At 43.0% G+C, this 57,671-nt stretch carries 54 protein-coding genes, 2 tRNA genes and 2 pseudogenes; 51 read left to right on the forward strand and 7 right to left on the reverse strand.

All coding sequences use genetic code 11. The annotated features are described in order from the left end of the window. Positions 1-1,190: 1,190 nt before the first annotated feature. Together B9Z54_RS09390 and B9Z54_RS09395 are read right to left on the reverse strand one after the other, a co-directional pair. Entirely contained in the window at positions 1,191-2,399 is a 1,209-nt protein-coding gene (locus B9Z54_RS09390; RefSeq protein ID WP_113928151.1) for an ABC transporter permease, read from the reverse strand. Continuing rightward, entirely contained in the window at positions 2,396-3,286 is an 891-nt protein-coding gene (locus tag B9Z54_RS09395) for an ABC transporter ATP-binding protein (RefSeq protein WP_113928152.1), read from the reverse strand. The genes B9Z54_RS09390 and B9Z54_RS09395 overlap by 4 nt, the downstream gene beginning before the upstream one ends. Before the next feature lie 575 nt (positions 3,287-3,861). On the opposite strand from B9Z54_RS09395, the gene B9Z54_RS09400 reads away from it, so the two are divergent. The 14 genes and pseudogenes from B9Z54_RS09400 (at position 3,862) to B9Z54_RS09465 (ending at position 15,132) form a co-directional block, all read left to right on the forward strand. Beyond that, positions 3,862-4,857 carry a helix-turn-helix transcriptional regulator gene (locus B9Z54_RS09400; RefSeq protein WP_162785159.1) on the forward strand — a complete coding sequence of 332 codons (996 nt, stop codon included), beginning with the start codon at positions 3,862-3,864 and terminating at the stop codon, positions 4,855-4,857. A 41-nt stretch (positions 4,858-4,898) separates the two neighbouring features. Then, positions 4,899-5,114: a hypothetical protein gene (locus B9Z54_RS09405; protein ID WP_113928154.1), complete on the forward strand. Its 216-nt coding sequence runs from the start codon at positions 4,899-4,901 to the stop codon at positions 5,112-5,114. Positions 5,115-5,153: 39 nt separating this feature from the next. Further along, a complete protein-coding gene (locus tag B9Z54_RS09410; RefSeq protein ID WP_113928155.1) occupies positions 5,154-5,351 on the forward strand; it encodes a hypothetical protein in 198 nt (65 codons plus the stop codon). A 76-nt stretch (positions 5,352-5,427) separates the two neighbouring features. Continuing rightward, positions 5,428-5,643, forward strand: coding sequence for a sigma factor G inhibitor Gin (locus B9Z54_RS09415; protein WP_113928156.1), 216 nt, complete (start codon positions 5,428-5,430; stop codon positions 5,641-5,643). A gap of 154 nt (positions 5,644-5,797) precedes the next feature. Continuing rightward, entirely contained in the window at positions 5,798-7,195 is a 1,398-nt protein-coding gene (locus B9Z54_RS09420) for an aminotransferase class I/II-fold pyridoxal phosphate-dependent enzyme (protein WP_113928157.1), read from the forward strand. 211 nt (positions 7,196-7,406) lie between these two features. Beyond that, positions 7,407-8,054, forward strand: coding sequence for a dTMP kinase (tmk, locus tag B9Z54_RS09425; RefSeq protein WP_113928158.1), 648 nt, complete (start codon positions 7,407-7,409; stop codon positions 8,052-8,054). Between the two features lie 477 nt (positions 8,055-8,531). Beyond that, on the forward strand, positions 8,532-8,861 hold the full coding sequence (locus B9Z54_RS09430; RefSeq protein ID WP_113928159.1) for a cyclic-di-AMP receptor: 330 nt from the start codon (positions 8,532-8,534) through the stop codon (positions 8,859-8,861). Between the two features lie 17 nt (positions 8,862-8,878). Further along, positions 8,879-9,319 carry a YaaR family protein gene (locus B9Z54_RS09435; RefSeq protein ID WP_113928160.1) on the forward strand — a complete coding sequence of 147 codons (441 nt, stop codon included), beginning with the start codon at positions 8,879-8,881 and terminating at the stop codon, positions 9,317-9,319. 19 nt (positions 9,320-9,338) lie between these two features. Beyond that, a pseudogene (gene holB / locus B9Z54_RS09440) lies at positions 9,339-10,321 on the forward strand (DNA polymerase III subunit delta'). Positions 10,322-10,327: 6 nt separating this feature from the next. Then, positions 10,328-11,155: a PSP1 domain-containing protein gene (locus B9Z54_RS09445; protein ID WP_113928161.1), complete on the forward strand. Its 828-nt coding sequence runs from the start codon at positions 10,328-10,330 to the stop codon at positions 11,153-11,155. A gap of 13 nt (positions 11,156-11,168) precedes the next feature. After that, positions 11,169-11,540, forward strand: coding sequence for a DNA replication initiation control protein YabA (gene yabA, locus B9Z54_RS09450; RefSeq protein WP_113928162.1), 372 nt, complete (start codon positions 11,169-11,171; stop codon positions 11,538-11,540). A 992-nt stretch (positions 11,541-12,532) separates the two neighbouring features. Then, positions 12,533-13,279: a tRNA1(Val) (adenine(37)-N6)-methyltransferase gene (locus tag B9Z54_RS09455; RefSeq protein ID WP_113928163.1), complete on the forward strand. Its 747-nt coding sequence runs from the start codon at positions 12,533-12,535 to the stop codon at positions 13,277-13,279. Positions 13,280-13,316: 37 nt separating this feature from the next. Continuing rightward, positions 13,317-14,192 carry a 16S rRNA (cytidine(1402)-2'-O)-methyltransferase gene (rsmI, locus tag B9Z54_RS09460; RefSeq protein ID WP_113928164.1) on the forward strand — a complete coding sequence of 292 codons (876 nt, stop codon included), beginning with the start codon at positions 13,317-13,319 and terminating at the stop codon, positions 14,190-14,192. A gap of 94 nt (positions 14,193-14,286) precedes the next feature. Beyond that, on the forward strand, positions 14,287-15,132 hold the full coding sequence (locus B9Z54_RS09465; RefSeq protein WP_113928165.1) for an STAS domain-containing protein: 846 nt from the start codon (positions 14,287-14,289) through the stop codon (positions 15,130-15,132). Positions 15,133-15,252: 120 nt separating this feature from the next. Here the strand turns inward: B9Z54_RS09465 and B9Z54_RS09470 are convergent, their stop codons facing one another. Continuing rightward, positions 15,253-15,546 carry an AbrB/MazE/SpoVT family DNA-binding domain-containing protein gene (locus B9Z54_RS09470; RefSeq protein WP_187444486.1) on the reverse strand — a complete coding sequence of 98 codons (294 nt, stop codon included), beginning with the start codon at positions 15,544-15,546 and terminating at the stop codon, positions 15,253-15,255. A gap of 480 nt (positions 15,547-16,026) precedes the next feature. Here B9Z54_RS09470 and metG point away from each other — a divergent pair, with 480 nt between their 5' ends. The 5 genes from metG to rsmA all read left to right on the forward strand — a co-directional run bounded on the left by metG (position 16,027) and on the right by rsmA (position 22,178). After that, positions 16,027-17,994: a methionine--tRNA ligase gene (metG, locus tag B9Z54_RS09475; protein WP_113928167.1), complete on the forward strand. Its 1,968-nt coding sequence runs from the start codon at positions 16,027-16,029 to the stop codon at positions 17,992-17,994. 195 nt (positions 17,995-18,189) lie between these two features. After that, positions 18,190-18,957: a TatD family hydrolase gene (locus tag B9Z54_RS09480; protein ID WP_113928168.1), complete on the forward strand. Its 768-nt coding sequence runs from the start codon at positions 18,190-18,192 to the stop codon at positions 18,955-18,957. Positions 18,958-19,199: 242 nt separating this feature from the next. Next, positions 19,200-20,435: a G5 and 3D domain-containing protein gene (locus tag B9Z54_RS09485; protein ID WP_113928169.1), complete on the forward strand. Its 1,236-nt coding sequence runs from the start codon at positions 19,200-19,202 to the stop codon at positions 20,433-20,435. Positions 20,436-20,746: 311 nt separating this feature from the next. Continuing rightward, a complete protein-coding gene (rnmV, locus tag B9Z54_RS09490; RefSeq protein WP_113928170.1) occupies positions 20,747-21,307 on the forward strand; it encodes a ribonuclease M5 in 561 nt (186 codons plus the stop codon). Then, positions 21,300-22,178 (forward strand): 16S rRNA (adenine(1518)-N(6)/adenine(1519)-N(6))-dimethyltransferase RsmA, encoded by an 879-nt coding sequence (gene rsmA / locus B9Z54_RS09495; RefSeq protein ID WP_113928171.1) that lies wholly within the window; start codon positions 21,300-21,302, stop codon positions 22,176-22,178. The genes rnmV and rsmA overlap by 8 nt, the downstream gene beginning before the upstream one ends. A 330-nt stretch (positions 22,179-22,508) precedes the next feature. Here rsmA and B9Z54_RS09500 read toward each other — a convergent pair whose 3' ends face one another. Beyond that, positions 22,509-22,910, reverse strand: coding sequence for a VOC family protein (locus B9Z54_RS09500; protein WP_113928172.1), 402 nt, complete (start codon positions 22,908-22,910; stop codon positions 22,509-22,511). A 138-nt stretch (positions 22,911-23,048) separates the two neighbouring features. Here B9Z54_RS09500 and yabG point away from each other — a divergent pair, with 138 nt between their 5' ends. The 12 genes and pseudogenes from yabG (at position 23,049) to fin (ending at position 33,075) form a co-directional block, all read left to right on the forward strand. Next, on the forward strand, positions 23,049-23,954 hold the full coding sequence (gene yabG / locus B9Z54_RS09505; RefSeq protein WP_275887802.1) for a sporulation peptidase YabG: 906 nt from the start codon (positions 23,049-23,051) through the stop codon (positions 23,952-23,954). A gap of 574 nt (positions 23,955-24,528) precedes the next feature. Continuing rightward, entirely contained in the window at positions 24,529-24,795 is a 267-nt protein-coding gene (gene veg / locus B9Z54_RS09515; protein WP_006837798.1) for a biofilm formation stimulator Veg, read from the forward strand. Positions 24,796-25,040: 245 nt separating this feature from the next. Continuing rightward, positions 25,041-25,220 carry a small, acid-soluble spore protein, alpha/beta type gene (locus B9Z54_RS09520; protein ID WP_113928175.1) on the forward strand — a complete coding sequence of 60 codons (180 nt, stop codon included), beginning with the start codon at positions 25,041-25,043 and terminating at the stop codon, positions 25,218-25,220. A gap of 357 nt (positions 25,221-25,577) precedes the next feature. Then, a pseudogene (gene ispE / locus B9Z54_RS09525) lies at positions 25,578-26,446 on the forward strand (4-(cytidine 5'-diphospho)-2-C-methyl-D-erythritol kinase). Positions 26,447-26,507: 61 nt separating this feature from the next. Continuing rightward, positions 26,508-27,356: a pur operon repressor gene (gene purR, locus B9Z54_RS09530; RefSeq protein WP_113928176.1), complete on the forward strand. Its 849-nt coding sequence runs from the start codon at positions 26,508-26,510 to the stop codon at positions 27,354-27,356. A gap of 1 nt (position 27,357) precedes the next feature. After that, positions 27,358-27,732, forward strand: coding sequence for a RidA family protein (locus B9Z54_RS09535; RefSeq protein WP_113928177.1), 375 nt, complete (start codon positions 27,358-27,360; stop codon positions 27,730-27,732). 446 nt (positions 27,733-28,178) lie between these two features. Next, positions 28,179-28,475: a septation regulator SpoVG gene (gene spoVG / locus B9Z54_RS09540; RefSeq protein ID WP_113928178.1), complete on the forward strand. Its 297-nt coding sequence runs from the start codon at positions 28,179-28,181 to the stop codon at positions 28,473-28,475. A gap of 271 nt (positions 28,476-28,746) precedes the next feature. Next, the gene (glmU, locus tag B9Z54_RS09545) at positions 28,747-30,123 is read left to right on the forward strand and encodes a bifunctional UDP-N-acetylglucosamine diphosphorylase/glucosamine-1-phosphate N-acetyltransferase GlmU (RefSeq protein ID WP_113928209.1); all 1,377 of its coding nucleotides are present in this window, start codon (positions 28,747-28,749) and stop codon (positions 30,121-30,123) included. Positions 30,124-30,137: 14 nt separating this feature from the next. Continuing rightward, on the forward strand, positions 30,138-31,097 hold the full coding sequence (locus B9Z54_RS09550; RefSeq protein ID WP_113928179.1) for a ribose-phosphate diphosphokinase: 960 nt from the start codon (positions 30,138-30,140) through the stop codon (positions 31,095-31,097). A gap of 375 nt (positions 31,098-31,472) precedes the next feature. Continuing rightward, a complete protein-coding gene (locus B9Z54_RS09555) occupies positions 31,473-32,123 on the forward strand; it encodes a 50S ribosomal protein L25/general stress protein Ctc (protein ID WP_113928180.1) in 651 nt (216 codons plus the stop codon). Positions 32,124-32,216: 93 nt separating this feature from the next. After that, the gene (gene pth / locus B9Z54_RS09560) at positions 32,217-32,774 is read left to right on the forward strand and encodes an aminoacyl-tRNA hydrolase (RefSeq protein ID WP_113928181.1); all 558 of its coding nucleotides are present in this window, start codon (positions 32,217-32,219) and stop codon (positions 32,772-32,774) included. A 70-nt stretch (positions 32,775-32,844) separates the two neighbouring features. Then, a complete protein-coding gene (fin, locus tag B9Z54_RS09565) occupies positions 32,845-33,075 on the forward strand; it encodes an anti-sigma-F factor Fin (protein ID WP_113928182.1) in 231 nt (76 codons plus the stop codon). Positions 33,076-33,235: 160 nt separating this feature from the next. On the opposite strand, the gene B9Z54_RS25650 is transcribed toward fin, so the two are convergent. Beyond that, positions 33,236-33,538 carry a hypothetical protein gene (locus B9Z54_RS25650; RefSeq protein WP_240189870.1) on the reverse strand — a complete coding sequence of 101 codons (303 nt, stop codon included), beginning with the start codon at positions 33,536-33,538 and terminating at the stop codon, positions 33,236-33,238. A gap of 35 nt (positions 33,539-33,573) precedes the next feature. Here B9Z54_RS25650 and mfd point away from each other — a divergent pair, with 35 nt between their 5' ends. The 11 genes from mfd (at position 33,574) to B9Z54_RS09625 (ending at position 44,942) form a co-directional block, all read left to right on the forward strand. Continuing rightward, the gene (gene mfd, locus B9Z54_RS09575; protein WP_113928183.1) at positions 33,574-37,107 is read left to right on the forward strand and encodes a transcription-repair coupling factor; all 3,534 of its coding nucleotides are present in this window, start codon (positions 33,574-33,576) and stop codon (positions 37,105-37,107) included. Positions 37,108-37,258: 151 nt separating this feature from the next. After that, positions 37,259-37,429, forward strand: a complete 171-nt coding sequence (locus B9Z54_RS09580; RefSeq protein WP_240189871.1) for a hypothetical protein — start codon at positions 37,259-37,261, stop codon at positions 37,427-37,429. Between the two features lie 875 nt (positions 37,430-38,304). Then, positions 38,305-38,841, forward strand: a complete 537-nt coding sequence (gene spoVT / locus B9Z54_RS09585; protein WP_113928185.1) for a stage V sporulation protein T — start codon at positions 38,305-38,307, stop codon at positions 38,839-38,841. 154 nt (positions 38,842-38,995) lie between these two features. Then, entirely contained in the window at positions 38,996-40,564 is a 1,569-nt protein-coding gene (locus tag B9Z54_RS09590) for a putative polysaccharide biosynthesis protein (protein WP_113928210.1), read from the forward strand. Positions 40,565-40,655: 91 nt separating this feature from the next. Further along, entirely contained in the window at positions 40,656-42,116 is a 1,461-nt protein-coding gene (gene yabN / locus B9Z54_RS09595; protein WP_113928186.1) for a bifunctional methyltransferase/pyrophosphohydrolase YabN, read from the forward strand. Positions 42,117-42,225: 109 nt separating this feature from the next. Beyond that, entirely contained in the window at positions 42,226-42,498 is a 273-nt protein-coding gene (locus tag B9Z54_RS09600) for an RNA-binding S4 domain-containing protein (protein ID WP_113928211.1), read from the forward strand. An 80-nt stretch (positions 42,499-42,578) separates the two neighbouring features. Continuing rightward, the gene (yabP, locus tag B9Z54_RS09605) at positions 42,579-42,881 is read left to right on the forward strand and encodes a sporulation protein YabP (RefSeq protein WP_113928187.1); all 303 of its coding nucleotides are present in this window, start codon (positions 42,579-42,581) and stop codon (positions 42,879-42,881) included. Then, a complete protein-coding gene (gene yabQ, locus B9Z54_RS09610) occupies positions 42,878-43,504 on the forward strand; it encodes a spore cortex biosynthesis protein YabQ (protein WP_113928188.1) in 627 nt (208 codons plus the stop codon). The genes yabP and yabQ overlap by 4 nt, the downstream gene beginning before the upstream one ends. Positions 43,505-43,518: 14 nt before the next feature. Beyond that, positions 43,519-43,908, forward strand: a complete 390-nt coding sequence (locus tag B9Z54_RS09615; protein ID WP_113928189.1) for an FtsB family cell division protein — start codon at positions 43,519-43,521, stop codon at positions 43,906-43,908. A gap of 77 nt (positions 43,909-43,985) precedes the next feature. Further along, positions 43,986-44,411 (forward strand): S1 domain-containing RNA-binding protein, encoded by a 426-nt coding sequence (locus B9Z54_RS09620; protein ID WP_113928190.1) that lies wholly within the window; start codon positions 43,986-43,988, stop codon positions 44,409-44,411. Between the two features lie 255 nt (positions 44,412-44,666). Then, positions 44,667-44,942: a hypothetical protein gene (locus B9Z54_RS09625; protein WP_113928191.1), complete on the forward strand. Its 276-nt coding sequence runs from the start codon at positions 44,667-44,669 to the stop codon at positions 44,940-44,942. Positions 44,943-45,001: 59 nt separating this feature from the next. On the opposite strand, the gene B9Z54_RS09630 is transcribed toward B9Z54_RS09625, so the two are convergent. Together B9Z54_RS09630 and B9Z54_RS09635 are read right to left on the reverse strand one after the other, a co-directional pair. Continuing rightward, positions 45,002-45,073: transfer RNA gene (locus B9Z54_RS09630), tRNA-Glu, on the reverse strand. A 9-nt stretch (positions 45,074-45,082) separates the two neighbouring features. Then, positions 45,083-45,159: transfer RNA gene (locus B9Z54_RS09635), tRNA-Met, on the reverse strand. A 280-nt stretch (positions 45,160-45,439) separates the two neighbouring features. Here B9Z54_RS09635 and spoIIE point away from each other — a divergent pair. From spoIIE to B9Z54_RS09680, 9 genes are all read left to right on the forward strand, one after another. Next, complete coding sequence (spoIIE, locus tag B9Z54_RS09640; protein ID WP_113928192.1) at positions 45,440-47,929, forward strand: stage II sporulation protein E; 2,490 nt, start codon at positions 45,440-45,442, stop codon at positions 47,927-47,929. Between the two features lie 449 nt (positions 47,930-48,378). Continuing rightward, entirely contained in the window at positions 48,379-49,116 is a 738-nt protein-coding gene (locus tag B9Z54_RS09645) for a VWA domain-containing protein (RefSeq protein ID WP_113928193.1), read from the forward strand. Then, complete coding sequence (locus B9Z54_RS09650; protein ID WP_113928194.1) at positions 49,085-50,065, forward strand: protein kinase domain-containing protein; 981 nt, start codon at positions 49,085-49,087, stop codon at positions 50,063-50,065. The genes B9Z54_RS09645 and B9Z54_RS09650 overlap by 32 nt, the downstream gene beginning before the upstream one ends. Positions 50,066-50,162: 97 nt before the next feature. Beyond that, a complete protein-coding gene (tilS, locus tag B9Z54_RS09655; protein WP_113928195.1) occupies positions 50,163-51,563 on the forward strand; it encodes a tRNA lysidine(34) synthetase TilS in 1,401 nt (466 codons plus the stop codon). A gap of 12 nt (positions 51,564-51,575) precedes the next feature. Further along, positions 51,576-52,124, forward strand: coding sequence for a hypoxanthine phosphoribosyltransferase (hpt, locus tag B9Z54_RS09660; protein ID WP_113928196.1), 549 nt, complete (start codon positions 51,576-51,578; stop codon positions 52,122-52,124). 123 nt (positions 52,125-52,247) lie between these two features. Beyond that, on the forward strand, positions 52,248-54,206 hold the full coding sequence (gene ftsH, locus B9Z54_RS09665; protein WP_113928197.1) for an ATP-dependent zinc metalloprotease FtsH: 1,959 nt from the start codon (positions 52,248-52,250) through the stop codon (positions 54,204-54,206). A gap of 737 nt (positions 54,207-54,943) precedes the next feature. Next, a complete protein-coding gene (locus B9Z54_RS09670) occupies positions 54,944-55,714 on the forward strand; it encodes a type III pantothenate kinase (protein ID WP_113928198.1) in 771 nt (256 codons plus the stop codon). Between the two features lie 11 nt (positions 55,715-55,725). After that, positions 55,726-56,613 carry an Hsp33 family molecular chaperone HslO gene (gene hslO / locus B9Z54_RS09675; RefSeq protein ID WP_113928199.1) on the forward strand — a complete coding sequence of 296 codons (888 nt, stop codon included), beginning with the start codon at positions 55,726-55,728 and terminating at the stop codon, positions 56,611-56,613. A gap of 44 nt (positions 56,614-56,657) precedes the next feature. Beyond that, positions 56,658-57,539, forward strand: a complete 882-nt coding sequence (locus B9Z54_RS09680; RefSeq protein WP_113928200.1) for a peptidyl-prolyl cis-trans isomerase — start codon at positions 56,658-56,660, stop codon at positions 57,537-57,539. Positions 57,540-57,671 lie beyond the last annotated feature (132 nt).

A 57,671-nucleotide genomic window follows, 5' to 3' on the forward strand; every position in this document is an offset into this window, starting at 1 on the left:
CCCATGAGGATGTGAACGAACGAAGCGGACGAAGAGATTCGCCGCTCATCGCCGTCCTCGCCTTTCAGCGCCGATGGTAGTTGGGGACTCCCCCTGTGAGAGTAGGACGTCGCCAGGCAAATTAAAGAGTACCCAAGGGGTGCTTCTTTTTTTGTATTCAAAAAGAACAAAGGGAGATCCTCTTCCTTTCCGCAACTCAATATGACGCAGGAGCGAGGATGGGGAGGAGCAAGAAGGTCGAGGACGAGAGGGAGAGAGCACCGGAATGGGCTCTGCCCATGAGGATGCGAACGAGCGAAGCGGACGAAGAGATTCGCAGCTCATCGCCGTCCTCGCCTTCAGTGCCGATGGTAGTTGGGGACTCCCCCTGTGAGAGTAGGACGTCGCCAGGCAAACCAAAGAGTACCCGAAGAGGTGCTCTTTTTGTATTCAAAAAGAAAAGGGGAGATCCCCTGCCGCCCATCAATAAAACGCAGGAGCTCATCGCCGTCCTCGCCTTCAGTGCCGATGGTAGTTGGGGACTCCCCCTGTGAGAGTAGGACGTCGCCAGGCAWACCAAAGAGTACCCGAAGAGGTGCTCTTTTTTGTATTCAAAAAGAAAAGGGGGAGATCCCCTGCCGCCCATCAATAAAACGCAGGAGCGAGGATGGGGAGGAGCAAGAAGGTCGAGGACGAGAGGGAGAGAACACCGGAGTGGGCTCTGCCCATGAGGATGTGAACGAGCGAAGCGGACGAAGAGATTCGCCGCTCATCGCCGTCCTCGCCTTCAACGCCGATGGTAGTTGGGGACTCCCCCTGTGAGAGTAGGACGTCGCCAGGCAAACCAAAGAGTACCCGAGGGGTGCTCTTTTTGTGTTACAAAAGAAAAGGAGAGACTGCCCTTCCATTTCGCAAATTGATAAGACGCAGGAGCGAGGATGGGGAGGAGCAAGAAGGTCGAGGACGAGAGGGAGAGAGCACCGGAATGGGCTCTGCCCATGAGGGGAAACCCTAGAAAATACTTCCCGCCTGGAAGGTATCCAAGTTGCTGGCTCGAATACATCATCTTCTCCGTTCAATCTTAATCATGACATTCAAACAGGGAACTGTTTATAGTGCTGGTTAGCTGACAACATTTATCAGCTACATAAAACAAACTAAAAACCGAACAATATCCAATATACTGATCGGTTTCTGATTACTATATGATATTACGACTTTCTCATAATGAGTTGTCTTAACTTCAAATTTTCTCCAAAGTGAAGGATTCCTTTAGGATAAACCTTTGCTGCAAAGTACCCGAAGACAAATGTTGTGGTCACCAGCAAGCCAATGGATATACTTATATCAATGAGGGAAGCAGCGTCTTTCATTACAAGAATTATCATATTAAAAGGTGATGTGAAAGGGAACATTGCCAGAAATTTTGATAGCAATGAGGCAGGATTATCTATTACAAAGAGGATACCTGAAAAAGCACTAGCCATTAACAGCATTGAAATTGGCATGGTTGTTCCATTCAGTTCTTCTGGACGACTTACCATAGAGCCGAATACGGCATACAGTGAGGCATATAAGAAATAACCCAATAAAAAGAAGATGAAGAAGTAAATACAATGCTCGATAGTAAGAGCTGAAAGGTTCAGTTCAAAATTCCCCAAGCTTTTTGCTGGTTTTACAAGCTCTAACTTAAGATAGAGTGCAACACATCCGAAAAAAGCAGTGAACTGCAAGAGCCCGGCTAAAGCGATTCCGAATATTTTACCGAAAATCATAGATAGAGGATTTACTTTTGTAACCATCACTTCCATGACTCTTGAGGCTTTTTCTGAAGCTACGCCGGTCGCGATTGTAGTACCGTACATCATAATCGCCATTAATATAAACATCAACATAAGATAAGTAACGAACACCGAAACTTCGTCATCACCACTGAATTCTTCTTTCTCCATCAATACAGGATTGAATAGGGACTGCTGATCAGACTTCAGAAGATTGTAACTGAGGACGATTTTATTGACCTTTTTGGATTGAAGGTACATGGACAACCCTGAATTTAGATTGACGTCATTCGCTTTAGAAAAATAGTTAACAGAGTAGTTGCTTTTATATTCATCTATAACATACAAGCCTAGTATTTTTCCTTCTTGAGCTTCCTCTTTGAAGAAATTCACCTGATTGGCCTGTCCTTCTTTCCACTTCCAGTTCATCAGTTGTTGTTTTAATTCTGCAACTTCAATGTCAGGGGTATTTAGGATGACCACTACTTCTTCTTTAGGGGGTGAAAAATTCTCCAGGATACTTGGCAGCGAGATTCCGGCTAAAGATATTATTATCAAAGCGAGAGTTGTCAGGATGTATGACTTGGAGGTTACTCTTTCTCGAAAGGATTGTTTGAAGACCAAAGAAAAACTTCTCATGATGAATCTCCTGCCTTTTCAATGAATATCTGATTTAAAGAGGGAGAGGCAATACCAATTTTTTGGATAACAACCATGCTTTTTAACCTTTCAATTAAATGTAATCCCTGTTCCATGGTTTTCACTCGAATTTGAAATTCTTTTCCTTTTTTCACGAAGTCTGTTTGCAACCTTTTCAACTGTTCTTCCAACAGATCAGGAGACTCAATGTTCACATACTTAAATCCATAACGTGTCTTGATCTCATTTAAGGATCCAGAAAGCACCACCTCACCGTGTTTCATCAGATAGACTTTATCGCAAAAAGATTCAACACTTTCCATTCTGTGACTCGAGAATATCAGGGTTTTCTTTTGATAAATGAGATCTCCAATTACCTCTTCCAACAGCTGAGCATTAACAGGGTCTAGTCCGCTAAAAGGTTCATCTAAGATGATTAGATCGGGATCGTGCATAACTGCTGCGATCAATTGAACCTTTTGTTGATTTCCTTTGGATAATTCCCCTGTGTCTTTATGGATGTACTCATTTATCCCTAACCGCTCGATCCAGTTTAATCCCTCCTGTTTTGCTAAACGCTTACTCATGCCTTCTAATCGACCAAAGTAAATCAATTGATCGAGCATGTTCATCTTAGGATAAAGTCCTCTTTCTTCTGGCAGATAACCAATCTTAATTTCTTTACGAGATAATGGTTTCCCTTCCCATTGAATATTCCCGCTCTCCTGTTGCACCAGACCTAAAATCATTCGGATGGTGGTGGTTTTTCCTGCGCCGTTTCTTCCGAGGAGACCAACAGCCTCCCCTTGATTTACTGATAAGGACAAATTTTTTACAGCATGATAGGTTCCGTAATGCTTATTAATATTTTCGATCAGCAAGCTCACAATTTGTCTCCCTCTCTTCTAAAAAATAGTTTTATATAATACCACTGCAAGGACACCACTCATAGCGAATAACCCATACACTAATAAATTTTTCAATTGATCATCTCCTTAACGATGCAGTCCCTGAAAGCTAATTACTATTTCCACTTTGCCATGAATAAAGTCAGTAGAGAAAGTAGTAATCTGCCAAAATGGACAGGGCAATGCTTGAGTACTAAGCGCTTAGTTTTTAACTTGAATTATTAAAATGTTTCCTACGTTTACTATAAGTAATTGGAAAAGGTTAATGGAATAGGTAAAAAACAATAAATTTCAATGAAAAAACTTGTTTAAAAAACCTTCATTTTTAACCAAATTATATTTTGTGGTTTGAAAAATACCTCATCCAATAGTTGTCGGCATGTCTTGCGATAGAACTTTTTAATAGAACATAAAATAGTTGAATATTGTATAATTAGACATAAATAATTTATCGTGAATTGATGATAGATTCGCTTTCTTTTATAGAACATGCCTGCTTAACCATCATTCAACAATAGGGCATCATCCAGATTGAAATGAAAAGAGTGAGGAAGATGGAGATAGGAGAAAGAATACGCCAAGTTAGAAAACATAAAGGAATGACTCAAACAGAGTTAATAAAAGGGATCTGTTCCAACACGTATATTAGTAAAGTAGAAAGTGGTAAGGCAAAACCATCTTACTCCTTTATTTTAAAAGTCGCTAAGGTGTTGGATGTGAACCCTGAATTTTTGACCAATCCGGAAGTGAAGAACGTCCAGCCAGACGTGGATAGAATTTATGAACGCTACATTCAATCGGAGAAAATAGATTCCCAAGATCTTGCTTTAATCAAGCTCCACGCAAGGGAAAACCATTCGAATTCTACCTTGGTCAAAATTTACTATGTCTTGATATCATATTATACAAACCACAATATTAAAGAGGCCGGTCAATTGGTCGGGCAGGCTAAGAATATAGTACCGACTGCTCATACATCAGTTGAAAATGAGCTCTCCTATTACTTCGACAGCCTTTTTAAATATTTTTATTATCTCAAAAATTACTCAGAAGCTTTGTTCTACGCGGATCTGCATCTACAATCATTACATCAGGAAGAATCTCCTCTGCGGGAAGCGAAAGCCTGCTTTAATCTTGCTAAAATTCGAACTAAATTGGATGAGGATTTAAAGCTTGCGAGAATCTATACTAAAAAGGCATTACATATCTTTAAAGAAGAAGATCTTAAACTGGGGATTGGAAATGCTTTGTCAGAATTGGCTATTCAGTATCATAATGATGGATTATATGATAAGGCATTGAAGGTTTTAGATGAACTTTCGGAGTTTTCAAAGGAATATGAGAAAGCCTATTATGCCCCAATCTTGGAATACAACTACGGAAGAGTGTTTCAGAAATTAGAGAAGTTTGATCAAGCAATAGAACATTACTTTAATAGTATGAAATATGATGAGAACTCAAAAGGAGAAGAGCACACCATCTATGCAGTAAAGTGCCTGGCTGAAATCAGTATAGAAAGAAAAATTGGGAAGAAGCCGATGAATACTTAAAGAAGGGTTTTGGATTAACCACTTCATTTCATCTTCCCAATATGCACATTCACCTGCTGCACTTGAGTGCTCAAATCTATAAAGCCCGTTTTGATTTTCCCTCTTATGAAAAAGAAATGCAGCAAGCTGTCAATCTGGCGAAAGAAGGAAAATATCCATTGCTTATCAAAGAAATCAGTACAGAGTTAGCAGATCACTACAATGAGATTCGCGCCTACAAGATGGCAGCTAAATATTATAAAATCGCGCTTAGTTAAGAATCACAGACAGCTCCTCAGGTCGATTGGGGGGCTTTTTTGAAGTTTTATGAAGACGCAGTTGATGTTAAGGTATGGTTCAGAACTGGAACCGGTCCCCTGATGAAGGACTGGTTAATTTTAAGGAAGATTGTAAATTTTCACCCACAGAATTACACAGTTCCACATAACGCCTGTTCCTTTTTAAACAATTTCCCATTAGACATACACAGACAGGATTTTGCTTACATAGTATAGCAACATGAGACAATTCGCTCTGTTTAAATTTTGTGAAAATGCGTATATTTGACCGGCTTCGGGGCAGAATAGGTGTATGGAGGTGGAGAGACTGGTGCTGAATACAGAGAAAAGGCTAGGGGAAACGTGTATTGTCTGCAGTCAGGAAAAGAGAACAGGGATTCATCTGTACACATCGTTTATCTGCATAGAATGCGAGAAAGATATGATTGGAACGGAAACGAGCCATCCTCAGTACAAGTATTTTGTGGAACAATTGAAGAAAGTCAATACACCGCAAATATATTCATAGACGAAGCCGGGGCCAAGACTCCGGTTTTTATTTTGATTGGGGGCAGCAGTCCCCAAGAGATACGCTTCCAACTCAATTATTCGAGAATACAGGTAAAGAGCAGCCTTATGATAAAATATAGACATTAATTTAAGGCCAGGAAGGATTGCTTTATATGAAAGATCAAAACAGAATGCCGTTGGTTGAGGCGCTTCAGAAGCATATAGAAAAAGACTCTGTGTCTTTTCATGTCCCTGGACATAAGAACGGGTTATTGGTGAAGGGACTGGCTGAAAGGGCTTTGGAGTATGATGTGACGGAACTGGCTGGATTGGATGATCTTCATGCTCCTGAGGATGCCATCAGGGAAGCGCAGGAGCTGCTGGCGGAACATTATGAAGCTGAGAAGAGTTATTTTCTTGTCAATGGGAGCACAGTGGGGAATTTAGCGATGATACTTGCTGTGTGTAATGAAGGGGATGTTGTATATGTCCAAAGGAATTGCCATAAGTCGATTTTGAATGGGCTAAAGCTCGCGAATGTGAAGCCCGTGTTCCTTCATCCAGAATTTGATGAGCAGACAGCTGTGTCAACAGGTATTTCCCAGGCAACATTCGTACAAGCGTTGAACCTCCATCCCGATGCTAAAGCTATAATTTTAACGTATCCCACCTATTATGGGACTGTATACGATATAAAGAGTTTAATAGAACTTGCTCACGAACATGGGGTAAACGTGCTGGTAGATGAGGCACATGGGGCCCATTTCTCTTCCGGCGCTCCATTTCCTTCGTCTTCATTGGAATGGAAAGCTGATGTGGTTGTCCAATCAGCTCATAAGACACTGCCGGCCATGACAATGGGATCTTTTTTACATATTGGGACTAAAAGGGTGAACCACATAAGGATCGAGTCCTGCTTAGGGATGCTGCAGTCGAGCAGCCCTTCTTACCCGATAATGGGTTCACTTGATTATGCCAGACAGTATATAGCATCCTATTCACTTACAGACATTGAATACTATTTGGAAAAAAGAAATGATTTTATAGAAAACTTACGCGGTACAGGGTATGAGATCATTGAAAGTGATGACCCGTTAAAGCTGATGGTAAGACTCAATGGATTTTCAGGTTATGGGCTTCAGGAGGAATTGGAGAACAGAGGTGTTTTTGCTGAGCTAGCCGATCCATACCAAGTCCTTTTCATCTTGCCATTGATTAAAAAGGGGATGGAATTTCCATTTGAAAAGGCGCTGCGGAGTATGAAAGAGATAGAATCTTCAGAGGGCACCCCGGTACCCATCTTTTTAAGGAACAAGCAAAGGATCTCGTCTCTCCGCCACTCATTTAGAGAGATGGAAACGAAAGTAAAAGTTTGGGTCCCGGTTGACGAGGCAGTGGGGAAGACCGCAGGGGAAGTGTTGATTCCTTACCCTCCCGGAATACCATTGTTTTATCCTGGTGAAGAAATCCTGGAAGAAAACATTTCAGAGCTGAAGAGGCTTAGGGAGCTTGGAGCGAAGTTTCAGGGTGGGCACAAACTGGAAGAGGGAAGAATAAGCGTCTTCATCTAGGTTGTTTCCGCATAAATTGCTGCTTAAAAAAATCCCAAGAGCCGTGTGTTCTATTTGACCAGGGAGAACAGCCCTTTTCTTTTTGATTACCATGGTATTGCTGATGTACTTCTGATTTAACATTCAATAGCAATAAAGCTTACGCTGTCTAAATCTGCAAACGGCACTGATATAAGTTATAATGTAAAAAGCATCTTGTGGAGGTTAAATGATGAGACAGGGATTATTTATTACAGTTGAAGGTCCTGAGGGAGCCGGAAAATCAACAATTATTAAAAAGATGGCCGAGGAGCTGGAAGAAAAGGGACTGAGTGTGGTCCTGACAAGAGAGCCAGGCGGGATTTCAATTTCGGAGGAGATTCGCGGGATCATACTGGATCCTGAGAATACAGCGATGGATGAAAGAACGGAAGCTCTGTTATATGCAGCGGCAAGAAGGCAGCATTTAGCTGAGAAAGTCATTCCCTCTCTTGAAAGAGGCAGCATTGTTCTCTGTGACCGTTTCCTTGACAGTTCACTTGCTTATCAAGGCCATGCAAGAGGGATTGGAATGGAGGAAGTATACAGCATCAATAAGTTTGCGATAGGCGAGACAATGCCGGATATCACTCTTTACTTCGATGTGGAACCTCAAATCGGCTTAGAGCGGATCGAGAAACATAAGGGAAGAGAAGTGAATCGCCTGGACCTGGAAGCAATCGGCTTTCATGAACGGGTACGAGAAGGCTATCTGATGCTGCTCGAGAAGTTTCCCGAGCGGATCAAAAAAATTGATGCCGGTATGACTTTTGATGAAGTATATGATCATGCGTTGAAAGTTGTTGAGCAATATATAAGAGAGCAAAGGCCAGTCAAATAGCAGACTGGTTTTCTTTTACCAAATTTTCAAAAGGCTCTTTTCGTAAACTTTGTTGCTTTTTAATATGAATTGCGTAAGGTGGCGTCATCATTCATTAGAACTATCCTGGTAAGCAAAAAAGAAAAGGGCTACTTCATCCATGTTAAAGAGAGAAACCTTAGTATCCAGGGTGATCACGTATGTGGGATTATCCCAAAAGAAACAATATTTGTGAAAAAACCTCTTCAAAAGATTGTTGCTTTTAAATGCTAATTTCTCCTAATACCCCTCTTATGTAGAAGGATTGGAGTGGAAATCCATTACTTTTAAAACAGCCACAATCTTTGTGAAAACAGCCTTTCAAAAACACTGTTTGCAGTAATTTCCATAATTTATTTGAAAAGTTTGAACAAGAACGGATATTATGAATCCTATATTCTTGCTATAATGGTATATATACAGTTTTGCGGAAGAGTCTTATGGGAGGAAGTGGAAGAAATGAAAATGATAATGGCAGTAGTACAGGATCAAGACAGCAACCGTCTTTCCAACGCACTGATGGAGCACAATTTCAGGTCGACTAAGCTTGCCAGCACAGGAGGGTTTCTTCGCTCGGGTAATACCACTTTCCTGATTGGGGTGGACGACATCAGGGTGGAAAAGGCTCTTCAGGTTATAAGGGACAGCTGCAAGTCAAGAGACCAAATGGTTGCCCCGGTTTCACCGATGGGCGGCAATGCAGATTCATATGTTCCCTATCCAGTGGAAGTGGAAGTTGGCGGCGCAACCGTTTTTGTTCTGCCAGTTGAACAGTTTCACCATTTTTAAAAGCGAGGGAATATAAGATGAAAATCAATCAAGATCTCCGCGCAGGACTAGACAAGGTACGTACCGAGCCGAAACTGAACCCTGGAGGATTAAATAAATTCAATACGCTTGTCAGCAAGCAGGATCAGAAGCTGCAAATGGAGCAGCTGGGAAAGCTGATGGGTGATATCACCAGTGCGGGGGAGAGGCTTTCCCGTTCAAGGACCTTTAAGGATCTCGCTAAGTATAAAAACCTGGTGAAGAAATTTGTAAAAGAAGCCGTTGATTACGGCATGAACCTCAAACAGTCTCATACATGGAATCAGCATGGAGAGGGAAGAAAGCTGAATATCGTGGAGAGTGTGGACCAACGGTTGTTGGAGCTGACCGAAGATATATTGGATGAAGAAAAACAATCAATTGATATATTAGGTAAAATAGGCGAAATACGCGGCCTGTTAATTAATTTATATACGTAAGTGAGTGATCGTGTTGTCCATGAGCTGGGAAGAACTCAATGAAATACAGCCTGTTGTCCTGCAGATGCTGGCCAACAGCATCAAGAGAGAGCGGGTGGCACATGCCTATCTCTTTGAGGGAGAAAGAGGAACCAGGAAGAAAGAAATTGCGGTCCTCTTTGCCAAATCACTGTTATGTGATCGTCCGGTGGATGGTATAGCGTGTGACCAGTGCAATAACTGCAAAAGAATCAACAACCATAATCACCCTGATGTCCATGCGATTGAACCTGATGGACTCTCAATAAAAAAGAACAAATCAGGACCCTTCAGAGTGAGTTCAGCAAAACAGGAGTGGAATCCAACAAGAAGATATACATTCTTTCTCATGCTGATAAGATGACGCCTAATGCGGCAAACAGTCTGCTGAAATTTTTGGAGGAACCTTCTTCGGAAACAACAGCCATCCTGATCACAGAACAGGTTCATCGTATCCTTCCGACCATCATTTCCCGGTGCCAGGTGGTATCCTTTCAGCCGCTGCCCAGGGAATTGATAAAGGAAAGGCTCATTTCAGAAGGAATAAATATTAATATGGCTGCGTTGGCAGCGAGTTTAACTAATAATTACCAAGAAGCTTTTGAATTAAGCAGCGAAGAGTGGTTTGCACAAGCGAGAATAATAGTGTTAAAATTGTATGAAGTCCTCCGCAAAAGTCCATTTCAGGCAATGATCAGTTTGCAGGAGGATTTTAACGAGCATTTCAAAGAGAAGCATCAAATAGATCGAGCGTTGGATCTTTTACTTCTTATATATAAAGATCTGCTGTATATACAGATAGGTCAAGGAGATAAGCTGGTGTACCCGGATAAGAAACAGGATTGGGAGTCAGATGCGCTTCAGGTTTCCACTAACAGTCTGTCTGATAAGATGACGGCCGTGCTTGAAGCCAAACGAAAACTTAACGCAAATATGAATACTCAGCTGTTATTGGAGCAGCTTGTGCTAAAATTACAGGGGTGATTTCCTTTGTACGATGTTGTAGGAGTACGCTTTAAAAAAGCGGGAAAAATATATTATTTCGACCCGGGTGAACTGGGAATCGAGAAGAATGACTATGTAATCGTAGAAACAGTAAGAGGCGTGGAATACGGGAAAGTGGTTGTTGACCGTAAGCAGGTTGGCGAAAACGACGTGGTCCTTCCATTGAAGAAAGTAATAAGATTGGCCGATCATAAGGATCAAATGGCCGTTCAGGAAAATAAAGAAGCTGCAGAAGAAGCGTATGAAGTCTGCTGCAGTAAAATTACAGAGCATCAACTGGATATGAAGCTGGTTGATGTCGAATATACATTTGATAGAAATAAAGTGATCTTTTACTTCACGGCTGACGGCAGAGTGGACTTCCGTGAATTAGTTAAGGATTTGGCATCCATCTTCCGTACGCGTATCGAACTTCGCCAGATCGGTGTAAGGGATGAAGCAAAGATGCTCGGCGGAATCGGCCCTTGCGGCAGGATGCTATGCTGTTCGACTTATCTGGGAGATTTCGAACCAGTATCAATCAAAATGGCGAAAGATCAAAACCTTTCCCTTAATCCAACGAAGATTTCCGGACTATGCGGTCGACTCATGTGCTGCCTGAAATATGAGAATGATGAGTATGAAGCGGCCAAAGAAGAACTTCCGGATTTAGGAGAGAGGATCAAAACACCGCAGGGTGAGGGTAAAGTGGTCGGTCTTAATATTTTGGAACGTGTCATCAAGGTGGATATCAAGGAAGTTGAACGTGTTCTTGAATTTACTTTAGATGAAATTACAAACGAAAGTGCCGTCTCAATTCAAGCCACAGAGTAACGGGGTGGAGTTAGTGGATAAAAAGGAGTTCTTTGATTCAGTCAGTAATATGGAGCAACAAATAGGACAGCTTTACCAGCAGCTGGGTGAATTGAAACAGGTCTTAGCGGAAATTTTAGAAGAGAATAATTCCCTGCAGCTGGAAAATGAACATTTGCGCAGAAGACTGGAGCAAACAGGGAACTCATCAAAAGGCGCTGCACGTAAAGGGAAGAAAGGGACCAGACAGTCTCATACTGAAGATAAGTCACTGGATGTTGGTGAAGGATACGATAACCTTGCACGGTTGTACCAAGAAGGATTTCATATCTGCAATATCCACTTTGGCAGTCCCCGTAAAGATGAAGACTGTTTGTTCTGCTTATCTTTCCTTAATAAAAAATAGCTTCAATATAAGCCTTCCTGACATCAGGAAGGCTTCGTTTTTACATAAAAATAGGCTGTTCTTCTAATCTTGTCAATGATAATACTGTGTGTAAAAACTTGTTCTTTTAAAATGGCTTTTTCAATGATTGTTTCTGTACAAGAGTAGTGGATTTCCGCTCCAGCCGCATGACTCCGCGGGGCGGGCGGTGAGCCTCCTTGGCTTCATAAAAAGCGGAAGCGGCCGCTCAGCGACGTACAGATTTTAGGGCTCACGCATGAGATAAAGGAATCACGGAGAGCGATAGCGATTCGATGATGACTTATCTATATAAAGTGGAAAGGCCCCGCTCAGCGGCGTACGGACTGGACTGACTCCGCATGAGATAAAGGAAACACAACGAACACAGTGAGTTGATGTTGACTTATCGCAAGGAGGAGGCAGGGAAGTACGCTAGCCGTTGGGGCCTTGCAGCTAGATTAGCAAGGAGAGAGACCGAAATCTGCTAGTCGCTGGCCGCTGAAGCTGGATTTGCCTGCGGGGTCTCACCTGTCCCGCTAGTCCCGCAGGAGGTCGTGCATCTTCCACTCCAATCCTCCGATATAAAAGGATAGAGAGAGGTTAATGAGCAATTAAAGCAACACTCCCTTAGAGAAGAGTCTTGATATTCAGTACTTGAAAAATACTACGTTTATTAAATATAATCATTAATTTCTGCTGCATATATGTACTTTGAAGAGTAGAGGATATGTCCTCCCTCTGCTTCCCTAATCTACAGCCAGCAGCAATTTTTATAACCTTTAGGTTAGAAGTTTCAATAAAAAACAGTTACTTCATATAGTACCTTTTTTGAAAAATATTATCTTTTGCACTATTTTATCCTGAGGCCAATTTTTATGGAGGATTGAATCGGAAAGTGTGCCCGACCTCCAACAGGACTGGCAGGAGTAAAAAAAGCAATAAACCCAACAATAGAACTAACAGTTTACAGAGAACCAGACGGAGGAGTAGAAATGGTTGAATTGAAAGAAGATGAAAGACTTGATTATCTGCTGGCAGAAAATTTAAGGATTATCCAAAGCCCGTCTGTATTTTCATTTTCCTTGGATGCTGTCCTGCTCGCTAACTTTTCTTATGTGCCAAAGCGAAAAGGAAAAATCATCGACCTGTGTTCTGGCAATGGAGTGATTCCCCTGATGCTGAGCAACAGGACGACTGTGCCGATCACCGGAGTGGAAATACAGGAAAGACTAATCAATATGGCTTCCCGCAGTATTGAATATAATCAATTGGGAGATCAAATTTCTCTAATTCATGGCGATATCAAAGACATGCCGGCTCACTTTGGGAACGATAAATTTGATGTTGTGACTTGTAATCCTCCCTATTTTTCTGAAGGAGAAAAAGTGAAAATCAACAGTAATGAACACTACGCTATTGCCCGCCATGAATTGCTTTGTACGCTGGAGGATGTGGTGAGATCAGTAAGCACACTTCTCAAACAGGGCGGAAAGGCTTCTTTTGTACACCGGCCAGGCAGAGGGGTGGATTTGCTCACTCTTATGAGAAAGTATCGCATAGAACCAAAACGGATCAGATTTGTCTATCCGAATAAGCATAAAGAAGCAAACACTGTATTGGTGGAAGGAATTAAGGATGGCAGCCCCGATTTGAAAGTGCTGCAGCCGCTCATTGTTTATAATGAAGATGGCAGTTACGGAAGTGAAGTCCATCGAATGCTATATGGACAGGATAGTTAGCAGGAATTGTTCACTAACAGAAGAGAAGGTGAAGAGAGTGAAAACACAGAAGAGCTTTCATGAAACTGGGACAGGCAGCCTCTACCTGGTACCGACTCCGATCGGTAATCTCGAGGATATGTCTTTCAGGGCCGTCAGGATTCTAAAAGAATGTGATGTCATTGCGGCTGAGGATACACGAAATACAAAGAAGTTATGTAATTACTTTGAGATAGATACCTTCGTTGTCAGCTACCATGAGCATAATAAAGAGAGCAGCGGGGAAAAACTCCTTGAAAGGATTGAAAACGGGGAGACGGTGGCTCTTGTCAGTGATGCCGGCATGCCCTGCATATCTGATCCCGGTTATGAAATCGTCAGGGAAGCGGTGGATAGAGGTATTTCGGTCATTCCGCTGCCGGGAGCGAATGCCGCATTGACCGCCTTAATTGCCTCAGGAATAGTGCCGCAGCCATTTTATTTTTATGGCTTTCTTTCACGAAGCAAGAAAGAGAAGCGCAAGGAACTAGAAATTCTTTCAAAGCAGAATAGTACATTGATTTTTTATGAGTCCCCTCACAGGTTGAAGGAGACCCTCAAGGAAATGAAAGACATTCTTGGTAATCGGTCAATTGTTCTATCCAGGGAGCTGACAAAGAAGTTTGAAGAATTTATACGAGGATCACTTGAGGAAGCACTGGAGTGGAGCAGTGAAGGAGAGGTCCGCGGGGAGTTCTGTCTAGTTGTCGAAGGCAGTGCTGATACTCAAGAACCTGAAGCGGAAGAACAATGGTGGAGCTCACTTACCTTATCTGAACATGTGCAGCATTATATAGAAGAAAAAGAAATCTCATCAAAAGAGGCAATCAAAATGGTTTCCAAGGAAAGAGAGATTCCTAAGCGAGATGTCTATCAGGCGTTTCATGTGGAATGACTCAAGCAGAGGAGTCCTTAAGGGTCTTTAGTTTAAAACATAGAGCGGCTTTGATAAACTTAAGTGGAAATAATTTTCCAAAAGGAGTTACTGCATGACACTACATGGTAATGAAAAACTCTATAGAGCAATAATCGAAAATCAGCAGGCCCTGGCGGAGCAATGGTTAAAGCTCAGAACGAAGAAATCTGATTCAATTTATTCCGCCGATGCAGATGAAAAATATGAAAAGCTTCTTAGGGAGCAGAACGCTATGACAACCAAAACAATTGCCAGTTCACTTTTAAATGATAAAGAAGAATACCATCAGAACCTTGAACAGTGGGCAGTAATGGTGGCGAAAAGCCGGTCTGAATTAGGGACGCCGATTTATGAAGTCCTTGAAGCTGTCCATGGTTTCCGGGGTATCATAATGGAGTTTTTAGATGGATTTGTGATGGATCAAGAAGATTCGATTACGAAGAAAGAGATATTAGATTGGAATCAATCCATCCACACGGCATTTGATCTGCTGATTCAGGAGTTTTCAAGAATGTACTATACTATCACAAGAGATAGAATGAAAGCTCAGCATGAATTGATTACGGAGCTGGGGGCGCCAATCATACCTGTAGGCAGTAAGATAGCAGTCCTTCCTTTGATTGGGGATATTGATACCGAAAGGGCAAGGAGGCTAATGGAGATTGTCCCAATGAAATGTATGGAGAAGAATGTGGATCAGTTATGCATTGACTTATCCGGCGTACCCATTGTGGATACCATGGTGGCCCAGCAGATTTACTCCATCATCCAGGCGCTTTCCCTTCTTGGCATCAAAACATCACTTTCAGGCATAAGGCCGGAAGTGGCCATAACCTCTGTTCAGCTGGGAATCGATTTCAAGGAAATCAACACCTTTAATACCTTAAAGCAGGCTCTGCAAAAGACAGGGCTTAAATAAAGGGGAATCAACGGGCTCTATTACGAAAGAAACTCCTTTCATGACTGTCACCAATTGATAAAAATAAAGTACCCTGAGAACGCCTCTAAGAAGCAGTTCTGCAGGGTACTTATTTTTTATTTATTTCTCTTCAAGCTGGAAAGAGTTTTGAATTTCTTTAATGATTTTCTCTGCACCTTCACGGCTTAAGATCAATTTTCCGTCAGCAAGCTTGATGTTATCATCAGATACTTCACCTGTTACATGGCAAGTCATGCTAGGTTTATATTTCTTTAAAATGATTCTCTCATCATCCACGTAAATTTCCAAAGAATCCTTTTCTGCAATTCCCAATGTGCGGCGTAATTCAATCGGGATTACTACACGTCCAAGTTCATCGACCTTACGAACAATACCTGTTGATTTCATAATTATTATCCCCTCTCCAAAAAATAGTCTATTTGAATTCGTCATTTTTCGACATATTTTTGATTCTGAATCTATAATAACAGCGATTCCAAAATCCGTCAATAATAATAATTGTAAATTTTTATATTTTAATTTTCGAAATAATGTTGGTGTATTAAGGTTTGAATAGCATTCACGCTTGAAGAATTTCCAATTTATTATTATTATCAGAAAATAAACTTGTGTAAACTAATGTCGAATTATTGGTTTACTAATAGACGTTATTCGACACAATTCGACAAAATGGGCCTTTGAGTGTCGAATGAACTCCTTCTCTGTCTTCAGTTAGTTGCAGAATCAGCTTATTTTAGGTATATTTTGAGGATACAAGAGGTTATGATGTATTTATTGTAGCAGTAATAGAAGCAGGGATATATTTGATTTGAATACAACTGTAAAACAGATAAAATACACATGATATTGATAGTTATAGGGAGGAATTACAAAATGAAGGAAAAGTTGAAAACCTTCTATCTTACGACGCCAATTTATTATCCCAGCGGAAACTTACATATCGGACATGCTTATACAACTGTAGCGGGGGATGCCATGGCCCGTTACAAGAGGATGCGCGGTTTTGATGTCATGTACTTGACCGGTACAGATGAACATGGACAGAAGATCCAAAGAAAAGCGGAAGAAAACGGCATTACTCCTCAGCAGTATGTGGATGGCATTGTTTCAGGCATCCAGGACCTATGGAGCAAGCTGGATATTTCTTATGATGATTTTATCCGCACGACAGAAAATCGCCACAAAGACATTGTCGAAAAAATCTTCAGCCGTCTGCTTGAGCAGGGCGATATTTACCTGGACCAATATGAAGGCTGGTACTGCACACCTTGCGAGTCCTTCTTTACTGAACGCCAGCTTGAAAATGGAAATTGTCCTGACTGCGGGCGCCCTGTTGAAAAAGTAAAAGAAGAATCGTATTTCTTCAAAATGAGTAAATACGCCGACAGGCTTATCCAGTACTACAATGAAAATCCGGAGTTTATCCAGCCGGAGTCCCGGAAGAATGAAATGATCAATAACTTTATCAAGCCAGGCTTGGAAGATCTGGCTGTTTCAAGAACAACATTTGATTGGGGCGTTAAAGTTCCTGGAGATCCCAAACATGTGATCTATGTCTGGATCGATGCGCTTTCCAACTATATCACAGCCCTGGGATACGGAACCGAAGAGGATACAAAGTATCTTAAATATTGGCCGGCCGATGTGCACTTAGTCGGAAAGGAAATTGTCCGTTTCCATACTATTTACTGGCCGATTATGTTAATGGCATTGGATCTTCCGCTTCCTAAAAAAGTCTTCGCTCATGGGTGGCTGCTGATGAAGGACGGGAAAATGTCGAAATCAAAGGGCAATGTTGTTGATCCGGTCACACTGATTGACCGCTATGGATTGGATGCCCTGCGTTATTACCTGCTCCGTGAAGTTCCATTTGGTTCTGACGGTGTATTTACCCCTGAGGGATTTGTCGAACGAATTAACTTCGATCTGGCAAATGATCTTGGAAACCTGCTGAACCGCACCGTGGCTATGATCAATAAGTATTTTGATGGTGAGATTCCGGAATATAAAGGATCAGAGGGGCAGTTTGATAAAGAGCTGCTGGCCGTAAATAACGAAACGGCGAGACAGTATGAAGAGTCGATGGAAAACATGGAATTCTCTGTAGCGTTATCAAGTATTTGGCAGTTGATCAGCCGTACCAATAAGTACATTGACGAAACTCAGCCTTGGGTGCTTGCTAAGGAAGAAGAGAAGAAAGAAGAACTAGGAAGCGTAATGGTTCACCTGGCAGAAACTTTGCGTCGGACAGCAGTCATGCTGCAGCCGTTCCTGACAAGAACTCCAAAGAAAATCTTTGAACAATTGAACTCAGTTCAAGAAGAACTGACAACATGGGAAAGCCTCGAGCAGTTCGGTATGATACCTAAAGGCACCAACGTTGTCCAAAAAGGAGAGCCGATCTTCCCGCGCCTGGATATTGCTGAAGAAGTTGAATACATCCAGGAAAAAATGAGAGGCACAGCACCTCAGCTGCAAGAAGAGGAAAAAGTACAAGAAGAACAGGCCCCTAAAGCCGAAGAAATCACCATTGATGATTTCATGAAAGTTGATTTCAGGGTGGCAACGGTTACCCATGCAGAGCCAGTAAAGAAAGCCGATAAGCTTTTGAAGATACAACTTGATCTTGGCTATGAAAAACGCCAGGTGGTTTCAGGAATTGCTAAATTCTATTCCCCGGAAGAGCTTGTTGGAAAGAAAGTCATTTGTGTGACCAATCTTAAGCCGGTTAAACTTCGCGGCGAATTATCGCAAGGAATGATTCTGGCAGGAGAAAAAGACGGTGTGCTTGCTTTGGCAAGTGTAGATGAATCATTGGCTAATGGAGCAAAAGTGAAGTAATCAGCCGGAAGAGAGTGTTTCACGTGGAACACTCTCTTTCTTTTCCCAAAAAATGTTTAGTAGGTATATGAGAGGGTAACAATAAATTTGCGGTGTACTTGGGAAAAATTTCATTTGTTAAGAAAACGTTACATAAGTGAGAAGCTTGTCATAGAAGAATGTTATAAAATAATACTATTAAAAGGAGTCATATTTATGTTGTTTGATACTCACGTCCATTTGAACGCTGATCAGTTCAGCGAAGATTTAGAGCAAGTCATCGAAAGGGCCCGGAACGAGGGTGTGGAAACCATGGTCGTTGTAGGCTTTGACCGCCCGACAATCAATAAGGCGATGGAGCTTGTTGAGCAATATGAATTTCTCTATGCAGCCATAGGGTGGCATCCGGTCGATGCAGTCGATATGACCGATGATGATTTAAAGTGGATTGAAGAATTGTCATCTCACCCAAAAGTGGTGGCGATTGGTGAAACCGGGCTGGATTATCATTGGGATAAATCGCCAAAAGAAATACAGCAGGAAGTGTTCCGCAAACAGATCAGGCTTGCCAAGAAAGTAGGACTGCCGATCGTCATACATAACCGAGAAGCTACCCAGGATATTGTGGACATATTACAAGAAGAGGACGCTAAAGACGTCGGAGGCATCATGCATTGCTTCAGCGGAAGCCCTGAAACGGCACATGAATGCCTTGAAATGAATTTCCTCATCTCGCTTGGCGGACCAGTAACGTTCAAAAATGCAAAGAAGCCAAAGGAAGTGGCGGAATCAATTCCCCTTGAAAAGCTGCTGATCGAGACGGACTGCCCGTATCTTGCTCCCCATCCCTACAGAGGGAAGCGGAACGAACCCTCTTATGTCCGTCTGGTTGCCGAGCAAATTGCCGAGCTGAAAGGTGTTTCTTTTGAACAGGTTGCTGAAGAAACAACCCGAAATGCAAAAAAATTATTCGGCATAGATTGATAAAAGATTTTGTCGAGGTTTGGGAAAGCTTGTCCTGCTTATGATGAAAAAACTAAAGTTCTACATTTCTCATCTCTTTCATAGGATAACCGTGTCGAGAAGTTATCCTTCCTTTTTTTTATAAGTTTAAGCATAATGGCGATACGTTCCCAAAATTGCTAGACTCATAAACTAAGGGGGTTAGGCTTGACAAGTGTGTTACTAGTCTAATATAATCACTCCGAGAAAAGGAGGCGTTTTTCATGAGTGAAGAAAACATGAAAAACCTGTTTTCCAAGTCGATGAAAAAAAGGAAATGGGCCATTCTGACCGTTAGTATACTAGCCTTTGCGGCAGTATCCGGTTACCTTCTGTTTGAAGGGACAAAGAAGTCGGTTGCACTGACTTTGAATGGCAAAGATCAAGAAGTCAGGACACACGCAAATACCATACAAGATATTTTGCAAGATTTAAAGATTCCTTTGCAATCAGAAGACTATTTGTATCCTACGGGAGCAACCGAGGTTACGAATAACATGAAAGTGGTTTGGGAACCAGCGAAACAGGTAGAGATTAAAGTTGGAAGTGAAACGAAAAAGGTCTGGACAACGGCTGGGACAGTCAAGGAACTGTTGTCTGATGAGAAGGTCGAAATCGGGGAACACGACAAGATTAATCTAAGCCTTGATGAAGAAGTAACAGAGAAAACAAAAGTTGAGATTGCACCTGCATTCCCTATAAAAGTAGTAGACGGGGGAAGCGAAAAGGATGCATGGTCAACTTCGACTACGGTCGCTGACTTTTTAAAGCAACAAGGAATCACACTAACGGATGAAGACCGGGTGGAACCCAATTTAGACACCACTGTTAAAGCAAATGATGTCATAAATGTCGTTCGAGTTGAAAAAGTCACCGATGTAGTGGAAGAACCAAAAGAGTTTGCTGTAGTAACCCGTCAGGACTCTGATCTAACAAAAGGCAAAGAAAAAGTTGTTCAAGACGGAGAACAAGGCTTGATTGAAAAGAAGTTTGAAGTTGTGAAGGAAAATGGCAAAGAGGTATCCCGTAAGCTCATCAGTGAGAAGACGGTCAAAGAAAGCCAGGATAAAATTGTCAGCGTTGGAACAAAGGTATTGGTTGCCCAAGTTTCCCGAGGCAGTTCGTCATCGCCATCCAAAGCTGAAACAAGTTCAGCACCAAGCAGCGGAGGCAATGAGTTCTATGTGAGCTCCACGGCGTACACAGCGGGCTGTAACGGTTGTTCGGGAGTCACGGCTACCGGAATTAATCTCAGGGCAAATCCAGGTGTAAAGGTAATCGCTGTCGATCCTTCGATCATTCCATTGGGAACAAAAGTTTATGTTGACGGCTATGGTTATGCTGTAGCTGCTGACACAGGCGGAGCAATCAAAGGAAATAAGATTGATGTATTCTTCCCTTCCAAGTCCGAGGCTTACCGCTGGGGCAGGAAACAAGTGAAAATTAAAATCTTGAACTAATCCATACTTCAAGGCAGGGGGGTTCCTCCTGCTTTTTTTGTTGTTCAGGGAATCAAGAAAATCAATACAGGTGATTATTTTCAACTATGTTTACCCCATTGAGCTTCAGCACCCAGCCCCTTAGAATCATATAGCCTCATTTGCCATTCTGACTGACCAGGGCTGGCTGGGCTTGTATTCCTTTTAAAGGAGATTCTTAACTTTCTTTTCTCTTTTAGCCTGAAAACGATATAATAAACCTTACAAGCAAAATGCTGTTACTATTTAGACGAATAAGATTACAAAAATGTTTCAATTTTTTTGGAGGAAATATGAAAATTAAAGAAATAATTGTGGTGGAAGGCAGAGACGATACCACCGCCATACGCCGTGCAGTCACTGCAGATACCATCGAAACGAATGGATCAGCTGTATCCGAGGAAACCCTATTAAAGATTAAACATGCCCAGGAAAAGAGAGGGGTCATTATTTTTACTGATCCTGATTACCCTGGTGAACGTATAAGGAAAATAGTGAATGACCACGTGCCGGGATGCAGGCACGCCTTCATCAGGAAAAGTGATGCCCTGCCTAAGAGAGGGAGAGGGATAGGAGTGGAGCATGCGTCCCCTTCTGTTATCCAAGAGGCTCTCAAGGAAGCACACGTAATGAATGAATTACTTGAAGAAGAGATTAGTGTAGATGATCTGATTGCCGCAGGCCTCATCGGCGGAAATAGAGCCAAAATGAGAAGAGAGCGGCTTGGGGAATTGCTGCGGATTGGTTACACCAATGGTAAGCAGCTTCATAAAAGATTGAAAATGTTTGAGATTACGCAAGAGGAATTTGCAGAAGCGATCCAAACTATATTACAGGAGGAAACAGATGCATAAAGATATTGCTACCCCTATAAGGACGAAGGAGATAATGAAAAAGTACGGCTTCTCTTTTAAAAAGAGCCTTGGTCAGAACTTTTTGATTGACCCCAATATATTGAGAAATATCACCGATTATGCAGGTTTGACGAAAAAAACGGCTGTAATAGAGATCGGGCCTGGAATTGGCGCGCTGACGGAACACTTGGCAAGGACGGCTGGAAAAGTACTGGCGTTTGAAATTGATCAAAGACTTCTGCCAATCCTGGCAGACACACTGTCTCCGTATGATAATGTAACCATTGTGAACGAAGATGTTTTAAAAGCGGATGTGCAGGCAATGATTGAGAAGGAATTGGGTGGCTATGAAGAGATCATGGTAGTTGCCAACCTGCCATACTATGTGACAACGCCGATTATTTTGAAGCTTTTAAATGAAGGCCTGCCAATCAAAGGGATATGTGTCATGCTTCAGAAGGAAGTCGGCGACAGGATAGCGGCAAAACCAGGGACTAAAGAATACGGATCGCTCTCGATTGCGATACAATTCTATACACATGCAGAGACGGTGATGATCGTTCCGAAAACAGTATTCATGCCGCAGCCCAACGTGGACTCTGCGGTGATCAGGCTGATGAAGAGGGACAAGCCCGCAGCCCAAGTGGATGATGAGGAGTTTTTCTTCAAAGTGACCAGAGCTTCTTTTGCTCAGAGGCGCAAGACGATTCTCAATAATCTTACAAGCCAGCTTCCGGATGGAAAACAGAAAAAGGATGAAATTACTGCGAGCCTGGAGAGAGCGGGAGTAGACCCGGGGAGAAGGGGAGAGACCCTCAGCATTCAAGAGTTTGCTAATCTCAGTAATGAGCTTCTTCCTCACTTTCAATAAGCCTGTTACTGTAAAAATTGTTGCTGTAGAAAAAATCCCAAGAACCGGGTTTTTTTCCGGATACTAAGGATTTTTCTCTAATTAAAGGGAAGCACCTCTTTTCTTTCGGTGAATTATGGCATTGTCTTACGAAATAAAATTTTAAGAAGAAAAGCTTCAATTAAGAACAAAGGACCGGTTATCTGCCGGTCCTTTGTTCTTTTATTGCAGACTTATGAATACGCTGTGTAAGAGAGATGTTTTCCGTTCGCTCTTTTCGCGAGGATTATGGCTGCTTTATAAGGGATGGATTTGCGCACCAAGCGGCTGGACGAGACGCTTGCGCTTTTTTTATTGTCCTTTATGTAATACGTTGGTTGCACTCAAATGATTTCCATCGGGATCTTTAAATCCAAATCCCCCAAATCCATTATCAGGATTGATATTCAAAGGACCTGTTTCGATATTCTTCTCTTTCAGCCAGCTGTGGAATCCTTTTAAGTCGGCTGTATAGAAATCGATGATACTGTGCTCAATACCGTTATGGGAATTCTTGAAGAATAAACGGTTCGTTTGCTCGGTTTCAACCAGGAAAATGGTAGGCACCCCTTTTTTGCTGAATGTCAGCATAGCATTCCTTTCGCCTTTGAACTCGACTTCGGCGCCTGCTACCTCTACATAAAATGGAATGGCCGCTTCAAGGCTTCTAACCGGAATTTCCAATGTGGCTATGTGTGAAATGAATTCAGACATCTGCTTGCCCTCCTTAATTATAATATCTACTATTTTCGATGAATCTTTTAAATTCCCTTCCATGTTTACCCATTATTTTATAAAGACACCGATTTTCGGGCAGGTGCATAGGTTACTAAAGGAAGATTTATTTAAAGGATGTACTATCCAATGGAGTTGACGCCAGTGAAATTAGAGGTCAATGCCATCGTCGGCCGGAAGTCTCATCAGTGCGATATACTTTTTCGCATAATCGACATCATGGAGTCAGGCGGCCGTAAAACGGCGATATTATATGGGGAAGATTACAGGCTTGTAGCAGATGCGCCGCTTGAAGACCTGGAGCTTATCGATCCTCGAGAATATAAGCGGAGGACCATGGAGTTCAGATCAATGGAAGAACAATCGCTGGAGTTGTTCCAGCAGGATATCGACCTGCAGAAACAGAAGCAGGAGTACTATTCGACCAATGCATATCGTGAAGAGTACAATTACTTCCAGATTCCCGGGAAAGTGCTTCACCTTGATGGAGACCAGTCGTATCTCCAAAAGTGTCTTGATTTATATGAAAGAATAGGTGTTCCCGTCACGGGGGTTCATTGCAATGAAAAAGAAATGCCTCAGAGAATTGGGGCTCTTATTGATCGGCACCGGCCTGATATCCTCGTGATCACCGGTCATGATGCCTACACAAAAGCAAAGGGCAAGAAATCGGATATAAACGCTTACCGCCATTCCCGTTACTTCGTCAACACCGTGAAGGAAGCAAGGAGGCGGGTGCCGCACCTTGATCAGCTTGTCATCTTTGCTGGTGCCTGCCAATCACATTTTGAATCCTTGATCCATGCGGGAGCCAACTTTGCGAGCTCTCCGCTGCGAGTCAATATACACGCATTGGACCCTGTCTATATTGTGGCCAAGATCAGTTTTACCGCCTTTACCGAACCTGTCAATGTATGGGATATATTAAGAAACACTCTCACAGGCGATAAAGGACTTGGCGGAATAGAGACCCGGGGTGTATTAAGAACTGGAATGCCCTATAAGCCAGTGGAAGATGAGTAAATAGTCAGCCGTATGGAAAACATTCTTTACGGCTTCTTTCCATTAGGCTCTTTTCGTAAACTTTGTTGCTATTTAATATGTAATTCGGAAAATAATGCCGGAATTCCCCCGAAATATCCTGGTAATCAAGAAAGAAAAGAGCTGCACCCTCCGTTTATAGAGGAAATTCTTCGTATCCGGGGATATCCGAAAGCAGCAATCAATGCGAAAACAGCCTTCTATTAATTAATTCAATCTTGGCTCAAATCTTGCGGTAATATTTCAATTGTGACATGTGTCATTTTAGTAAAAACAGGGTAAATACAAAGACATAATTTTCCGATCAAAACTGCAGGAAATAAAAGAGGGGCTGAAAAGACTTTTCGACAAAATCTTTGAATACATCGATGATTTTGCTGCAATAAATCCCTTACATATTAAGTTTAATTTAGGGGAATGCTAAACTTGTTGAAAAAAAACACATTTTGTTGGTTGAAAAGCATTGACAGGGATTTAAAGTTATTGATAAAATTATAAATTTATTTGACTTTCGATACATAAAGTGTTATACTAATTATAGTGAGGTGGAAGCGTAATGCCAAAAACATTAGCCGACATAAAAAAATCCCTTGATTCTAATTTAGGAAAACGCTTGATGCTTAAAGCCAATGGCGGACGTCGTAAAACAATCGAACGGTCAGGTGTACTAGCGGAAACTTACCCTTCAGTATTCGTCGTTCAATTAGATCAAGATGAGAATGCGTTTGAAAGAGTTTCTTACAGCTATGCAGATGTACTCACAGATACAGTTGAGTTAACTTTCTATGATGAAGCAGCAGGAGCAATGATCCTCGAGCAGTAGACTAACATGTTTACTGCTTTTTTATTTTGTTCAAAATAACTTCAAGCACCCATTGATTTTCTGTAAACTTGAAGACATTTCAGAAAAGCACCGGCTTCTTGAAGGTACATAAAAGTTGGTCTTTCCCTATAAACAGCCGCTGGTTGATAAATCGAACAGTGGAATATCAGGGTATAATCTCCTCGTAACAAGTATCAGCTTTCTGCTCATACTAAAGATGCGGCCCTTAATAAGGAGGAATCATAATGAGCAGAAGACGAGGCATGATGTCCAAGCGTTTGAAGGAAGAGATTGCAAAGGAACTTGGGTTTTATGACACTGTCCAGCAGGAAGGCTGGGGAGGCATTAAATCGAAAGATGCCGGTAATATGGTGAAGAGAGCTGTAGAAATTGCACAAAGAGGGATGACCAATAAAGATTCCTGAACTCCTGAGAAATCAATTGCTGATTTGCCGCGATGAGAAGGACCGGTTTCTACAGAAGGAAATCTTCTGGCCGGTCCTTTTTCTGTTTTATATTCCTGTATAAAACGCAGTATCTCTCCAAAAATAATCATTACATATGAATATCTTTCCTATAAAAGGCTAGCATGAAAGTAACTGTACAAAAAAGTGGGGGTTTTGCAGCATGCCAAAGAAGGAATATGCTAAAATAGTTTCCATAGATATTTCCATGGAAAGTATAAAAACGAACGAATCGGGCATTCGACCATTAATCATTGGTGTTTAACAATGCGAAGGGAATGTTCATTGAATTGGTTTGTATAAAAGTAGGTGATTTTTTTGAGAACGTTAGTAAAGGCGCCGGCCAAGATCAACCTTACTCTTGATGTCCATCATAAGCGTCCGGATGGATATCATGAAGTCGAGATGATCATGACCACGATTGATCTGGCTGACCGCATAGAGTTAAGTGAGCTAAAGGATGACAGAATCACTATCCTGTCCCACAACCGGTTTGTGCCGGATGACCAGCGGAATTTAGCTTACCAGGCAGCCCATTTATTGAAGAAAAGACTTGGAATTAAAAAGGAGTTTCAATATCCATTGATAAGGTAATTCCTGTAGCTGCAGGGCTTGCAGGCGGAAGCAGTGATGCTGCGGCTACCCTAAGGGGACTGAATGATCTTTGGGAGCTGGGTCTGTCACTGGATGAACTTGCAGCTCTTGGCTCAGAAATCGGTTCGGACGTATCCTTCTGTGTCTATGGCGGAACTGCGCTGGCAAAAGGAAGAGGAGAACAGATACAGCATATCAAAGCTCCGCCGAACTGCTGGGTGATCTTAGCAAAGCCGTCAATTGGTGTTTCAACAGGTGATGTCTATAAGAACCTTAACCTGGACGGAGTCCGCCACCCAGATACCAAGGGAATGCTTTCAGCCCTTGAAAACGGGGATTATGATTCAATGTGCAGAAACTTGGGAAACGTACTGGAATCTGTCACTTTGAAGATGCACCCTGAAGTTCAGCAGATCAAAGAGCAAATGGAGCGGTTCGGAGCGGATGCCGTATTGATGAGCGGCAGCGGACCCACTGTATTCGGACTTGTCCATTATGAATCGAAGCTGCCAAGGATATACAATGGGCTTCGCGGTTTTTGTGACCAGGTTTTTGCCGTAAGAATGCAAGGTGATCGAAATCCTCTTGCTTAAATCCGTATATTAATGATATATTTAGCGTATAATATTCGGATTTAAGGAGGTTGAAGTTGGATTGAAATTTAAAAGAAGTGAACGGTTAATTGATATGACGCACTATATGGTTGAACGCCCGCATCAATTAGTGCCGCTCACGTTTTTTTCTGAGCGTTACAGTTCTGCTAAATCATCCATCAGTGAAGATCTTGGGATCATTAAGGAAACATTTGAGACTCGGGGAATCGGGAAGGTACAGACTGTTCCTGGTGCTGCGGGTGGAGTGAAATATATTCCTAAAGTAAGTTCACCTGACGCAAAGCAAGTTATCGGGGAATTGTGTGAGCACTTGGCTAATCCTGAGAGGCTTCTGCCGGGCGGTTATTTATATATGACTGACCTGCTGGGAAATCCCCGGGCAATGGACAAGGTCGGAAAACTTTTTGCCTCTGCTTTCAGTGACAGTGATATTGATGTCATCATGACGGTGGCTACAAAAGGCATACCGATTGCCCATGCGATAGCCAGCCATATGAACGTTCCCGTTGTGATTGTGAGAAGAGACAGCAAAGTGACAGAAGGTTCAACCGTCAGCATCAATTACGTTTCGGGTTCCAACAAGCGGATCCAGACAATGGTCCTTTCTAAAAGAAGTCTAAAGGAAGGCTCAAAGGTCCTGGTTGTCGATGACTTCATGAAGGCAGGAGGCACAGTGAACGGAATGAAAAACCTTCTGGAAGAGTTCTCTGCCGAATTATCCGGCATCGCTGTCCTGGTAGAGGCAGAAAATGCGGATGAGCGTCTCGTAGATGAATATATTTCACTAGTTAAGTTGTCTGATGTGGATGTCAAAGAAAAGCAGATTAATGTTTCTGAAGGAAATTACTTTAAGTCGAATATTTCATTTCTTGAAATGGGAGGAAACTAATATGAGAAGCATTTCCACTTCAAAAGCCCCGGCTGCAATAGGCCCTTATTCTCAAGGAATCATTGTCAACAACCTGTTCTACAGTTCAGGGCAGATTCCTCTGACAGCAGAAGGCGCTATGATTGAAGGTTCTGTAGAGGAACAGACTCATCAAGTCTTCAAGAACCTCAAAGCAGTACTGGAAGAAGCAGGAGCCTCACTTGATACAGTCGTGAAGGCAACGGTGTTTATAAAGGATATGAACGACTTTGGAGCGATTAACGAAGTGTATGGACAGTACTTCGATACACATAAACCGGCAAGGTCTTGTGTGGAAGTTGCACGCCTGCCGAAAGATGCCCTGGTTGAGATTGAAGTAATTGCCCTAATTAAATAAGAATCAGGAACGAAGAAAAACAGGCAGTGCACAAAGGCACTGCCTGTTTTTTATTAACTTTTTTAGGCTCTTTTCGTAAACTTTGTTGCTATTTAATATAAATTTCGAAAAAACATCACTAAAATTCACCTAAATATCCTGGTAATCAAGAAAGAAAAGAGCTACTCGCCCCGTTAAGAGAGATAAACATTAATATTCAGGGGAAAAATCCGGCTCTTGGGATTTTTCCGAAAGCAACAATCTATACTAAAACAGCCTTTTTAAAAAAACCTAATTTCTTATTTGATTAATATTCCCTATAGATCAAGGGCTGAAACCATCTTTTTACTCGAAAATTCAAAAAAAACGAAAAGATTTCAAAAAATTTTACAAATTAAGAAGGAATTGAGAAAAATTCGTTGAATATTTTAAGTAGATTTCATCTAGGGGAAAAGGTGGTGAACACAATGGAAGTAACAGATGTCAGATTACGCCGTGTGAATACCGATGGTCGAATGAGAGCCATTGCTTCCATAACACTGGACAATGAATTTGTCGTACACGACATTCGTGTAATTGACGGTAATAACGGTTTGTTTGTGGCAATGCCGAGCAAAAGAACTCCAGATGGAGAATTCCGGGATATCGCTCATCCTATCAATTCAGGTACACGCGGAAAGATACAAGAAGCCGTTCTTACAGAATATCATCGTTTAGGTGAATTGGAAGAAGTGGAACTCGAAGAAGCTGGAAGTGCTTCTTAATAGAATATTGACAGCAGGAGCCTACTTCTATAGTAAGGCTCTTTTTTTCTGCCCTTCTCGGCAAGCCTGGTAAAGCATTTCCTGCACCGTTCACGTGCTATTTCCAACAATATACAGCAAACTGCCTTCTATTTTAAAAATAGATGCAATCTGCCCAACTAAATCAACCTTCCGTTGTCAAATATGTGTATTTTACAGAGATTCCTTGAAATATATAGGTTTTTAGGATATATTCGTAATGGAAAAAAGGATAATGGAGGGCCCTATATATATGACTAATAGATACGCCGTTATTTTAGCAGCAGGACAGGGAACCAGAATGAAATCCAAGCTATATAAAGTATTGCACCCGGTTTGTGACAAACCGATGGTAGAACATGTCGTTGATCAAATTTCGACTCTTGATATAAATAAAACTGTTACAATCGTCGGCCATGGAGCTGAACTTGTTCAGACCCACCTCGAGGGGAAAAGTCAATTTGCTCTCCAGGAGGAACAACTCGGGACTGCTCACGCTGTCATGCAGGCGGAGGAAGTGCTGAGCGGACTTGAAGGCACTACCCTGGTTGTCTGCGGAGATACACCGCTTATTAAAGGGGAAACTATGGAAGCGCTTTTAAAGCACCATGGTGAATTGCAGGCAAAAGCAACCATCCTTACCGGAAAACCTGAAGATGCGGCTGGCTATGGCAGGATCATCCGCAATGAAGAAGGCCTCGTGGAAAAGATCGTGGAGCACAAAGATGCTTCAAAAGAAGAACGCCTGGTGAAGGAAATCAACACAGGTACTTACTGCTTCGATAACAAAGCCCTTTTTGAAGCATTGAAAAAAGTTTCTAATGACAATAGCCAGGGCGAATACTACTTGCCGGATGTCATTGAAATTCTTAAAGCCGAAGGTGAGGTCGTCAGTGCTTATCAAACAGACGACTTTGAAGAGACACTCGGTGTTAATGATCGTGTGGCATTGTCCCAAGCGGAGCAAATCATGAAGAAGCGCATCAACGAAAAACATATGCGAAACGGCGTTACCTTCATTGATGCGAATACGACGTATATCGGAGCGGACGTGCAAATCGGCCGTGATACAGTACTTCAGCCGGGCACAGTAATCCAAGGCAATACAGTGATTGGTGAAGATAATGTCATTGGGCCGCATACGGAAATTAAAGACTGCACAATCGGAAACAATACAGTGATCAAGCAATCTGTAGCGCATGACAGCGAGATTGGCTCAGATGTTAATATCGGACCATACGCTCATATCCGTCCACAATCACAGGTCATGGATGAAGTTAAAATCGGTAACTTTGTCGAATTGAAAAAAGTGACCTTCGGAAAAGGCAGTAAAGCCTCCCACCTGAGCTATATAGGAGATGCTGAAGTAGGAGAGGACGTCAATATCGGCTGTGGATCCATCACGGTCAACTACGATGGAAAGAATAAACATCTGACCAAGATTGAAGACGGCGTTTTTGTCGGCTGTAATTCAAACCTCGTGGCTCCTGTGAATATTGGAAAAGGCGCTTACGTGGCAGCCGGCTCCACGATTACCCAAGATGTGCCGGGAGAATCCCTTTCAATTGCCAGAGCCCGTCAAGTGAATAAAGAGAACTACGTCAATAAATTAAATCTTAACAACAACTAATTTTGGAGGTTGCCATGCCTAACAGTTACTCTAATTCTAAACTGAAAATCTTTTCTTTGAATTCAAACCCTGCGCTTGCTGAGGAAATCGCGAAAGAAGTAGGGATACCGCTTGGTCAATGTACAGTAAAACAATTCAGTGACGGAGAAATCCAGATCAACATTGAAGAAAGTATCCGCGGCTGTGATGTATTCGTCATCCAATCCACCAGCGCCCCTGTTAACGAAAATCTGATGGAACTGCTCATCATGGTAGATGCCCTTAAGAGAGCTTCTGCCAAAACAATCAACATCGTCATGCCTTACTATGGTTATGCGAGACAGGATCGTAAAGCACGTGCGCGTGAACCAATTACAGCGAAACTTGTAGCGAATCTTCTCGAAACTGCTGGTGCTACACGCGTTATCACGCTTGATCTTCATGCGCCGCAAATTCAAGGGTTCTTTGATATCCTGATCGACCATCTGATGGGAGTTCCGATCCTGGGAGATTATTTCTTGGAAAAAGGATTCAAATCAGAAGACGTCGTCATTGTATCCCCTGACCATGGCGGGGTGACGAGGGCCCGCAAACTGGCGGAAAGATTGAAAGCACCGATCGCCATCATCGATAAGCGCCGTCCTAAACCGAACGTTTCAGAAGTCATGAACATCGTCGGTAACATTGATGGAAAAATTGCGATCTTGATTGATGATATCATCGATACAGCAGGCACCATTACGCTTGGAGCCAACGCCCTTGTGGAAAATGGAGCAAGAGAAGTTTACGCTTGCTGTACACACCCTGTACTTTCAGGGCCTGCCATCGAACGAATTCAAAATTCAAAAATCAAAGAATTGGTTGTAACAAACTCCATTCCTTTAGCTGAAGAGAAAATGATTGATAAAATTGAACAGCTTTCTGTTGCCCCTCTTATCGGTGAAGCCATCATCCGTGTTTATGAGCAGCAATCAGTGAGTACATTGTTTGATTGATCACTAATTAATAAGGTAAGTGCGGTAAACGCCTGGTATTGAACCGCAATCAAAAAGCAGTGTGATTCGTTTATACGAATGCGCACTGCTTTTTCTTTTGCTCTGCTTTTTTTAGGGGAAAGGTGTGCTTGAGAGGGGTTTTGAGAGACACCAGGGTCCAATTTCTCAGCGTCAGGTGTCCTTCAGAAAGAGCCCGAGAGTTACCAGCTTCCTATGTACCAAACGCACTTACTCTGCCTCAAATCATTCAACACCATAAGAGCAAAAAAGCCCAAGAAATAAAGGTAAATTAAGAAGAACCTGTTTAATATTCCCTGCTTTAGGGTATTTTCTATAGAGAGACTAATATAGATAACTGAGGAAGGGGTTTTATTCATGGCTGTAGAATTGAAAGCTAGTGGCCGCACAGGCGACAAAAGATCTGATTTAACCAAACTTCGACATCAAGGGAGTATTCCTGCAGTAGTGTACGGATATAAAGTCGACAATACACCGATTTCCATCGATTCGATCGCGTTTATTAAAACAATGAGAGAGGCCGGACGAAATGGTATCATCTCTCTGGATATCGATGGGAAGAAACAAAATGTAGTCCTGAGTGACTATCAGCAGGATCATATTAAGGATGCCGTCATCCATGCCGATTTCCTTGCTGTCAATATGTCCACTGAAATGGATGCTGATGTACGTGTGGAACTTGTAGGTGAATCTGCGGGCGTCAAAGATGGCGGTGTTTTACAGCAGCCGCTGCATGATGTTTCCGTAACGGCGAAACCATCAGATATCCCTGACAGCGTTGAAGTTGATATTTCTGAATTGCAAGTTGGGGACAGCATTACAGTGGGAGATATTAAAGGCAACTTTTCTTTCACAATCAATACAGAAGATGATATGACAATTGCCTCTGTCCTTGCACCTCGCCAGGAGGAAGAAATCAGCTCTGGTGAAGAACAGGAACCAGGCACTCCTGAAAATGAGGAAGGCCGGGAAACGGAAGCAAGCGGTGAGAGTGAAGGAAAAGAATGATAAAATAAATATTTCAGGCGCAGCCTTTTGCGGGTTGCGTCTTTTATAGTTTATGCTTATGGTATTGATAGTGCATGAAAATGAGGTGAAACTATGAAATTAATCGTTGGGCTGGGCAATCCTGGATCGCAATATGACCGTACCAGGCATAATATAGGCTTTGAAATTATAGATGAACTGGCGAAGAGGTTCGGCAGTCCCTTAAATCAATCGAAATTCAAAGGGATCTACACGAGTATCCATCATAATGGAGAAAAGGTCATATTACTTAAACCTCTTACATATATGAACTTATCGGGAGAAAGCGTAGTACCGCTGATGGATTACTTCGATATTAATGAAGAAGACCTGTTGGTGATTTATGACGATTTAGACTTACCCGTGGGGAAAATCAGGCTTCGCCAAAAAGGAAGTCCTGGGGGCCATAATGGTATGAAGTCCATAATCGCTCATTTGGGAACACAGCAATTCAACAGAATAAGAGTAGGCATTGACCGGCCGCCGAGCGGAATGAAGGTGCCTGATTATGTTTTGGGGAAGTTTGCCCCTGAGGAGTGGGAAACCATGCAGGATGTCATTGCTTCGAGCACAGCTGCTTGTGAAGAGTGGCTCGGAAAGCCTTTCCTTGAGGTCATGAATAAGTTTAACTGATTATAGAACTGTATAACTCCTTCCGAACACGTTCATAATAATGACAGCAGAGTTTTGGAGGAGGAAGATTATGGCGATACATTATCATTGCCGCCATTGCGGTTATAAAGTCGGGAGCTTGGATCAGGTCTCCTTACATTCAGAGCAGGTCGGTCTGCATAAACTTACTGATGAGGACCGCTTGGATATGGTATCATATGAACAAAATGGAGATATCCATATCAAGACAATTTGCGAAGACTGTCAGGAATCACTCAATCGCAACCCGGATTACCATCAATCAGATTACCTTATTCATTAAGGGGGCTTTGGTCTATGCCAAAGCATTTTTCTGTTGAGATGGACAGGTTTATAATTAAAAGGAACGGTTTCCAACGTTGCTTTTTATAAGCTGATTGTTTTTTGATAGACTATCAGCTGAAACACACTAATTTTCACAAGATCACTGCGATGATGCGGGATTATTTAGATGCTTGGGAAATCACATCAACTTTACTGGAAAACTTCATAGGTATGATAGCCGAGTCTAGCCCCTCGGGGTCAAATAACCCAAAGAGAATAAAAGGAAAGACCGCCTTTTTTTCTCTTTGGAACATTTGCCTGTCGGGGCTGGTCAAGGCGCTTACGCTTTTGTTCCGTCCAGCTGCAGCGCCTAGCCCCTCGGGGTCAAATAACCCAAAGAGAATAAAAGGAAAGACCGCCTTTTTTTCTCTTTGGAACATTTGCCTGTCGGGGCTGATCAAGGCGCTTACGCTTTTGTTCATAAATAGAAAAGTAAATAGAGAGGAGGACTGCTCCCTTGAAAAGTATCTTAAACTTCATTGGACAAAATGAAGAATTGCAGGCTCTTGCCGCTGGTGTGGAAGAAGGACTGGAAGAACAGCTTGTTGCGGGATTATCGGGTTCTTCAAGAAGTGTGTTCATCGCATCGATGTTTCGAAAGACAGGGAAGCCGGCAATTGTTCTTACCCATAATCTGCTGCAGGCTCAAAAAATATATGATGATCTTCTTCAGTTCTTATCGGATGAAGAAGTGTTTCTATATCCAGCCAATGAACTGATTGCAGCTGAACTCAGCGTAGCCAGTCCTGAGCTGAAATCACAGAGAATTGAAGTGCTGAATAAGCTGGCGCTCGGTAAAAGTGGAGTGTTTGTCGTACCGGCAGCGGGATTAAGAAAGATCCTTCCGCCAAAAACATTATGGAAATCGCTGCAGCTGTCCTTTGAGCTGGGAGAAGATGTCGACTTGGACAAACTTCTGGATCAATTATTGTTAATGGGATACCAGCGGAACGATATGGTGGGAACACCTGGCGAATTCAGTTTGCGCGGCGGAATCTTGGATATTTTCCCCCACACATTGGAGACACCCGTCCGTATCGAGTTGTTTGATACAGAAATAGATTCAATTCGATCCTTTTCACTCGAAGATCAAAGGTCAATTAAGAGGCTGAAGGAGGTACACATTGGGCCTGCTTCAGAAACCATTATGAAGGGTGAACACTTGGAAAATATCATCGAGCGCCTGGAGGCAGGCCTTTCCAAGAGCTTGAAAAAAATTAAAAGTGACCAGGTGAAAGAGCGGCTCACCCAAAATACCGGATATGAATTGGAACAGCTGAGAAACGGCCAAAAACCTCAAGCGATTTATAAATATCTATCGTATGCCTATGATGAAGCTGCTAGCTTGCTAGATTACCTTCCCGAAGGCGGGATGTTCTTTCTGGATGAATTGGGAAGAGTTCAGGAAATGGGAGAGTCATTAGAGAAAGAAGAAGCAGACTGGTATACATCTCTTTTACAAAATGGGGAAATCGTCCATGATGTCCCGGTCTCTCATAACCTTTCAAAGCTGCTGGTTCAATCCAGTCTGCCGAAGGTCTATTTCTCATTGTTCCTGAGGCATATTCCAAATACCAGTCCGCAGAACATATTTAATCTTTCAAGCAAGCCGATGCAGAGTTTCCATGGCCAGATGCATGTTTTAAAAGCGGAATTGGATCGATGGAAGAAAGGGAATTTCACTATCATCCTATTAGGTCCTGATGAAGAGCGGAAGAAGAAGCTTCAAAGGGTATTGAATGACTATGATATTGAAGTCGCAGTAACATCGGATAATGAGAAGCTTTTGATCGGGCAGTCTCAGATCATGAGCGGACATCTTACTAACGGTTTTGAACTTCCGATGATGAAAATAGCCGTTCTAACCGAAGAAGAGCTCTTTAACAAGAAGACAAAGAAAGCTCCCCGCAAACAAAAGCTTTCCAATGCCGAGAGAATCAAGAGCTATTCCGAGTTAAAAATCGGAGACCATGTTGTCCATGTCAATCACGGGATCGGTAAATACCTTGGGATTGAAACTCTTGAAATCAATGGGGTTCATAAGGATTATCTGCATATTAAGTACCAGGGTACTGACAAGCTGTATGTCCCGGTAGAACAGTTCGACCTTGTTCAAAAATATGTGGCATCGGAAAGCAAGGAGCCTAAGCTTTATAAACTTGGCGGTTCTGAATGGAAGAAGGTCAAGAATAAAGTTCAATCTTCTGTACAGGATATCGCCGATGATCTCATCAAGCTGTATGCAGAAAGGGAAGCTTCCAAAGGATATGCTTTCTCTCCTGATGGAGATATGCAAAGGGAATTTGAAACCTCTTTCCCTTATCAGGAAACAGAGGATCAGATCCGTTCGATTCACGAAATCAAGATGGATATGGAAAGAGAAAGGCCGATGGACCGCCTGCTTTGCGGAGATGTGGGCTACGGTAAAACAGAAGTGGCCATCAGGGCCGCATTTAAAGCTGTGGTGGATGGAAAGCAGGTTGCCTTGCTTGTGCCGACAACTATCCTTGCACAGCAGCATTTTGAAACAATGAAAGAAAGATTTCAGGATTTTGGACTTGAAGTCGGTCTTCTGAGCCGATTCCGCACGAAGAAACAGCAAACCGAAACGATCAAAGGTATTAAAGCGGGGACAGTGGACGTGGTAATTGGAACGCACCGGATCCTATCAAAAGATATTGAGTACCGTGACCTCGGCCTGCTGATCATTGATGAAGAACAAAGGTTCGGAGTCACCCATAAAGAAAAGATCAAGCAGCTAAAGACCAATGTCGATGTTCTTACATTGACTGCAACGCCAATACCAAGAACCCTTCACATGTCCATGCTCGGGGTAAGGGATTTATCTGTCATCGAAACTCCGCCGGAAAACCGGTTCCCGGTCCAGACGTATGTCATGGAATATAACGGGGTCCTGATAAAGGAAGCGATAGAGAGGGAGCTTGCGAGGGACGGACAGGTGTACTTCCTTTATAACCGTGTGGAAGACATCGAACGGAAGGCAGAAGAAATTTCCATGCTTGTCCCGGATGCCAGGGTAGCTTTCGCTCATGGGAAAATGAATGAAAATGAATTGGAATCCATCATCCTTAGCTTCCTCGATGGTGAGTATGACGTTCTGGTTACGACGACCATTATAGAAACGGGTGTCGATATTCCCAATGTCAATACATTAATCGTCTACGATGCAGACCGGATGGGACTCTCACAGCTGTATCAATTAAGAGGAAGGGTCGGCCGTTCCAACAGGGTCGCTTACTCTTATTTTACGTATCGAAAAGATAAAGTCCTGACTGAGGTTGCGGAGAAAAGACTTCAGTCCATCAAAGAATTCACTGAGCTTGGCTCCGGCTTCAAAATTGCAATGCGTGACTTGACCATCCGGGGAGCAGGCAATATTCTTGGTGCCCAGCAGCACGGGTTCATTGATTCTGTAGGCTTTGATCTCTATTCGCAGATGCTGAAAGAAGCTATTGAAGAAAGAAAAGAAGATCTTCCGAAAGAAAAGGTATATTCTTTTGAAGTGGATATAGAAGTGGATGCTTATATCCCGGACACTTACATTCAGGACGGTCATCAAAAGATTGAAATGTATAAACGCTTCCGTTCTGTCTCTACACTTAAAGAGACAGCAGAACTGCAGGATGAAATGCTTGACCGCTTCGGGGAATATCCTGAAGAGACAGCCTATCTTTTCCAAATAGCCGAGATGAAGGTCTATGCGCGTCAGGCAAAGCTGGAAAGCATCAAGCAGAACAAAAAGGAAGTCTCAATCTATATGTCGCCTGAAGGGACTCAGGAAATCGACGGCAGCAAGGTGTTTGATATCTGTAATAAGCATGGCCGCGCAGTCGGGCTTGGAATGGAAGAGCAGAAACTGAAAATCACCATCAATACCAATAGAATGAAAACTTCACAATGGTTCAATATTGCCTATGACATTGTGAAAAACATCCAGCTCGCAAGGAAGGATGCAGAAGTTCATTCGTAAGAAAGGCAAAACCCACCCATATCATGACGGGTGGGCTTTTGTGCTTTATAGCACGAAAGGGACTGTCCCTATTAATAAATAATGGAAGTAAAGTGTAAAAATGAATCCCTTTCCAGTATACATTCGTATATAGACCAAGGGGGTGTTCAAGGTGAAATGCAGAAGTTGTAATGGAGAGTCATTTGTACAGGCTTCCGATTATATCAATCTCCGGCCGCTGAACAAGAGAATGACGCTTGGCTCTGAGAAGGTGTACACCATTTGCGCGAAGTGTGGAGAAGTTGCTTCCATAAAAGTTCAAAATCCAGAGAAACTCAAATGACCTCCAATAAGAGCAGACCTATGAAGCAGCTGAACAGGCAGCTTCTTTTTTGTTAGAAAGAAAGTTGAAAATATGTTGATAAAAAATTAGGAAGCGTACTTGAATCCAGCCGCAAGGACCCAGCAGCTAGCGGAATTACCTGCCTCCTCCTCCTTGTGATAAGTCAACATCAAAGTGCGTTGTAATTCCTTTATCATATACAAGAGCCCTAATATCTGTCTGAAAATCTGAAGGTTTTTAAAATGTAACTTTAAATAATAAAGTAAGTAAAGGCTGTCTCTTAACCCTGTTAAAGGAGGAAGGCTTTTATCTCCATGTTGATTGGAGTGGAAGGTGAGCGACCTCCTGCGGGACTAGCGGGACAGGTGAGACCCCGCAGGCGAAGCCGAGGAGGCTCACCGCCCGCCCCGCGGAGTCGCACACCTGTAACGGAAATCAAGACATTTGGAGCGAATGATTCTACCTTTTCACTTATTGTTGAACATTTTAAGTGTCCTAGAGGGAGAAAGACCTCCTTTTTCTTAGGGTATTCCTGTCGGGGCTAAGAGGCGCTTGCACTTTTTTTGCAACATTTTACAGAAGATGAATTTGTAGTGGAAACAGTGAAAACACAAAAGATTTCTTATATCTTGAGAGAACTGTAACTTAAATGTAATAAGCATATTTTGTTTATTTTGAAGCAGTCAGGGTATTTAATTTAATGCAGCTGCCGTTTTGGTAAAATAAACCTAAACTAGAACAAAAACGTAATTACAGAAAAAATAGTGGTTTGTGTATAGAAGTTTCCTCTTGAAGGATACTAAAGTCAACTTTGGTAATGAATACAAAAGTAGTTACCGAAAAAAATCATCTGATGGAAAGTGAGGCAACTATAGATGAAAGCAACTGGTATTGTTCGTCGTATTGATGATTTAGGTCGTGTCGTGATTCCAAAGGAAATTCGCAGGACTCTCAGAATTCGCGAAGGTGATCCATTGGAGATTTTCGTTGATAGAGACGGCGAGGTCATCCTGAAAAAATACTCACCAATCAGTGAGTTAAGTGATTTTGCGAAAGAATATGCAGAGGCATTGTATGACAGCCTTGGCAGCTCGGTCCTCATTTCGGACAGGGATGCGGTGATCACCATCGCAGGCGGCTCCAAAAAAGAATATTTAAATAAAAACGTTAGTGATCTCATTGAAAAACAAATGGGAGAGCGTAATTCATTACTTCACACACAACAAGGAAAAATCGAACTTGTGGAGGGTGTGGAAGAAGAAGTATCTTCTTACACCATTGCCCCGATCATCGCCAATGGCGATCCAATCGGTTCAGTGACCATTTTCTCGAAGGACAAGACTATTGGTGAAGTAGAACAAAAGGCAGTAGAAACGGCAGCTGGCTTCTTAGCAAGACAAATGGAATCATAAAATCAGGAGCGGTGGATACCGCTTCTTTTTTTGCTTTCACCTGAAGCGCCCCACTAAAATGAATAGGGCATTTTGTGTTATAATACAGTACAATAATTCGCAAAAGGAAGGCAGGAAACAGCGGTTGCCTTATGAAAATATATCTGCAAAGTTAATGAAGGGGACCTTTATCCTGACGGCTGCAGCACTGATTACGAAAATTCTCAGCGCCGTCTACCGTGTTCCGTTCCAAAATATCGTCGGCGATATTGGTTTTTATATATATCAGCAGGTCTATCCCTTTTATGGGATTGCCCTGGCTCTTTCTACATATGGATTTCCGGTTATCATTTCTAAAATGATTGCCGAACGGCAGGAAGGGAAAAACGGAAAAGAGGTTCAGGCACTTCTCCGGTCCTCCTTTCTATTCTTGACAGTGACTGGTGTGATTTGGTTTCTGCTCATTTACTTCGGCGCTGGGCCGATTGCTTCCCAGATGGGAGACCCCCAGCTGGAGAATCTGATTCAATTGATTAGTATTACCTTTTTGCTCATCCCATTCATTTCGGGTCTGAGAGGCTTTTACCAAGGTACAGGCAACATGGTCCCCACTGCTTATTCCCAAGTAGGGGAACAGTTTGTCAGGGTTGCCACCATCCTGGTATTTTCGGCTGTTCTGGTCGCAAATGATTATTCCCTTTATATGGCAGGAGCCGGTGCACTGTTTGGTTCCATAACGGGGGGCCTGGTCTGCATCCTTATCCTGCTCACATTTGTCTGGAGGGATCATACACGTTTCTCCCTCTCTTTCTTTGGCTTGCGGGAGACTAATCACAAAGAGATTTGGTCCAGGCTTTTAAAGCATGGGACGGCAATATGTGTCAGCGGGATGCTGCTTGTGCTGCTTCAATTGATAGATGCCTTGAATGTTTACTCTCTTTTAGTACAATCAGGGATATCTGAGACAGAGTCTAAACAGCTGAAGGGAATTTACGACAGGGGTCAGCCCTTCATCCAGCTGGGCACGGTAGTCAGCACCTCCCTTTCCTTAACATTGGTTCCGCTTATCACAGCAGCCTTCCGTAAAGGTGACAGGGCTGTGATGAATGAGAAAATCAGGCTGGCTTTGAAGATAGGCAGCCTGGCGGGGTTTGCCGCCTCCCTGGGTTTGATTAATATCATTGAACCCACCAATACTATGCTGTTTCAAAACAGCCTGGGTTCAGATGTCATTGCGGTCTTTTGTTTGTCGATCCTGTTCAGTTCCATCATTTTAACCATTTCAGGCATCCTGCAGGGAATCGAGCTGATTTATTTTCCTGCGATGGCAATCATGGGCGGCCTCGCCATTAAGTTCTTTTTAAATATCATGCTTGTAAGCCGATACGGTACAATGGGCTCCTCGATCGCTACAGTCATCGCATTAGGAGCGATTGCTGCCATCTTGATTTTTCGTTTGAAAAAACAATTCAATGCACCTTTCCTGAAACTGCATTTTTATTTGGTTACGGGGCTCGCCGGGATAACCATGACCGTTGTACTGCAAGCGTATTCGTATCTTTTTTCAATAGTTGCAGGTGATGAATCCCGTATTCTGGCCGCGGTAGAATCCCTGTCCGGTACTGCCGTTGGTGCCGCCGTATTTATTTTGATCATCCTTAAAGGGAGAGTCTTCTCCTTTGAAGAACTGCAGCAACTGCCGGGGGGAGAGAAATTGAGTTCCCTGTCCGAGCGTTTTAAATAGGTTTAGGGAGACGGAGGTTGCGCGGGGATAGTCAAAGCCCTTTATGGTATTTTCTTCCCCTCGACGTCAAATAAACAATAGGAGGTCCAGCATGAAAAAATTTATGGTTGCCGGCCTGGGTGCAGGTGAACTCGATCAAATGCCTCTCGGTGTGTACAAACAGCTGAAAGGGGAAAGGACAACCTTTCTCCGTACTGAACATCACCCGGTGGTATCCGAGCTGAAAGAAGAAGGTTTTGTTTATCAATCCTTTGATTACATATATGAAAAGCATGACAGCTTTGATAAGGTTTATATTGAAATTGTCGAAGTGCTGAAAGCCGAAGCACAGCAAGGCGAGATCCTTTATGCAGTGCCGGGTCATCCCCTTGTGGCGGAAAAGACAGTCCAGCTGCTGATCGAAGCGGCCGAACATGAGGGGTTTGAACTTGAAATCCTAGGCGGACAGAGCTTTCTTGATCCATTGTTCGCAGCAGTAAAAGCAGATCCGATTGAAGGATTTCAGCTTTTGGATGGGACTGATTTACATCTTGAAGATATCAAGATGGACCAGCATTTAATCATTGGCCAGGTCTATGATGCATTTACAGCATCAGATGTAAAGCTGACCTTGATGGAGATATATCCATATGATTATCGTGTCAAAATCGTAACAGCGGCAGGAACGAAAGAAGAGATTGTTAAAACGATCCCGCTTGTTGAACTGGATCGTGAAGTGGAATTGAATAACTTAACCAGCTTGTATGTTCCTCCTGCAGCAGAAATGGATTTAAGGTATAAACAATTTTCCACATTCAGGCATATTATCGCACGCCTGCGAGGGCCGGGCGGATGTCCATGGGATATTGAACAGACCCACCATTCACTTAAGAAGTATTTAATAGAAGAAACTTATGAACTGTTAGAGGCCATAGAGGAAGAAGATATTGACCACATAATTGAAGAGCTAGGAGATGTGCTTCTTCAAATCATGCTTCATGCTCAAATCGGTGAGGATGAAGGCATGTTCACGATTAATGAAGTAATCGGAACGGTCTCGGAAAAAATGGTCCGCCGCCATCCCCATGTATTTGGTGATGTGACAGTAGAAGGCACGGATGATGTAAAGGCTAATTGGGAAACCATTAAACAAGCTGAAAAAGGCGAGCGGGAAAAACCGCTTTTAAGCGGCGCTGCAAAAGGATATCCCTCTTTAATGAAAGCATATGAGTACCAGAAGAAGGCTGCCAAAACCGGTTTTGATTGGGAACTTACGGACGAGGCGTGGGAGAAAGTCTATGAAGAAATAGAGGAATTCCGCGCCGAAGCAGCGAATGGAGATAGACACGCCCAAATCAGTGAATTTGGCGACCTGCTGTTTTCTCTTGTCAATATCGCCCGCTTCTATAAAGTACATCCTGAAGAGGCGTTGGCCATGGCGAATACGAAATTTTTCAACCGCTTTTCCTATGTAGAGCAGAAGGTTAAAGAAAGCGGAAAGGAATTCAGTGATTTTTCACTGAAAGAACTGGATGGATTCTGGAACGAAGCAAAAGGAAGAGGAATCAACTGAACCTGCCCAATGTGAATTGATCAAGGACCTTCTCAGAATGAATGCTTCCTGGATGTGCAAACAACCCTTCCCGGAAAGATGACTAAAGGAGAGAAAATACATGGCAACAATGCGTTTAGATAAGTTTTTAAAAGTATCCCGTTTAATCAAAAGAAGAACATTGGCAAAGGAAGTGGCAGACAAAGGCAGAATCACCATTAACGGACTCCAGGCAAAAGCGAGTTCCAATGTCAAAGTAGGGGATGAGTTGAAGGTCCGCTTCGGCCAAAAAGTAGTCACGGCAACAGTCGACCGCCTGCAAGAGTCTACCCGCAAAGAGGACGCAGGCACAATGTACACCATTGTCAGTGAAGAACGAGTATCGGAAGGACCCGAAGAGTAAGTTGGCAGCTTGTTCTATTTTTCTTCCCGCCGCATACATATAGTTACAAAGCCTGTACTTTGTGAATGTGGGGGATGAAAATGAATCAGTATCAGGAAAGCGGAAATAACAAAGGAACAATGCAGGAACATGATGTCATGATGAGAGGCAGACGCCTGTTGGACATTACAGGAGTCAAGCAGGTCGAAAGCTTCGATAATGAAGAATTCCTGCTTGAGACAGTTATGGGGTTCCTCTCGATCAGAGGGCAGAACCTGCAAATGAAGAACCTGGATGTTGATAAAGGAATTGTCTCCATTAAAGGCAAGGTGTTTGATATCGTTTATTTGGACGAACAAAGTGGAGAAAAAGCTAAAGGGCTCTTTAGCAAGCTGTTCCGATGACGCTTTCAGTACAATTTTACACCATGCTGGCCATGGTCGGCATGGGCAGTGTTTTCGGGGCAGCCCTTGATACGTATAACCGTTTCTTGAACAGAAACAAAAGAAAACGCTGGCTTGTTTTCCTGAACGATGTCTTGTTTTGGATTGTGCAAGCCCTTTTTATTTTCTACATCCTTTTTTCGGTGAACTTTGGTGAAGTAAGGTTCTATATCTTCATTGCACTGCTATGTGGATTTGCAGGCTATCAGGCTCTCCTGAAGGAAATGTATAAGAATTTGCTGGAAAGAATCATTCAAGGCTTTATTTCTCTTTACAGTTTCATGGTGAAGATGGCAAGGAATCTGGTCTACTCACCAATCAAATGGCTGGTGGTCCTCCTCTTTTCCATCATCCTCGGAATTGCCAAGGGAGTATGGACAGTATTCGGTTTCCTGTTCAAAGCAATTATTTCCATCTTGAAAATCGTGTTTACTCCTCTTCTATGGGTGGTAAAAATTATTTCAAGCCTTTTGCCGAAAAATATTAAAAAATTCGTCGAGAAGTTATATAATAAATTTGCAGGATATTTATTTCCATTTGTGAAAGTTATAAGTACAAAGCTGAAAAAATGGCTTAAGAGATAAAGGAGGTGCAAGAGATGAGCCGGGAACGAAATATCCGTTCAATGGAAAATGCCTATGTAAGACAGCAGGAACATAAAAAGAAAGTCAGTCACCATAGAAAAAAGAGGCTTTTTCGCCGCTTGGCCCTACTATTTATCCTCGCCCTGACGATAAGCGGTTTTCTAGTTTCGACCCTCATCTCACGCGCTTCGGTCCTTGACGAGAAGGAAGCACAAAAGGCAGAGCTGGAAGCCAAGCTGGAAAAACTCGAGAGGCAGCAATCGATTCTCGAAGAAGAAATCATCAAGCTGAACGATGACGAGTACATTGCCAAATTGGCCAGAAGGGATTATTTTCTCTCAGACGAAGGCGAAATTATCTTTAACATTCCAGAGCCGGAAGCAAAAAAAGAAGAAGAAGAGTAGTCGCATTGACACTCTTTTTTTTATTGGCTATAATATATAGTAAGCTTTTAATTATTTTAAGGAGGAGCATTCTTTTTATGTCAATTGAAGTAGGCAGCAAGGTTCAGGGTAAAGTTACAGGGATTACAAATTTTGGAGCGTTCGTAGAATTGCCGGAAGGTGCAACAGGTCTTGTCCACATCAGCGAAGTTGCCGACAATTATGTAAAGGATATCAATGAGCATCTTAAAGTCGGTGAAGAAGTGACAGTCAAAGTCATGAACGTCGAGAAAGACGGAAAGATCGGTTTATCCATCCGGAAGGCAGTAGACCAGCCGCAACGCCCACAGCGCCCGCAGCGTCCTCAGCGTCCACGCAGCAGCAATAAAATGAACGATACTCGTCCCAAAGAGAATTTCGAGCAGAAGATGGCCCGTTTCTTAAAGGATAGCGAAGATCGTTTAACTTCATTAAAACGGCATACAGAATCAAAACGTGGCGGCCGAGGAGCAAAAAGAGGATAACTTGCTGTCTGTTTATATATAGCAGGTTTATAGAGAGGGTTCCTAATGGGAACCATAAGGGAAAACAACTGACTGCCTTTCATCCCTGGAAAGCGGTCGGTTGTTTTTTGAATTCCGGCTTTGTTCTAGTGGGGTTCATGGGCTTAGAAGTTCAATCCTCCACGAATGTTGTTGGATTTATGGCGTTGTATATAAAAAATTCTTAGGAACAGATTGGGCTTCAGGCAGCACTGATTTGAGGATAAAGGAGAATCGATGCAGCCAGAACCGGCATCGGGGTACATGGAATTGGCGAAACCAAGAATCGATGCAGTCCGAATGGTCACCAGGGTACATCGATTTAGCGAAACCAAGAATCGGCAGTCAGAATGGTCCTCAGACAGCACCGATTTAGTAAAACTAAAAATCGATGTATTCTCATCGGCCGGCAGGCGTCACCAAGCGTATGAAATAACAAACGACATTGAAGATCGACCTCAAAGCTTTAAAAGGAAAATGTTTCACATGAAACGACAATACTTGAAACAATAAATTCAAGCCTTCAAAAAAGACAAACAAAAAACCACGACAGTTGTCGTGGTTTTTCAGTATGACCCATACGGGATTCGAACCCGTGTTACCGCCGTGAAAGGGCGGTGTCTTAACCGCTTGACCAATGGGCCAATATAATATGGTAGCGGCGGAGGGGATCGAACCCCCGACCTCACGGGTATGAACCGTACGCTCTAGCCAGCTGAGCTACACCGCCATATCAATAAATTGTTTTGAGACACAAGTAATATAATACATAGGATTAAAAAAATTGTCAACAAATAAATCAAGAAAAATGTCAGTTTATAAATCTCGTATTTAGCAGTACAACCCTAAATCCGTCAGGAAAGCTGTTCGGTCAGTCATTTTTTATTCATCTGTTTTTTCGCAGAAAGAAGTCGAACTTTTCTCACATTTAAAGTCCTCATTTTGACAAACTTCTAAGCTTGTCCGCTATATACTAACTACAATGAATAAGACCAGGGGAGAGGATAAGTATGGAAAAAGCAGAGCAGAGTGTCATGGAGCCGGTGAGGAATGTAGACATCCAGCATACTAAATCGGAGTTCACCATGGGGATGAAAGTCTTTCTGCAGAAGGTGGAGTGGTTCTTCGTTCAAAAAGGGTTTGTTCTCTTCGGTTTAGGATTCCTATTGGGCCGGGCCTTGATCCTGTCACACTTGACACCTTTCGCCATGCCTTTCTTCGCCGCCGTTTACATGGTGCGGAGAGACCGTGCTCCTGTCGCGCTAATGGGTCTGCTGGCCGGATCAATGACATTGTCCATATCTAATATTACGTATACGTTTGCCAGTTCAATATTATTCCTGATTCTTTTCAGGATTACGAGGAAATTTCAAAAAAGTGAGCTGAAGGCAGTACCGTACTTTGTCTTCTTCACGACAATCACAGCCAGCCTTGCCTTTGATTACATAGTAAGCGGGGGAGGCCTGACCGTTTACAATGGTGCGATGGCAGGAGTGGAAGCAACACTTTCGTTTATTCTAACGCTGATTTTTATCCAGAGTGTCCCGCTGTTCTCGATCAGTAAAAGGAAGAAATCCCTCAAGACCGAAGAGGTAGTCAGCCTGATCATCCTCCTGGCTTCCGTGATGACAGGGACCATCGGGTGGTCTGTGTACGACCTCTCTATAGAACATATCTTATCCCGATATCTTGTTTTGCTGTTTTCCTTTGTAGCGGGTGCGACAGTTGGTTCCACTGTCGGAGTGGTGACAGGTTTGATATTCAGTCTTGCGAATGTAGCCAGCTTTTATCAGATGAGCCTCCTGGCGTTTTCAGGTCTTCTTGGGGGCCTTTTAAAAGAAGGGAAGAAAGCGGGTGCAGCCATTGGTCTGCTTATCGCGACATTGCTGGTCGGTATGTACGGTGATAGTGATACATCGCTGGCTAAAACACTTTATGAGTCTGGTGCCGCCATCTTTTTATTGTTTCTGACGCCTTCCGCCCTGACTGGAAAACTGGCCAAACATATACCGGGAACAGCTGAATATAACCAGGAACAGCAGCAGTATATCAGGAAGGTCCGTGACGTGACGGCAAGCAGGGTAGAGCAGTTTTCTTCCGTATTCCAAGCGCTTTCAAACAGTTTTGCGGGCTTGGAGGACAAGATGAATAATGAGGAAGCAGATGAGCGGGAATTCGATCAATTCTTGAGTAATGTCACTGAAAAAACTTGCCAGACGTGCTTTAAGAAGGAACAATGCTGGGCCCGGAACTTCAATCAAACCTATGATCTTATGAAAGATGTGATGTATGAGATAGATCAGGGGCATGTCCCGCTGAATGGAAAAACCGGGAGGGAACTCGAAAAGCATTGCGTCCGCTCCAAAAAGGTCCAGGAAGTAGTTTCTCAGGAACTAACCTATTATCAAGCGAATCTCAAATTGAAGAAGCAAGTACAGGAAAGCCGGAAGCTTGTAGCGGATCAGTTGCAGGGTGTTTCTGAAGTAATGGGGGATTTTGCGCGCGAGATTCAAAGAGAAAGAGAAAATCACCAGCAGCAGGAGGAACAGATCCTCGAATCGCTTCAGGAATTCGGCATGGAGATAGAGAATGTAGAAATTTATTCACTGGATAAAGGAAATGTCGACATTGAGATGGCCCTGCCTGCTGGTAATGGACATGGGGAAGGTGAGAAGCTGATCGCGCCGATGCTGTCGGATATTCTTGGTGAAAACATTATTGTTTTGCGGGAGGAGCCCGCAGCTTTCCCGAGCGGCAACTGCCAATTAACCTTCGGGTCTGCAAAAGCATATATGGTGGATACCGGAGTAGCCCACGCGGCTAAAGGAGGAGGGCTTATTTCTGGAGACAGCTATTCAATGATCGAACTGAGTGCAAGCAAATACGCAGTGGCCATAAGTGATGGGATGGGAAATGGGGAAAGAGCACATTATGAAAGCAATGAGACGTTGAGTCTCCTGCAGAAAATTTTACAATCCGGAATAGAAGAAAAGGTGGCGATTAAAGCAGTCAATTCGATTCTTTCTTTACGAACCAATGATGAAATATTTTCAACTCTTGATTTGGCGATGATTGACCTGCAGGATGCATCTTCCAAGTTTTTGAAAATCGGTTCCACTCCGAGCTTTATAAAGAGAGGGGATAAAGTAGTAAAAGTGGAAGCTGGCAATCTTCCAATGGGAATCTTCTACGAATTCGATGTGGACGTGGTGAGTGAACAGTTGAAGGCAGGAGACTTGCTGGTCATGATGAGTGATGGAGTTTTTGAAGGGCCGAAACATGTGGAAAATTATGATGTATGGATGAAACGGAAGATTAAAGAAGTAGATACAGATGATCCACAGGCGATGGCGGATATTATTATGGAGGAAGTGATAAGGACAAGATCCGGAGAGATAGAAGACGATATGACAATCGTTGTTTCAAAGATAAAGCATAATATTCCGAAATGGAGTTCGATTCCCGTACAAAAATATAAAGGAAAGGAGAAGGTTTCGTAAGGTGTTTTCCTGACGAGATAAAAGCAGCTTGCTAGAGTCAGAGCCGCTGCTCTGTTGAACGAATGAAGTAATAGGTTATTACTCTTAAAGTGTTCCTTTTCCGAGTGAATTTTATCACGATGAGTAACTGGAAGTATTCTGTAAGGAAGAAAGAAGGGAGCTGCTCTATCCGATCTGAGTGAAAAACCAGTGCGCAGGAAAAAACCCCGCTCTTGGAATTTTTCTGGAGAATGAAATCATATTTTAAAAGATGATAGGAGGACGAATCCAGGTGAACCTGATTGAGCACACAGCAGAGAAGGTTGTGCTGCTAATGCTCTAAAATATTTCCTGTTCAATGACGATTGCTTAATTGAGTACACAATGCGGTATATATCAACAGTTTGAAGTATATTTCCCTCCCAAACAGGCGAAGATGGTAACAAACAAAGTTAGAGGAGGGGAAACTGTTGAAGACAGGTACACTTCGACAAGTTCTATTAATAACTGATGGATGTTCCAATCAAGGTGAAGATCCGGTAGCGATGGCTGCATTGGCGAAAGAACAAGGAATTACCGTAAATGTGATAGGCGTAATGGAGAATGATTCTATTGATGAAAGAGGCATGGAGGAGATAGAAGGCATTGCCATGTCAGGCGGCGGAGTAAGCCAGATTGTGTATGCCCAGCAGCTTTCGCAAACAGTCCAGATGGTTACAAGGAAAGCAATGACCCAAACCCTGCAGGGGGTCGTCAATAAGGAACTGAAGCAAATATTAGGGAAAACCACCTCAATGGAAGAACTTCCACCTGAACAGCGGGGTGAAGTAATGGAAGTGGTGGATGAATTGGGCGAGTCGGCAGACCTTGAAGTGTTGATTCTTGTCGATACTTCAGCGAGTATGAAGCATAAACTGCCAACAGTTAAAGAAGCCTTGCTGGATCTATCTCTTAGTATGAATGCAAGAATGGGAGATAACATGTTTTCTGTTCTCGTATTTCCCGGGAAAAGAAAAGATGTCGAAAAATTGCTGGACTGGACTCCTAAGCTTGAGTCGCTGACGAGCGTCTTTTCAAAGCTTTCTTCAGGAGGGATAACGCCAACGGGGCCGGCAATAAGCGAAGCGATCTCTTCATTCAAGAAAAAACGTTCTTTAAGGGGCTTGCTCTCACGTGATGATGAACAATACTTTGAAGAAACAATATAAATTTTCTTCAGGGACCAGAATTACCGGCAAGTGGCACAAACAACAATATACGATTGTGAAGGAACTTGGATACGGGGCAAACGGAATTGTCTATCTGGCTCAGGCGGGTGCGGATTATGCGGCACTTAAGATGAGTGACAGCTCGATGTCCGTCACCTCGGAAGTAAATGTTTTAAAGGCTTTTGCCAAGGTCCAGGGAGCGCCTCTTGGACCTTCTTTGCTTGATGTGGATGACTGGGAGTTCGGGGGCAGGAATATTCCTTTCTATGTAATGGAATATATTCAAGGCCCGGACTTGCTGACCTTTGTTCAGACGAAAGGCTTCTCCTGGACGGGTGTATTGATCGTGCAGTTGTTGAATGATCTTCACAGGATCCATCAGGAAGGATGGGTATTTGGAGATTTGAAACCTGATAATCTGATTGTGACAGGACCGCCGAATAAACTCCGGTGTATTGATGTTGGAGGAACCACGATACAAGGACGGGCGATTAAGGAATTTACCGAATTTTTCGACAGGGGTTACTGGCTCGGTCATTCCAGGAAAGCAGAGCCTTCCTACGATTTATTCTCAGCTGCGATGATTCTCATCAACCTCTCCTATCCGAAAAGGTTTAACAAGACAGGGAGCGGGGGAATAGAGCAATTGAAGAATGCGGTACTCGCCAAACCCGAGCTGACGAAAATCAAAGTGCCGATCATGGGCGCCATTGAAGGAAGATACAGGTCAGCCTTGGAGATGCGCCAGGCACTGCTGGATACACTATCGGCAAAAAATACCACGCCCGGCAGCAAAGCTTCGACCTCCAGTCCTCAGAGGAAAACGGTGGCAGCCACCCGCGCTCAGATCAGGAAAAAGAAGTCGGGAGGCAGTTTCGTAGAGACGGTGCTGGTGATTATGGTCTTGTCTCTTCTTTACTTCTTATATATTTATGGTGAGCTACTTTAGTACTGCCGAAATCCAGACTCCATAATAAGCCCCTTGAAGTGTAATGGGAACAGAATATTGTTAAGATAGAAGAAAACATGGATCAGGAAGAGGAAGCATGCTCAATTATGAAAGGAAAGTCATAGACTTTATAAGGAAACACAATTTAATTCAAGAGGGAGATTCAGTACTGGCTGCTGTGTCAGGCGGGCCTGACTCGTTATCTCTCCTGCACTTTTTGAATAAGTACAAGAGCCTCTGGGGTATCACTGTGGCAGCTGTTTGTGTGGATCACATGTTCAGGGACGAAGAATCTCATGAAGAATTCCTTTTTGTGAAAAGGGAATGCGGGAAAATGGACATCCCTTTTTATGGAGAGAGAGTCAATGTGCAGCAAGTTTTGGAAGAACGGAATGAGGGCTTGCAGGAAGGCGCGCGGAATGTCAGGTATGACCTGTTTGCCAAGCTTGTACAACAAGAGGGATTCACCAAGCTCGCATTTGGGCATCATGGGGATGACCAGGTGGAAACCATTTTAATGAAGTTGACGAGAGGGAGCAGCTTGGAACGCAGCGGGATACCTGTGAAAAGAGCCTTTCATGGTGCTCAGATTATCCGCCCCCTTCTTGGTCTTGCAAAAAAGGAAGTCCTGACATATTGTTCCGAAATCAGCCTGGAAACAAGGCACGATCCAAGCAATGAAAAACGTGATTATACCAGGAACAGGTTCCGCCATGAGGTACTTCCTTTCCTGAAGGGTGAAAACCCACAGGTTCATCTTAAATTTCAACAATTTAGTGAAGAAGCATCTGAAGATGAAGCGTTTTTGATGAGTCTTGCACAAGAAAAAATGAATAGTATCCTTACAAAAGGCAGGAATGAAGCCATTGTTGATATTAAAGGTTTCAGGCTGATGCCTCTGCCTTTACAAAGAAGAGTGATTCATCTAATATTAAGTTATCTTTACAAAGATAGGCCTTCATCCTTATCATCTATACATATTCAAGATGTTTTAGCAATAATAATGAAAGACAGCCCCTCACTGAGTCTCGATCTTCCGGGAAACCTCAAAGCAATCCGTTCCTATAATCAATGTATATTTACATTTGGAGGAAGAGCAGAGGGCAGCGGCGGTTTTTGTTATACATTGAACATAGGTGAGAGAATTGAATTGCCTGATCATCGAGCAATTATACTTCAAGAGGCTGAAGACACGGACGTCCATGCCGGTTCCGTCATTTTCCAGAAAGGCAGTATCGCCTTTCCGCTGAGGGTTCGGACAAGGAAGCAGGGGGACCGAATGAAAGTTAAAGGGTTGAATGGCACAAAAAAGGTAAAAGATATATTTATCAATGAAAAGATACCAGCCAGGCTCAGAGACAAATGGCCGATCATCGAGGATGATAACGGTGAAGTACTCTGGATCCCCGCCCTTAAGAAATCAGTCTATGCTTGTGATGAACCAGGTAATCCGGGTGAACATGTAAGGTTAATCTTTTTACAGCAAACATCTTCCTAGGAGGCAGACCAAGTGTTAAATAAAGATATCGAGAAAGTGCTTATTACTGAAGAAGAGCTTCAAGAGAAAATCAAGAAACTGGGCGCTGAGCTGACAGAGGAGTACAAGGATGGATTTCCTTTAGCTATAGGTGTACTGAAAGGTGCAATGCCTTTCATGGGCGACCTGCTTAAGCGTATGGATACATATTTGGAAATGGATTTCATGGATGTTTCCAGCTATGGAAACTCTACCGTTTCTTCTGGTGAAGTTAAAATTGTCAAAGACCTTGACACAAAGGTGGAGGGCAGGGATATCCTGATCATCGAGGATATCATCGACAGCGGGCTGACTCTTAGCTACCTGGTTGAACTGTTCCGTTACCGTAAAGCAAAGTCCATCAAGATTGTAACGCTTTTGGATAAGCCATCAGGGAGAAAAGCGGATATCAAAGCTGACTATGTCGGATTCATTGTACCGGATGAGTTTGTTGTCGGGTACGGCCTCGATTACGCTGAAAAGTACCGCAACCTGCCGTATATCGGCGTGTTGAAACCTGAAGTGTATAGCGGCAACGAATAAGCGCAATCTAATGAGAACGCACATTTGTCAGGAACTATCAATAAAGGAAGCTAATTGTTGTCATACCATGATTTTCTATGATACTATTTTATATAGCTTTTTTACCGTGGGAGGAGGTAAGGGATGAACCGGATCTTTCGTAACACCATATTCTACTTACTAGTATTTCTCGTCATAATAGGTGTGGTGAGTTACTTTAACAACAGCAACGAGCCAACAGAGAACATTAAATATAACGAATTCATCACTCACTTGGAAGATGGTGAGGTAGAGTCGTTTTCCATCCAGCCTGAAAGAGGCGTTTATCAGGTCAGGGGAAAACTTACTGGATATGAAGAGGAACAGTATTTCCTTACGAATGTATTAGGGAATGATTCCCAAATATTAGAACGTATCAATGCAGCAGCTGATGAAAGCGGCATCGAAGTCGATGTGCTTATGGCAAAAGAAACAAGCGGCTGGGTATCTTTCTTTACAACGATCATCCCGTTCGTCATCATCTTTATCCTATTCTTCTTCCTGCTGAACCAGGCGCAGGGCGGCGGAAGCCGGGTTATGAACTTCGGCAAGAGCAAAGCCAAGCTTTACAGCGAAGAGAAGAAGAAAGTGCGATTCAAAGATGTTGCCGGAGCAGATGAAGAGAAAAATGAACTTGTCGAAGTCGTGGAATTCCTTAAAGACCCGAGAAAATTCTCGGAAGTCGGTGCGCGTATTCCTAAAGGAGTCCTGCTTGTAGGACCTCCGGGTACAGGTAAAACTTTGCTTGCGCGTGCAGTTGCAGGGGAAGCCGGTGTACCGTTCTTCTCTATCAGTGGTTCCGACTTCGTAGAAATGTTTGTCGGTGTCGGTGCATCACGTGTACGTGACTTGTTCGAAAATGCGAAGAAAAATGCCCCATGTATCATCTTCATTGATGAGATCGATGCAGTGGGACGCCAGCGTGGAGCAGGCTTAGGCGGAGGCCACGATGAACGTGAACAGACATTGAACCAATTGCTTGTAGAAATGGATGGGTTCGGTGCGAACGAAGGAATCATCATCGTTGCAGCAACAAACCGTCCTGATATCCTGGATCCTGCCTTATTGCGTCCTGGTCGTTTCGACCGTCAGATCACGGTTGACAGACCTGATGTCAAAGGGCGTGAAGCGGTGCTTAATGTACATGCCAGAAACAAGCCGCTTGATGATTCAGTAGATTTAAAAGCAATCGCAATGAGAACTCCAGGTTTCTCTGGTGCAGACTTAGAGAACCTGTTAAACGAGGCTGCGCTTGTAGCTGCCCGTGAAGACAAAAAGAAAATCGATATGCGCGACATCGATGAAGCGACGGACCGTGTCATTGCAGGTCCTGCCAAGAAGAGCAAGGTCGTTTCCCAGAAAGAACGAAAAATTGTGGCATTCCACGAAGCTGGCCATACTGTCATTGGTCTTGTGCTGGATGAAGCGGAAATGGTCCACAAAGTTACAATCGTACCTCGAGGCCAGGCTGGCGGTTATGCTGTAATGCTTCCTAAGGAAGACCGTTACTTCATGACAAAACCTGAGCTCCTCGATAAGATCACAGGACTGTTGGGTGGACGTGTGGCTGAAGAAGTTATCTTCGGTGAAGTCTCCACTGGCGCCCATAATGACTTCCAGCGTGCCACTGGCATTGCCCGGAGAATGGTAACCGAATTTGGTATGAGTGACAAGCTTGGCCCAATGCAATTCGGTTCTACTTCACAGGGACAGGTATTCCTTGGCAGAGACATTAACAATGAACAAAACTATTCAGATGCAATCGCATATGAAATCGATCAGGAAATGCAAAGCTTGATCAAGAGTTGTTATGAAAGAGCTAAAACGATTCTTACAGAGCATCGTGATAAGCTGGAACTTGTCGCAAACACATTGTTGGATGTGGAAACTTTGGATGCTGGACAAATCAAGCATCTAATGGATCATGGCAAACTTCCGGACCGCGGTTATGGAGATGACGAAGCACCTGCCAAAGATGATGTCAAAGTGAACATCCAAAAGAAGGATGATACAGCTGTGACATCAGATGAGTCAGCTGCAGAGGATAAAAAGAAGATTAACTAATAAAAAGGCACCAGCTTCCAAGCTGGTGCCTTTTGTTTTTTAAAGGCTCTTTTCGTAAACTTTGTTGCTATTTAATATAATTTTCGTAAGCTATTACCAAAACTCACTGAAATCACCCTGGTGAGCAAGAAAGAAAAGAGCTTCTCACTCCGTTAAGAGAGAAAAACCGTAGTATCCGGGGGGAAATCCGGCTCTTGGGATTTTTCCGAAAGCAACAATATATACAAAAACAGCCTTTTAAAAAATGACCTAGTTGATGGCTGTGGAAGGTACACTTCCCGCAGAGTGGTGCACATGAAGCGAAACTAAACTACTTTTTGCTTAAGGCTCTTTTCTAAAAGATTGTTGCTTTGAGGTCTATAGTCCACCACTACCCCTTAAATGTAGAGGGATCTTCACTGCAGGCGTGCGATCTCCTGCGGGAATAGCGGACGTCTAGTTCAGCGCCAGCCTCTCGGGGTCAAATAACTCCAAGATAATAAAAGGAAAGATCGCCTTTTTTCTCTTGAGAAAATTTGCCTGTCGGAGCTGCCCAGGGCGCTTCCGCTTTTTAATCAGGCGAAGCCGAGGAGCCGGGCGCATGGAGCGGAAATCCATTACGATTTAATCAACCACATTCTTTGCGAAAACAGACTTGTTTAAAAACAGCTTAGTAGTAAGACAACAGCTTTCACCAAAAGGATGCAATTGTGGTATGATGTTGGCAGAATGAAATCAATGTTTAGTGGGTGAAAAAAGTGATTTTTGTCTTGGATGTAGGGAATACCAATATAGTACTTGGAGTGTATGAAGGCGAAGAGTTAAAGCATCACTGGAGAATGGAGACAAACCGCCATAAAACAGAAGATGAATATGGCATGATTGTCAAAAATCTGTTTGAACATGTGAAATTATCGCTGGACTCCATTGAGGGAATCATCATCTCTTCTGTTGTCCCTCCCATTATGTTTTCTTTAGAAAGAATGTGCGAGAAATATTTTAATATCACACCATTGGTTGTCGGCCCCGGCATCAAAACAGGATTGAACATAAAGTATGAAAATCCGCGTGAAGTGGGAGCAGACCGAATCGTTAATGCTGTTGCGGGTATCAAGGAATACGGCGGGCCATTAATCATCGTCGATTTTGGGACAGCAACTACTTACTGCTATATCAATGAAGATAAACAATATATGGGTGGTGCAATCGCCCCGGGAATAGGGATTTCTACAGAGGCTCTGTATTCAAAAGCTGCAAAGCTGCCGAGAATCGAAATTGGCAGGCCGGACCATATCATCGGCAAAAATACGGTGTCTGCCATGCAGTCCGGTATCCTTTTCGGATACGTAGGACAGGTTGAAGGCATTGTCAAAAGAATGAAAGCAACAGGTACGAGTGACCCTCTGGTCATTGCAACCGGCGGTCTTGCACAATTGATAGCAAAGGAATCCGATGTCATTGATGTCGTAGATTCATTCTTAACATTAAAGGGTTTAAAGCTCATTTATGAAAGAAACAGCACAGTATAGGAGGCAATAATATGAGTGATTATTTAGTAAAAGCATTAGCGTTTGATGGACAAGTCAGAGCATATGCAGTCAGAAGTACAGATACCATAAATGAGGCTCAAAGAAGGCACGGTACATGGCCGACAGCCTCTGCTGCCATCGGTAGATCGATGAGCGCGGGAGTCATGATGGGTGCCATGCTGAAAGGTGAAGAGAAGCTGACCATCAAAGTTGAAGGAGACGGTCCTCTTGGAGCTATCATTGTAGATAGTGATGCAAAGGGAAATGTAAGAGGCTATGTAACAAACCCTCAGGTCCATTTTGATTTGAATGAGCACGGAAAGCTGGATGTAAGAAGAGCAGTGGGTACTTCGGGGACACTGTCGGTCGTTAAAGATATCGGTATGCGTGACCATTTTACCGGGCAGGTGCCTATCGTATCCGGTGAACTTGGAGAAGATTTCACGTATTACTTTGTGACATCTGAACAGGTTCCATCTTCAGTAGGGGTAGGGGTTCTAGTGAATCCTGATAATTCCATCCTTGCGGCAGGGGGCTTCATTATCCAATTAATGCCGGGAACAGCTGATGAAACCATTACTGAAATTGAGAACAGGCTTAACGCCATTCCGCCTGTATCCAAATTAATTGAAAAAGGTCTCACACCTGAGGAACTTCTTCAGGAATTGCTGGGCAAGGATAATGTTAAAATCCTTGAGAAGATGCCTGTACAATTTGAATGCCGTTGTTCCAAAGACCGCTTCGGTGATGCCATCGCCAGCTTAGGGTCGGATGAAATCCAGGAAATGATTGATGAAGACGGCAGTGCTGAAACTCAATGTCATTTCTGCAACGAAACCTACCATTATTCAATAGAAGAGCTGAAAGCTTTGAAAGATGAAGGTGAAAATCTGCAATAACATCTAAGGGGTTGGGTGCGAAGGTGAGATTAAAGAGATCGGTATTGATAAGTTTGATCTTTATTCTGACAGCAGCAAACGCATTGACGTTGCTGCTTTATTTTACAAAGTCCGAAACTGACGCAGGGCAGGCAAAGCTTGCTGCAACTGAAACGGCAGCATCAGTAGGTGCTGAAACAATCAGCAGGGAAATGTGGATGTATGAAATGGAACAGCGTTATGGAAAAGAGGTCCTCAGGGAGATGATCAATCAAAAGGTCATGGATCAGCTCGCCTCCCAGTATGATATAAAGGTCACAGATGAGGAACTTGATAAAGAAATTACTTTGATCAAGAGTATATACAATACACATGATAAGGAACTGGCGGCAAACGAAGAAATACTGAGAGAAAGAGTCAGGATGGAGCTTCTCTTGGAAAAGGTGGTTACCAAGGATGTTAATATCCCTTCTGAGGAGGTAGAACGATACTATCAGGAGAACGAGGATCAATACTCCATCCCCGAAATGTTTAATCTCTCTCAAATCGTCGCCGATACTCGTGAAGAAGCTGAACAGATTGCCAGTGAAATCAAAGACGGGTCCAGCTTTCAGGCTTTGGCAATGGAACGGTCAATTGACGGAGCTTCAGCGGTCCAGGGTGGAAATATTGGATATATTCCCGCCGGTTCGCATATATTAGCAGGGGATACTGCTGACAGCATCAAGTCGCTGGATGCAGGAGATTTTTCGGAGGTCATAAAGGCGGATGAGAAATTCTATATCTTCCTCCTCCATGATAAGCTGGAAGCCGAGCAGTATTCTTTGGATGATGTTAAAGACCAAATCCGCAGGAGACTCGCAATGGAGCAGGTGGAAAAGTCCATTAAGCCCGAGGATTTCTGGGATGACCTTGATGTCGAATGGTTTTATGAGGGAAGCCTCTAAGTTTTTCAGGCAATGAAAAAAACTGGTTATATAGTTGAGTTGAGAAGGCTGGTTGATGAAAGAAGTCCGGTATTTGCCGTGCTTCTTTTTTGTAAGATAGGGTAGTATCAAAATTTTAAAAAAGTACATTAT

Origin of the sequence: Bacillus sp. P14.5, assembly GCF_003316765.1 — a bacterium.
Classification (GTDB): Bacteria; Bacillota; Bacilli; order Bacillales; family Bacillaceae_B; genus Rossellomorea.

Bases quoted from the DNA above. Each gene is read 5' to 3' on its own strand.
- hslO (WP_113928199.1), top strand. From the start codon at position 55,726: ATGAGTGATTATTTAGTAAAAGCATTAGCGTTTGATGGACAAGTCAGA.
- spoVG (WP_113928178.1), top strand. From the start codon at position 28,179: ATGGAAGTAACAGATGTCAGATTACGCCGTGTGAATACCGATGGTCGA.
- B9Z54_RS09650 (WP_113928194.1), top strand. From the start codon at position 49,085: ATGATGAACAATACTTTGAAGAAACAATATAAATTTTCTTCAGGGACC.
- metG (WP_113928167.1), top strand. From the start codon at position 16,027: ATGAAGGAAAAGTTGAAAACCTTCTATCTTACGACGCCAATTTATTAT.
- rnmV (WP_113928170.1), top strand. From the start codon at position 20,747: ATGAAAATTAAAGAAATAATTGTGGTGGAAGGCAGAGACGATACCACC.
- B9Z54_RS09615 (WP_113928189.1), top strand. From the start codon at position 43,519: ATGAGCCGGGAACGAAATATCCGTTCAATGGAAAATGCCTATGTAAGA.
- yabG (WP_275887802.1), top strand. From the start codon at position 23,049: ATGTACTATCCAATGGAGTTGACGCCAGTGAAATTAGAGGTCAATGCC.
- B9Z54_RS09455 (WP_113928163.1), top strand. From the start codon at position 12,533: ATGGTTGAATTGAAAGAAGATGAAAGACTTGATTATCTGCTGGCAGAA.
- B9Z54_RS09485 (WP_113928169.1), top strand. From the start codon at position 19,200: ATGAGTGAAGAAAACATGAAAAACCTGTTTTCCAAGTCGATGAAAAAA.
- fin (WP_113928182.1), top strand. From the start codon at position 32,845: ATGGCGATACATTATCATTGCCGCCATTGCGGTTATAAAGTCGGGAGC.
- B9Z54_RS09600 (WP_113928211.1), top strand. From the start codon at position 42,226: ATGCGTTTAGATAAGTTTTTAAAAGTATCCCGTTTAATCAAAAGAAGA.
- yabQ (WP_113928188.1), top strand. From the start codon at position 42,878: ATGACGCTTTCAGTACAATTTTACACCATGCTGGCCATGGTCGGCATG.
- yabP (WP_113928187.1), top strand. From the start codon at position 42,579: ATGAATCAGTATCAGGAAAGCGGAAATAACAAAGGAACAATGCAGGAA.
- B9Z54_RS09420 (WP_113928157.1), top strand. From the start codon at position 5,798: ATGAAAGATCAAAACAGAATGCCGTTGGTTGAGGCGCTTCAGAAGCAT.
- spoIIE (WP_113928192.1), top strand. From the start codon at position 45,440: ATGGAAAAAGCAGAGCAGAGTGTCATGGAGCCGGTGAGGAATGTAGAC.
- B9Z54_RS09405 (WP_113928154.1), top strand. From the start codon at position 4,899: ATGCACATTCACCTGCTGCACTTGAGTGCTCAAATCTATAAAGCCCGT.
- rsmA (WP_113928171.1), top strand. From the start codon at position 21,300: ATGCATAAAGATATTGCTACCCCTATAAGGACGAAGGAGATAATGAAA.
- B9Z54_RS09625 (WP_113928191.1), top strand. From the start codon at position 44,667: ATGCAGCCAGAACCGGCATCGGGGTACATGGAATTGGCGAAACCAAGA.
- B9Z54_RS25650 (WP_240189870.1), bottom strand. From the start codon at position 33,538: ATGAACAAAAGCGTAAGCGCCTTGATCAGCCCCGACAGGCAAATGTTC.
- B9Z54_RS09415 (WP_113928156.1), top strand. From the start codon at position 5,428: ATGGAGGTGGAGAGACTGGTGCTGAATACAGAGAAAAGGCTAGGGGAA.
- tmk (WP_113928158.1), top strand. From the start codon at position 7,407: ATGAGACAGGGATTATTTATTACAGTTGAAGGTCCTGAGGGAGCCGGA.
- ftsH (WP_113928197.1), top strand. From the start codon at position 52,248: ATGAACCGGATCTTTCGTAACACCATATTCTACTTACTAGTATTTCTC.
- B9Z54_RS09465 (WP_113928165.1), top strand. From the start codon at position 14,287: ATGACACTACATGGTAATGAAAAACTCTATAGAGCAATAATCGAAAAT.
- B9Z54_RS09390 (WP_113928151.1), bottom strand. From the start codon at position 2,399: ATGAGAAGTTTTTCTTTGGTCTTCAAACAATCCTTTCGAGAAAGAGTA.
- B9Z54_RS09550 (WP_113928179.1), top strand. From the start codon at position 30,138: ATGCCTAACAGTTACTCTAATTCTAAACTGAAAATCTTTTCTTTGAAT.
- spoVT (WP_113928185.1), top strand. From the start codon at position 38,305: ATGAAAGCAACTGGTATTGTTCGTCGTATTGATGATTTAGGTCGTGTC.
- tilS (WP_113928195.1), top strand. From the start codon at position 50,163: ATGCTCAATTATGAAAGGAAAGTCATAGACTTTATAAGGAAACACAAT.
- B9Z54_RS09555 (WP_113928180.1), top strand. From the start codon at position 31,473: ATGGCTGTAGAATTGAAAGCTAGTGGCCGCACAGGCGACAAAAGATCT.
- B9Z54_RS09430 (WP_113928159.1), top strand. From the start codon at position 8,532: ATGAAAATGATAATGGCAGTAGTACAGGATCAAGACAGCAACCGTCTT.
- B9Z54_RS09500 (WP_113928172.1), bottom strand. From the start codon at position 22,910: ATGTCTGAATTCATTTCACACATAGCCACATTGGAAATTCCGGTTAGA.
- B9Z54_RS09480 (WP_113928168.1), top strand. From the start codon at position 18,190: ATGTTGTTTGATACTCACGTCCATTTGAACGCTGATCAGTTCAGCGAA.
- B9Z54_RS09590 (WP_113928210.1), top strand. From the start codon at position 38,996: ATGAAGGGGACCTTTATCCTGACGGCTGCAGCACTGATTACGAAAATT.
- B9Z54_RS09400 (WP_162785159.1), top strand. From the start codon at position 3,862: ATGGAGATAGGAGAAAGAATACGCCAAGTTAGAAAACATAAAGGAATG.
- veg (WP_006837798.1), top strand. From the start codon at position 24,529: ATGCCAAAAACATTAGCCGACATAAAAAAATCCCTTGATTCTAATTTA.
- yabN (WP_113928186.1), top strand. From the start codon at position 40,656: ATGAAAAAATTTATGGTTGCCGGCCTGGGTGCAGGTGAACTCGATCAA.
- B9Z54_RS09535 (WP_113928177.1), top strand. From the start codon at position 27,358: ATGAGAAGCATTTCCACTTCAAAAGCCCCGGCTGCAATAGGCCCTTAT.
- B9Z54_RS09620 (WP_113928190.1), top strand. From the start codon at position 43,986: ATGTCAATTGAAGTAGGCAGCAAGGTTCAGGGTAAAGTTACAGGGATT.
- B9Z54_RS09520 (WP_113928175.1), top strand. From the start codon at position 25,041: ATGAGCAGAAGACGAGGCATGATGTCCAAGCGTTTGAAGGAAGAGATT.
- B9Z54_RS09435 (WP_113928160.1), top strand. From the start codon at position 8,879: ATGAAAATCAATCAAGATCTCCGCGCAGGACTAGACAAGGTACGTACC.
- pth (WP_113928181.1), top strand. From the start codon at position 32,217: ATGAAATTAATCGTTGGGCTGGGCAATCCTGGATCGCAATATGACCGT.
- glmU (WP_113928209.1), top strand. From the start codon at position 28,747: ATGACTAATAGATACGCCGTTATTTTAGCAGCAGGACAGGGAACCAGA.